Annotated in this window: 35 protein-coding genes, 3 tRNA genes and 1 rRNA gene; 33 read left to right on the top strand and 6 right to left on the bottom strand. The window is 42.2% G+C overall.

The genetic code is table 11. The features are described from left to right. Positions 1-163: 163 nt before the first annotated feature. From rrf to AN214_RS18150, 3 genes are all read left to right on the top strand, one after another. A 5S ribosomal RNA gene (gene rrf / locus AN214_RS18140) occupies positions 164-278 on the top strand. A gap of 394 nt (positions 279-672) precedes the next feature. Then, a tRNA-Leu gene (locus AN214_RS18145) sits at positions 673-757 on the top strand. A gap of 148 nt (positions 758-905) precedes the next feature. After that, entirely contained in the window at positions 906-1403 is a 498-nt protein-coding gene (locus tag AN214_RS18150) for an RDD family protein (protein WP_054981002.1), read from the top strand. A gap of 45 nt (positions 1404-1448) precedes the next feature. Here the strand turns inward: AN214_RS18150 and lptG are convergent, their stop codons facing one another. Next, positions 1449-2513, bottom strand: coding sequence for an LPS export ABC transporter permease LptG (gene lptG, locus AN214_RS18155; RefSeq protein WP_054981003.1), 1065 nt, complete (start codon positions 2511-2513; stop codon positions 1449-1451). Further along, positions 2510-3625, bottom strand: coding sequence for an LPS export ABC transporter permease LptF (lptF, locus tag AN214_RS18160; RefSeq protein WP_054981004.1), 1116 nt, complete (start codon positions 3623-3625; stop codon positions 2510-2512). Before lptF ends, lptG begins: the two co-directional genes overlap by 4 nt. Before the next feature lie 155 nt (positions 3626-3780). Between lptF and pepA the strand changes: the two genes are divergently transcribed. The 5 genes from pepA (at position 3781) to iscX (ending at position 11217) form a co-directional block, all read left to right on the top strand. Then, positions 3781-5292, top strand: coding sequence for a leucyl aminopeptidase (pepA, locus tag AN214_RS18165; protein ID WP_054981005.1), 1512 nt, complete (start codon positions 3781-3783; stop codon positions 5290-5292). A gap of 21 nt (positions 5293-5313) precedes the next feature. After that, the gene (locus tag AN214_RS18170) at positions 5314-5754 is read left to right on the top strand and encodes a DNA polymerase III subunit chi (protein ID WP_054981006.1); all 441 of its coding nucleotides are present in this window, start codon (positions 5314-5316) and stop codon (positions 5752-5754) included. A gap of 17 nt (positions 5755-5771) precedes the next feature. Further along, positions 5772-8618 carry a valine--tRNA ligase gene (locus AN214_RS18175; protein WP_010559572.1) on the top strand — a complete coding sequence of 949 codons (2847 nt, stop codon included), beginning with the start codon at positions 5772-5774 and terminating at the stop codon, positions 8616-8618. 178 nt (positions 8619-8796) lie between these two features. After that, complete coding sequence (locus AN214_RS18180; protein WP_054981007.1) at positions 8797-10956, top strand: S46 family peptidase; 2160 nt, start codon at positions 8797-8799, stop codon at positions 10954-10956. A 60-nt stretch (positions 10957-11016) separates the two neighbouring features. Next, on the top strand, positions 11017-11217 hold the full coding sequence (gene iscX, locus AN214_RS18185; protein WP_054981008.1) for a Fe-S cluster assembly protein IscX: 201 nt from the start codon (positions 11017-11019) through the stop codon (positions 11215-11217). 5 nt (positions 11218-11222) lie between these two features. On the opposite strand, the gene AN214_RS18190 is transcribed toward iscX, so the two are convergent. Continuing rightward, positions 11223-12074 carry an HDOD domain-containing protein gene (locus tag AN214_RS18190; protein ID WP_054981009.1) on the bottom strand — a complete coding sequence of 284 codons (852 nt, stop codon included), beginning with the start codon at positions 12072-12074 and terminating at the stop codon, positions 11223-11225. A gap of 149 nt (positions 12075-12223) precedes the next feature. Here AN214_RS18190 and AN214_RS18195 point away from each other — a divergent pair, with 149 nt between their 5' ends. Continuing rightward, a complete protein-coding gene (locus AN214_RS18195; RefSeq protein WP_082428624.1) occupies positions 12224-13183 on the top strand; it encodes an FAD:protein FMN transferase in 960 nt (319 codons plus the stop codon). Positions 13184-13209: 26 nt separating this feature from the next. On the opposite strand, the gene AN214_RS18200 is transcribed toward AN214_RS18195, so the two are convergent. The 3 genes from AN214_RS18200 to AN214_RS18210 are packed head-to-tail and all read right to left on the bottom strand — an operon-like array spanning position 13210 to position 18428. Then, a complete protein-coding gene (locus tag AN214_RS18200) occupies positions 13210-14790 on the bottom strand; it encodes a hypothetical protein (protein ID WP_054981011.1) in 1581 nt (526 codons plus the stop codon). A 10-nt stretch (positions 14791-14800) separates the two neighbouring features. Continuing rightward, the gene (locus tag AN214_RS18205; protein ID WP_054981012.1) at positions 14801-17227 is read right to left on the bottom strand and encodes a LamG domain-containing protein; all 2427 of its coding nucleotides are present in this window, start codon (positions 17225-17227) and stop codon (positions 14801-14803) included. Position 17228: 1 nt separating this feature from the next. Beyond that, positions 17229-18428 (bottom strand): hypothetical protein, encoded by a 1200-nt coding sequence (locus AN214_RS18210; RefSeq protein WP_235576776.1) that lies wholly within the window; start codon positions 18426-18428, stop codon positions 17229-17231. Positions 18429-18621: 193 nt separating this feature from the next. On the opposite strand from AN214_RS18210, the gene AN214_RS18215 reads away from it, so the two are divergent. The 24 genes from AN214_RS18215 (at position 18622) to AN214_RS18330 (ending at position 41778) form a co-directional block, all read left to right on the top strand. Continuing rightward, entirely contained in the window at positions 18622-21183 is a 2562-nt protein-coding gene (locus AN214_RS18215; RefSeq protein ID WP_054981014.1) for a PD40 domain-containing protein, read from the top strand. After that, a complete protein-coding gene (locus AN214_RS18220; RefSeq protein ID WP_054981015.1) occupies positions 21183-21914 on the top strand; it encodes an SH3 domain-containing protein in 732 nt (243 codons plus the stop codon). The genes AN214_RS18215 and AN214_RS18220 overlap by 1 nt, the downstream gene beginning before the upstream one ends. Continuing rightward, the gene (locus AN214_RS18225) at positions 21884-22531 is read left to right on the top strand and encodes an outer membrane beta-barrel domain-containing protein (protein WP_054981016.1); all 648 of its coding nucleotides are present in this window, start codon (positions 21884-21886) and stop codon (positions 22529-22531) included. The genes AN214_RS18220 and AN214_RS18225 overlap by 31 nt, the downstream gene beginning before the upstream one ends. A 12-nt stretch (positions 22532-22543) precedes the next feature. After that, positions 22544-23038, top strand: coding sequence for a TlpA disulfide reductase family protein (locus AN214_RS18230; RefSeq protein ID WP_054981017.1), 495 nt, complete (start codon positions 22544-22546; stop codon positions 23036-23038). Beyond that, the gene (locus AN214_RS18235) at positions 23031-23258 is read left to right on the top strand and encodes a DUF4266 domain-containing protein (protein ID WP_054981018.1); all 228 of its coding nucleotides are present in this window, start codon (positions 23031-23033) and stop codon (positions 23256-23258) included. Before AN214_RS18230 ends, AN214_RS18235 begins: the two co-directional genes overlap by 8 nt. After that, positions 23245-24384, top strand: coding sequence for a DUF3570 domain-containing protein (locus AN214_RS18240; protein WP_200911144.1), 1140 nt, complete (start codon positions 23245-23247; stop codon positions 24382-24384). Before AN214_RS18235 ends, AN214_RS18240 begins: the two co-directional genes overlap by 14 nt. 12 nt (positions 24385-24396) lie before the next feature. Continuing rightward, positions 24397-24915 (top strand): hypothetical protein, encoded by a 519-nt coding sequence (locus tag AN214_RS18245; protein WP_054981019.1) that lies wholly within the window; start codon positions 24397-24399, stop codon positions 24913-24915. A gap of 3 nt (positions 24916-24918) precedes the next feature. Then, a complete protein-coding gene (locus AN214_RS18250; RefSeq protein ID WP_054981020.1) occupies positions 24919-26718 on the top strand; it encodes a hypothetical protein in 1800 nt (599 codons plus the stop codon). Continuing rightward, on the top strand, positions 26715-29513 hold the full coding sequence (locus tag AN214_RS18255) for a tetratricopeptide repeat protein (protein ID WP_054981021.1): 2799 nt from the start codon (positions 26715-26717) through the stop codon (positions 29511-29513). The genes AN214_RS18250 and AN214_RS18255 overlap by 4 nt, the downstream gene beginning before the upstream one ends. Further along, positions 29500-30198: a hypothetical protein gene (locus tag AN214_RS18260; RefSeq protein ID WP_054981022.1), complete on the top strand. Its 699-nt coding sequence runs from the start codon at positions 29500-29502 to the stop codon at positions 30196-30198. The genes AN214_RS18255 and AN214_RS18260 overlap by 14 nt, the downstream gene beginning before the upstream one ends. Further along, positions 30191-30490, top strand: a complete 300-nt coding sequence (locus tag AN214_RS18265) for a hypothetical protein (protein ID WP_054981023.1) — start codon at positions 30191-30193, stop codon at positions 30488-30490. The genes AN214_RS18260 and AN214_RS18265 overlap by 8 nt, the downstream gene beginning before the upstream one ends. 21 nt (positions 30491-30511) lie before the next feature. Beyond that, complete coding sequence (locus AN214_RS18270; RefSeq protein ID WP_054981024.1) at positions 30512-31168, top strand: MotA/TolQ/ExbB proton channel family protein; 657 nt, start codon at positions 30512-30514, stop codon at positions 31166-31168. A gap of 10 nt (positions 31169-31178) precedes the next feature. After that, positions 31179-31685, top strand: a complete 507-nt coding sequence (locus tag AN214_RS18275; RefSeq protein ID WP_010559592.1) for a biopolymer transporter ExbD — start codon at positions 31179-31181, stop codon at positions 31683-31685. Then, a complete protein-coding gene (locus tag AN214_RS18280; RefSeq protein WP_054981025.1) occupies positions 31682-32185 on the top strand; it encodes a biopolymer transporter ExbD in 504 nt (167 codons plus the stop codon). The genes AN214_RS18275 and AN214_RS18280 overlap by 4 nt, the downstream gene beginning before the upstream one ends. Further along, positions 32182-33129 carry an AgmX/PglI C-terminal domain-containing protein gene (locus tag AN214_RS18285; protein WP_054981026.1) on the top strand — a complete coding sequence of 316 codons (948 nt, stop codon included), beginning with the start codon at positions 32182-32184 and terminating at the stop codon, positions 33127-33129. Before AN214_RS18280 ends, AN214_RS18285 begins: the two co-directional genes overlap by 4 nt. 305 nt (positions 33130-33434) lie before the next feature. Next, entirely contained in the window at positions 33435-34043 is a 609-nt protein-coding gene (gene ribA, locus AN214_RS18290) for a GTP cyclohydrolase II (protein WP_054981027.1), read from the top strand. 68 nt (positions 34044-34111) lie between these two features. Next, positions 34112-34927 (top strand): BPSS1780 family membrane protein, encoded by an 816-nt coding sequence (locus tag AN214_RS18295; RefSeq protein ID WP_054981028.1) that lies wholly within the window; start codon positions 34112-34114, stop codon positions 34925-34927. Further along, positions 34927-35391, top strand: coding sequence for a regulatory protein RecX (locus AN214_RS18300; RefSeq protein ID WP_054981029.1), 465 nt, complete (start codon positions 34927-34929; stop codon positions 35389-35391). The genes AN214_RS18295 and AN214_RS18300 overlap by 1 nt, the downstream gene beginning before the upstream one ends. 8 nt (positions 35392-35399) lie before the next feature. Next, entirely contained in the window at positions 35400-38000 is a 2601-nt protein-coding gene (gene alaS, locus AN214_RS18305) for an alanine--tRNA ligase (RefSeq protein ID WP_054981032.1), read from the top strand. A 2-nt stretch (positions 38001-38002) separates the two neighbouring features. Then, positions 38003-39217, top strand: a complete 1215-nt coding sequence (locus AN214_RS18310; protein WP_054981030.1) for an aspartate kinase — start codon at positions 38003-38005, stop codon at positions 39215-39217. 82 nt (positions 39218-39299) lie between these two features. Then, positions 39300-39491, top strand: coding sequence for a carbon storage regulator CsrA (csrA, locus tag AN214_RS18315; RefSeq protein ID WP_010559600.1), 192 nt, complete (start codon positions 39300-39302; stop codon positions 39489-39491). A gap of 117 nt (positions 39492-39608) precedes the next feature. Beyond that, positions 39609-41429 (top strand): DUF885 family protein, encoded by a 1821-nt coding sequence (locus AN214_RS18320; RefSeq protein WP_054981033.1) that lies wholly within the window; start codon positions 39609-39611, stop codon positions 41427-41429. 169 nt (positions 41430-41598) lie between these two features. Beyond that, a tRNA-Ser gene (locus tag AN214_RS18325) sits at positions 41599-41691 on the top strand. A gap of 10 nt (positions 41692-41701) precedes the next feature. Further along, positions 41702-41778: transfer RNA gene (locus AN214_RS18330), tRNA-Arg, on the top strand. The last annotated feature ends 10 nt before the right edge of the window (positions 41779-41788 follow it).

Consider the following 41788-nt stretch of genomic DNA (forward strand, 5'->3'; position numbering starts at 1 on the left):
ATGCCGAACTCAGAAGTGAAACGAAACAGCGTCGATGATAGTGTGGGTTCGCCCATGTGAAAGTAGAACATCGCCAAGCTCCTAATTAAATAAACCCGTTGCTTAAATGCAACGGGTTTTTTAAAGCCTAAAATAAATAATAAAAAGCAAATTACCGAATTTGCTTGGTGAACATAGCGTTTTGGAACCACCTGAATCCATGCCGAACTCAGAAGTGAAACGAAACAGCGTCGATGATAGTGTGGGTTCGCCCATGTGAAAGTAGAACATCGCCAAGCTCCCAATTAAAAAAAGCCTCAACATAATGTTGAGGCTTTTTTGCGTTTGGTGTTTAATGAATTCGCAACGCTATAATTCATCCATAAAACTACCATTGCTAGCAAGTATAGTAACTGCGAAACGACAGCTCTCTAATCTAGAATTTAAAATCTTTGACTAACAATTTATATATCGCTGCTTCAATAACCTTATTTATAGCCTAAGCGCTTCGATTTGTTATTGTTAGATAGCTTGTTTCTTAAATAATAAGTGCACACTGCAAGCGTGTTAATTAGGATTTGAGTTTATTTCCTAACCAGTTGAGTCGTAAACATAAAAAACTACTTGCTGTGGTACTATTAGTTTGTATAATGCAATTACTTTATAAAGCGTAGCCTTTGTATTGTAATCTGTGCCAGTGTGATGGAATTGGTAGACATAGGGGATTCAAAATCCCCCGCAGCAATGCGTGGCGGTTCGAGTCCGCCCACTGGTACCATTTAATGCTATTTAGCATTAAATAAAATTAGCCGACGTAAGTCGGTTTTTTTGTGCCTGAAATTAGCTTGTTTTAACTTTAATTAGCGTGTGATCTTAACTCTAGGTTAGAATAACGCATCCCATAGATTTAAGGTTTTACTACTTTTATGTCAAATATCGAACAACGAACTGGTTTTATGCGTCGTCTAGCATCATGGGTATACGATGCGTTAGCGACAATCGCGATTATCATGTTGGCGCAGATTATCTTCCTTGGCGCTCTTGAGCTGCTTCTTTCATTGGGGTTAATAAGTAAAAGTGAAGATGCAGACATCTCTCACTTTGTAACAACCCAACCATGGAACTTTATTAATCAGTTTTATTTAGTGTGTGTGGCTTGCTTCTTTTATGTTTACTTTTGGACTAAGGGCGGCCAGACAATCGGTATGCGTGCATGGCGATTAAAAGTGAGAAACTTAGACGGTACACCTATTAGTAAGCCACAAGCGCTTATCAGAGCGATTACGGCGTTATTAGGGCTAGGAAATCTGATCGTGCTGATTGATTATAAGAACAAACGTTCATTACAAGACTATCTTGCTAAGACGGAAGTGATTACGTTGTCGAAAGAAGAAAATAAAAAAGTGTATCGCGAGCTCGATTAATATTTCACGAGCTCTGTGACATAGTTCAGAAAATAAAAGGCGCTATTATTGGCGCCTTTTTAGTAAGAAAGTCGCAATTGCGATAAAGATCAAACTAGGCATTATTGCGCCAATTGACGGATGTAATTCATACACTAATACAAACGGGCCAAAAATACGGTCTGTTAAATGAAATATAATACCTGTCACCACGCCCATAATAATTCGCGCGCCCATTGTTACACTTCTTAGTGGGCCAAATATAAATGACAGTGCTACTAATAACATCACAGCGATAGTAAGCGGTTGCATTACCTTACGCCAAAACGCTAGGTCATAGGTGCTGGTATCTTGGTCATTCTCTTTTAGGTATGACAGGTAAGAATACAAGCCTGTGAAAGATAATGTTTCGGGTTTAACAGATACAACACCAAGCTTTTCTGGGGTAAGTTTTGACTCATAGAAATAGTTTTCTGATGTAGACGTATCTGTACTATTTGCATCAATTGCTAAATGTTGCACTTTAAAAAGCTGCCAACCGTTTTGTTCTGGAATCGCTTTTTCTGCACGTTTGATTGTTTGCAGTTCCAATCGCTCATTAAATTGGTACATGGTTAAACCATCTAAGCGACCCGACTCATCAACATTATTGATATTGATGAAAGTATTGCCATCTTTAGCCCAAACGCCTTTTTGTGCATTAAAAATGCTCCCGCCGGATATCTCCATTGTACGAAGCTGCTTAGCCGTTTTTTGTGCTTCAGGCACAACCCATTCAGCGATTGCCATCATAACAATTGCTAAGATCAGTGCAGTTTTCATCACTGAACGAATAATTTGAAAACGTGATAAACCAGCTGCTTGCATAACAACAAGCTCGCTGTTTGAAGCAAGCGCACCAAGCCCAAGCAGGCCACCAATTAATGCAGCCATGGGAAAGAATACAACGATGTCGTAGGGCATGCTGTACAAGGTGTATAAAACAGCGTCTACGATATCGTATGTACCGCGGCCAACCGATCTTAGTTGCTCTATAAACTTAATCAGTGTACCAATGCCTACTAATACGAGTAGGGTAAAGCCAGTGGTTTGCAATAAACTACGACCTAAATAGCCATCTAAAATTCTCATGCTACGGCCTCCTTCTTACTAAACCAAGCACGAATGGTGGAGCCTAAAGGCCTATCGCGAAGAATTAAAAATGCACCTATAAACAGAGCGCTTAGGTGAATCCACCAAAGGCCAATAGACGTTGGCACTTTACCTTCTTGTACTAAAAACGTACCTGCATTCAACAGCACAAAGTAACCCAAATAAAGGGAAATCGCAGGCACTAACTTAGCGAACTTTCCTTGTCTTGGATTAACTACCGATAGCGGCACAGCAATTAGGGTTAAGAGTGGGATTGATAATGGCACCGCTAATCGCCATTGAAACTGCGCTATCGCCTCGGTTGTACCTTGCTCTAATAATTGCATGGATGGCAAGGCTTCTAATTTACGACGTTTTTGCTCGATTGCTTGATCTTGAATTTGCACTTCGTAGTTAGTGAATTCTGTTAGCTGAAGTTGCTTACTGCCAGCAGGGTTTTCATAACGCTTACCATCACTGAGCACTAGTTTTTGCTCGCCGGTATTTCTGTCTTCTTGTACTTTGCCTTTTTCGGCGTAAACCACTTCCGATGTAGGACCATTTTTATCGCTATCTATTTGCGCATAAAAAACACGGTCTAGTTCAGTACCATTTTGTTTAATATCGTGAATAAACACGACGGCTTTTTCGTTATCGGTTTGTTGAAAGCGCCCGGAGCGAAGCGCAGCGAGGCCTGCATCAGCTTCAATTTTTTCTTTTAGCTGATATTCATGTTCGTTTGCCCAAGGTGCAAGGGTCAGCGTTAAAAAGCCTGCCAGTACTGCCATCACAGTAGATGACACTAATGTTAGGCGAACTACGTACCATTCACTCACACCACATGCCTTTAATACCGTCATTTCGCTGTCGGCATAAATGCGACTGTAGGCCAAAATAATGCCAAGAAAAATACTTAACGGCAAAATTAAAGATGCCAATTGTGGTAGCTTTAACAGCACCATTTGTAATACCAATTGGCCGGGAATAGAGCCCTCTGCAGCGTCAGCTAAAATCGAGACAAATTTCTGGCTGACGAAAATAGTCATCAAGGTGAGGAATACAGCGAGCTGTGATTTGAATACTTCTGTCGATAAATAGCGAAAGATTAACACCGCGACCTCTACAAAACTTGTCTTTTTACTGGAATAGTCTGAAATTTTAAGTAAACTTTGTATTTTTACAACTTAAATATATGCCATTAGGACTTAAATTTAAAAATTAAGTTTGTTTTGGTTTAATTTATAGTCAAAATCACTCAGGAGTCGCTATGGAATTTAGCGTTAAAAGTGGCAGCCCAGAAAAACAACGCAGTGCATGTATTGTTGTGGGTGTTTATGAACCTCGTCGTTTATCACCAATTGGCGAGCAACTCGATCGTATTAGCGATGGTTATATTTCTAATTTGCTACGCCGCGGCGATTTAGAAGGTAAGCCTGGGCAAATGTTGCTATTACACCATGTACCAAACGTGTTAAGTGAGCGCGTGTTATTAGTTGGTTGTGGTAAAGAACGTGAGCTTGATGATAAGCAATATAAGCAAATTATTTCGAAAACCATTAGTACGTTAAACGATACGGGCTCAATGGAAGCAGTATGTTTCTTAACAGAACTACATGTAAAAGGTCGCGATACCTACTGGAAAGTACGTCAAGCGGTAGAAACAACACAAGACAGCCTTTATGTTTTCGATCAGTTAAAGAGCAAAAAAAGCGAAGCGCGCAGACCGCTTCGTAAAATTGTTTTCAACGTACCGACGCGCCGCGAATTAACCATTGGTGAAACAGCAATTGAACACGGCCTAGCGATTTCACATGGTCAAAAACTGTGTAAAGACGTTGCCAACATGCCACCAAATATCTGTAATCCAGCGTATCTTGGCGATCAAGCAAAGGAACTTGAAGCAAATTACGACAACGTAAAAGTTAACCTTGTTGGCGAAAAAGAAATGGAAGAGTTAGGTATGCACTCATACCTAGCAGTAGGCCGTGGTAGCGCGAATGAATCGATTATGTCGGTAATTCACTACACAGGTGCACCAGAAGACAAAGCGCCAATCGTGTTAGTAGGTAAAGGTCTAACTTTTGACTCAGGCGGTATTTCAATTAAGCCAGGCGAAGCCATGGATGAAATGAAATACGATATGGGCGGTGCTGCAGGCGTACTTGGTACGATGCGTGCGATTGTAGAAATGCAATTACCAATTAATGTGATAGCAGTGCTAGCGGGCTGTGAAAACATGCCAAGCAGTAATGCATATCGTCCGGGTGATGTACTAACCACAATGTCTGGTCAAACAGTTGAAGTATTAAATACCGATGCTGAAGGTCGCTTGGTATTATGCGATGCATTAACCTATGTTGAAGCATTTGACCCTGATACCGTAATTGACGTAGCGACGTTAACAGGTGCATGTATAATTGCACTTGGTCACCAAACATCAGGTTTACTTGCTAACCACAATCCACTAGCCCATGACTTATTAAAAGCGTCAGAGCTAAGTGGTGACCGAGCTTGGCAATTACCGCTTTGGGATGAGTATCAAGAACAGCTAGAAAGCCCGTTTGCCGATTTCACTAACTTAGGTGGACGTGCTGCCGGTACAATTACTGCGGCATGTTTCCTATCGCGCTTCACTAAAAAGTACAATTGGGCTCACCTTGATGTTGCTGGTACTGCATGGCGTAGTGGCAAAAACAAAGGTGCAACAGGTCGCCCAGTTGCAATGTTAACTCAGTATCTATTAAATCGTGCTGATGTTAATATGGAGCAAGATGCCTAAAGTGATTCTAGAGGCAGTTTAATGAACGCAGTATTTTACGTTCTAAAACAACTAAATGAGCCGGTAAATTCCATTCCGGCTCATTTTGATCTAGCGGCAAGGCTAGCTGCAGATTGTTACCGACAGGGAAAAAAAGTATTTATTCTTGTAGATAATCAAGAAGATGCTCATGTAATAGATGAGCACCTGTGGCAATTCGAAGTAGATAGCTTTGTGCCACACAATCTGCAAGGCGAGGGACCACAAGCAGGATCACCTGTTGAAATTGGCGAGTCAGCGCCGGTGGCGAATCGCAAAGTGATAATAAATTTGGCTAATACAGTGCCTGATTTTATTCGTCGCTTTTCAGAGGTATATGACTTTGTACCTGCTGATGAACAATTAAAAGGTGTAGCGCGTGATCGCTACAAAGTAATGCGTCAATTAGGGGCGCATTTGTCGACACAAGAGATAGAGATTTAGTATTAAGGTTCTGTGCAATGGATAAAACCTATAATCCACAAGATATTGAACAGTCGTTATATCAAGGCTGGGAAGAGAAAGGCTACTTTAAACCGTCAGGTAAAGGTGACGCGTATTCAATTATGATCCCACCGCCAAATGTCACAGGTAGCTTGCACATGGGCCATGCCTTCCAAGATACCATTATGGATACGCTGACACGTTTTAAGCGTATGCAGGGCAATAACACCCTTTGGCAGGTTGGTACTGACCACGCAGGTATCGCTACGCAAATGGTTGTAGAGCGTAAGCTTGCAGCTGAAGAAGGTAAAACACGCCATGAGCTTGGCCGTGATAACTTTATTGACCGCATTTGGCAGTGGAAAAATGAATCTGGCGGTACTATTACCAAGCAGTTACGTCGTCTAGGCGCGTCTGTAGATTGGGATCGTGAACGCTTTACGATGGACGAAGGTCTTTCAGAAGCGGTTAAAGAAGTATTTGTTCGTCTTCATAAAGAAGATTTAATTTACCGTGGTAAGCGTCTTGTAAACTGGGATCCAAAATTACACACGGCAATTTCAGATTTAGAAGTTGAAAACAAAGACAAGCAAGGTCATATGTGGAACCTGCGTTATCCACTGGCTGATGGCCTAACAACGCAAGATGGTAAAGATTACATCGTAGTTGCGACAACGCGTCCTGAAACCATGTTAGGTGACACGGGTGTTGCTGTTAACCCAAATGACGAGCGCTACCAAGACTTGATTGGTAAAGAAGTTATTCTGCCAATTGTAAATCGTCGCATTCCTATCGTTGCCGATGAACATGCCGATATGGAAAAAGGCACAGGCTGCGTAAAAATTACCCCTGCTCACGACTTTAACGATAACGAAGTGGGCAAACGCCAGCAACTACCTATGATCAATGTATTTAACAAAGACGCTGCGGTATTGACTGCAGGTGAAGGTTACACATTTGATGGCAAGCCGCAAGAAATCGACGCACCAATTCCAGAGCGTTTCCATGGTCTTGATCGTTTTGATGCGCGTAAAGCGATTGTTGCTGAATTTGAAGAGCTTGGTTTACTAGAGAAAATTGAAGATCACAGCCTAACAGTACCTTACGGCGACCGTTCAGGAGTGGTTATTGAGCCACTTCTCACAGATCAATGGTATGTGCGTGTTGCACCACTGGCCGAGCCAGCAAAGCAAGCAGTTGCTAACGGCGACATTAAGTTTGTACCAGCGCAATACGAAAACATGTACAACGCGTGGATGAATGACATTCAAGATTGGTGTATTTCACGTCAGCTGTGGTGGGGTCACCGAATTCCTGCATGGTACGATGCTGAAGGTAATGTGTATGTAGGTCGCAGCGAAGAAGAAGTACGTAGCGAAAATAACATCGCCGCTGATGTTGCACTTACACAAGATGAAGACGTACTTGATACTTGGTTCTCATCAGCACTTTGGACTTTCTCTACGCAAGGTTGGCCTGCACAAACTGAAGATTTAAAAGTATTCCACCCATCAGATGTACTGGTAACGGGTTTTGATATTATCTTCTTCTGGGTTGCACGTATGATCATGATGACCATGCACTTCATTAAAGATGAAGACGGCAAGCCACAGGTACCATTCAAAACAGTTTACGTAACCGGCCTTATTCGTGATGAAAACGGCGATAAAATGTCTAAGTCAAAAGGTAACGTACTTGACCCAATCGATATGATTGATGGTATTGACCTTGAAAGCTTAGTAGAGAAGCGTACCGGTAACATGATGCAGCCACAACTGGCGGCAAAAATTGAGAAAAATACGCGTAAAACGTTTGAAAAAGGCATTGAAGCACACGGTACTGATGCACTGCGCTTTACGCTTGCTGCAATGGCATCAACAGGACGTGATATCAACTGGGATATGAACCGTCTAGAAGGTTACCGTAACTTCTGTAATAAGCTTTGGAACGCGAGCCGTTACGTATTAATGCACACAGAAGAAAAAGACTGTGGTTTTAATGGCGGCGAGATGACGCAGTCACTTGCAGATCGTTGGATCTTAGGTCAATTCCAAAACACGGTTAAAACATTCACCGATCATTTAGATAATTACCGTTTTGACTTAGCAGCAAGCACCATTTACGAGTTCACTTGGAACCAATTCTGTGACTGGTATCTTGAACTGACTAAGCCGGTATTGTTTAAAGGCAATGAAGCAGAGCAGCGCGGTACACGTAATACGCTAGTAACGGTACTTGAAGGCTTACTGCGCTTAATGCACCCATTAACGCCTTATATCACTGAAACAATCTGGCAACGTGTTGCACCTCTTGCAAACATTAACGCCGATACCATTATGCTACAGGCATTCCCTCAGTTTGATGAATCGCAGGTAGATGAATCAGCGATGGCGGATCTTGAGTGGGTTAAGCAGTTTATCGTTGCGATTCGTAACATCCGTGGTGAAATGGACATTAGCCCTAATAAACCACTAGATGTACTGCTTAAAAACGCAAGTGATGAAGATAAGCGTCGCCTAGAAGAAAATGCTAAGTTCCTAGCATCACTGGCTAAATTAGAATCTACAACTGTATTAGCTGAGACTGACGAAGCCCCAGCATCTGCTACGGCATTAGTCGGTGGCTTAGAAGTACTTATTCCTATGGCTGGTCTAATCGACGTTGAAGCTGAACTTGCACGTATTAGCAAGCAGCTTGAAAAAGCACAAAAAGGTCTAGAGCAAGTAGAACGCAAGTTAGCAAACGAAAAGTTTGTTAATAATGCCCCGGAAGCAGTACTTGCTAAAGAGAAAGAAAAACTTGCTGAGTACAGTGAAGCGAAAGCCAAGTTATTAGAGCAAAAGGCTAAAATCGAAAGCCTTTAATCTTTAAACTTAATAAAAGCCGCGTTTATCGCGGCTTTTTATTTGTACGTAATCATTTACTTACCGTTACAAAATTCACGACGATTGCATCGCAAAATATTGACTCGCGAAGTGACTTTAAGACATAGTGATAATGTAACATTATTACAAAAAATACTGATAAAAAAGGAAACGCACAATGCGCATTAAAGCGATCGCAGCTGCACTTGCATTTAGTTTTGCAGGCTCAGCATTTGCCGACGAAGGTATGTGGCAACCACATCAATTACCTGAATTAGAAGATATTCTTAAAGCAAAAGGCTTAGCAATTGACGCTAAGTCAATCTCAAAGCTTACCGAATTCCCAATGAATGCCGTAATCAGCCTAGGCGGTTGTACTGCATCATTTGTATCGCCAAAAGGTCTAGTTGTTACTAACCACCACTGTGCTTATGGTTCTATTCAGTACAATTCAACTACTGATAACAATATTTTAGAAAATGGCTTTTTAGCGAAAAAACCATCTGAAGACTTACCAGCAGCGCCAGGTTCACGTGTATATGTTACTGAAGAAGTGACTGACGTAACGGCTAACGTAAAAAAAGGCACTGAAACACTTACCGGTAAAGCGCGCTACGAAGCGATTGATGCAAACCGTAAAGCACTTGTTGCTGAATGTGAAGAAGACAAAGGTTACCGCTGTAATGTTTATACGTTCCACGGTGGATTAGAGTATTACTTAATTAAATCGCTTGAAATTAAAGACGTACGTTTAGCTTACACACCAGCAATGGGTGTAGGTAAATACGGTGGCGATATCGATAACTGGATGTGGCCGCGCCACACAGGTGACTTTGCATTCTATCGTGCATACGTTGGTAAAGATGGCAAACCAGCAGAATTTTCAAAAGATAACGTACCGTTTGAATCTAACTCATTTTTAAGCGTGAGCGCTAAAGGCGTGCAAGAAGGTGACTTTGTAATGGTAACTGGCTACCCAGGCCGTACTAACCGTTACCGCGTATCACCTGAAGTGGATTATGTTTTTAACACCGCATACCCACTTGCGCGCAAGCATAACTCTAAATACGTTGAGCTAATCGAAGAAAATGCACCTGAAGGTTCGCAAGAACGTATCGCATACGAAAGCACAATTGCAGGCTACAACAACTACATCAAGAACTATGGCTCAATGATCGAGAGCTTCAAAAAAGGTTCTATGTATACGCGCAAGCAACAATTTGAACAAGATTTACAAGCATGGATCAATAGTGATAGCGACCGCAAAGCAAAATACGGCAACGTATTAGCTGATTTAGAAGCGCTTGTTGCAGAGTCACAAAAGCACAACCAACGCGATCGTATGTTAGGTTATGTTCACCGCTCACAAATGATTTCAACAGCGCGTATGTTGTATCGTTTAGCTGTTGAAAAGCAAAAGCCAGACGCAGAGCGCGAAAGTGGTTATCAAGAGCGTGACTTACCGCGTATTGAAGCACGTCTTAAGAGCATGAGCCGTCGTTACGCCGAGCCAGTTGATAAAGCCATTCTACTTCACTTCTTAGAGCTATATGCTGCACTACCAGCAAATGAGCGTATTGCTGAGGTAGATAACGCTTTGGCACTTGAAAATGGCTTTAATAAAGCGAAGCATTCAGCCATGTTAGATGACATGTATGCAAATTCTAAATTGGCTGATGAAAAAGCGCGTGTATGGATGCTGGATTTAGATCTTGCCCAGCTTGATCAAAGTAACGACCCATTCGTGAAATACGCAAAAGCGATTTTCAGTGTAATGAAGTCAATTGAAGATCAAGATAAAGAGCTTGTAGGTAAAATGCAGGCGGCTCGCCCAGCATTAATGGAAGCGATTATTGCGTACAACAAATCACTTGATAAGCCTGTATACGCAGATGCAAATAGCACATTACGCGTAACTTACGGTACAGTGGGTGGTTACTCACCACAAGACGGACTAGTTGCAACGCCGTTTACTTCACTTGAAGGTCTGCTTGCGAAAAATACCGATGTTGAACCATTTAACTCACCGAAAAAGCAAAACGACTTAATTAAGCAAAAGGCATACGGTGATTACACAGGTGGTATGAACACAGTGCCAGTTAACTTCTTATCAAATGTTGATACAACAGGTGGTAACTCAGGTTCACCAACGCTTAACGGCAACGCAGAACTTGTTGGTTTACTGTTTGACGGTGTTTACGAAAGTATCATCGGTGACTGGGATTACGATGCAAACTTAAATCGTTCAATCCACGTAGATTCACGTTATATGCTTTGGGTTATGGACAAGGTTGATAACGCGCAGAATTTACTAGATGAAATGAGGATTGTGCGTTAAATAATCTTTCTACTAAATTAAAAAGGAGGCGTATGCCTCCTTTTTTATGAGGTAAACACAATGCAATTAAAATGGATTGACTCACAGCACATTGCGCTGGCGCTACTTGATGAACACACCAACGTTGACCCACGTGAAATTAGGTTTACCGACTTACGTGATTGGGTGCTTGCGTTAGAAGATTTCGATGACGATCCAAGCCATTGTGGAGAACGAATATTAGAAGCAATTCAAATGGCTTGGATTGAGGAGTATGACTGAATAATTTAGGCTAAGCTATGAAAAAGCTCTTCCGCATCTTCTTTTATGTCTTGGTAATCTTCTTCATCAAGGTCGAGCACTGTTAATACTTTCTCTTGCATATCAGGCCAATCAGGTGAATGCACAAAGCGACGATTTAGGTGAACTATGTCTTCAGCCATTTTCAGCGTTGCGTAGGTGAGTTGGTCTTGGCTAAAAGTAGGTGTGTCTAAATACGCATCGTCATGATGACGTAATATAAGTTGGCAAATATCCTTTGGAAGGTTCCAACTGGTAGCCAAAAAGTAACCTATTACGGCATGGTTTGTACGGTACGCCGCTTCTTCACGCGCAACAAGAGATAGATGGTAATTGCGGTTAGACTCTTCCAGTACATCAACATAATTAGCGTAGTTCATCGTCATCGCAGGAATGCCTGCATCGTGAAATAACCCCACCATATGCAAATTTTCAGTTGGCACTTTTGCTTTAAGCTTTTTACCGATCAAGGTTGAGATAGCTGCGATTTCGCTTGCGGTATCCCAAAAGCGCTCTAGTCGAATGCAGCATTTGTCTTGATCAAACGCTTTTTCAAGTAAAAAACCTGTCACTAAATTAGTTATGCCTTCCAAACCTAAAAACATAACCGCTTGTTTAATGTCGGTTATTGTTCTGGCAAGGCCGTAATAAGGGGAATTAATAACCTTTAATACCATAGCAGCAATGGCTACATCACCCGCCACAATATTGGCAATATTGTTAAGTTCTGGCGAATCACTATTTAATTCAGTTTGCAGTGATTGCAGTAATTCAGGTTTTGGGGGAATCGTAAAGCCAGACTCTAGATCAGTAAGAACCTTACTATCAATTTCGATCATTATAAGCACCTTAATCAACGAGTGGCGCCATTATACTTGGTCTTTATTTCTCATGTTAGAGCTAAATCAAAGGAATTACGTTTATCATTATCAAATATTTAAGCATAATAGAACGCTAATTTGTTCAATTATAAATTTTAGGCTTGGTTTTGCGAAAGTTACTGCTCATATTACTGATTTTCCCGATTTTTTGTTACGGTGAATGGCTATCCGATGAAAAAGCAATTATGGGCACATCAGTCAAAATAACACTTTGGCATCATGATAAAAGCCATGGTGAAGCCGCCATTAAGGCCGTTTTTGACGAAATGGAACGAATTAATCAGCTAATGAGCCCCTACATAAATAGTAGTGAGCTTTACAGTGTGAATAAAAATGCGGCAATCCAACCAGTTAAAATCAGTAATGAGTTATATCTATTAATCAAACAAGCCCAACTAATTTCAGCACAAACCAAGGGTGCATTCGATATTACCTTTGCCAGCGTCGGCTTTTTATATAATTATCGCGAGCGTATTTCACCTAGTAATCAGGTGCGAGACACCAACCAAGCCTTAATCGATTATCGTCAAGTTGAGCTAAACGACAAAAATCAAACAGTGCATTTTAGGCAGCAGGGCATGAAAATTGATTTAGGCGGCATTGCAAAAGGCTACGCTGTTGATAATGCCATTTCTATTTTACAGAGTCAGGGTATCGATTCGGCGTTGGTGAGTGCTGGTGGAGATACCAAAGCACTTGGCAAACACGGAGGTAGGCCTTGGTTACTCGCCATTCAAGATCCACGTAAAAAAGGCAAACACGCGATTCAATTACCAATGGAGAATGAGGCCATTTCTACCTCGGGCGATTACGAACGTTACTTCATTCAAGATGGCGTGCGCCACCATCATATTATTGACCCAAAAACCGGCCATTCAGCTGCTAAAGTACAAAGTGTATCAATTATCGGTCAGAAAGGTGTGATGACAGATGCGCTGTCGACCAGCGTTTTTGTACTTGGAGTGAAGGATGGTTTGGCATTGATAAATTCAATGCCAAATTTTGAAGCGTTAATTATTGATAAAGACCGCAAACTGCACTTTTCAAGTGGTTTGTTAGCCCATTAGAGAGGCGTTGCCGAGTGCATTTGCGATTACGCAATCGGCTCAAACGCAATTAAGCTGTCCATTAATCTGGCGTTACCTAAACCATGCATCGGGAATAAATTAGCAAAATTGCCTTGCTCACCATGCAGTGCCATGTAATTGAGAATAACGGTTTCAACCAGTAAGTTAACATTGTTGGCAGCAGGCCCCGATGCGGTTTCTACCGACGCATCACGGCGCATATAACCAATTTGCTGGCGCTTAGCTTGTTGCTCTGGTGTTGCACCTAATAATTGTGGCGTGCCTTGCGGGTTATAGACCAAGAAGAACGACGCTGAGGTTGATGAGTTGTCGCCTGTCCAAACACCTTTACCGCGGCCAAATTCCGAATCGTCTATCATACCGCTACTGGCAACAGAGCCATCACTGTAAACATACATCATTAGTGGCACGCCAAGTCTTGCGGCATATTCTAAACATGCGCCCATACAACGTCCTGCACGTAAATCACGAATTTCACCTGTCGCTCTATCACCAGTGTGGTAATCAAATCCACCCATGGTGATAGTACCTGCTCCGGCGTAACCGTTAAGTACTAACTTCATAATCGAGGCTGTTTTTCTAAACTCGCCATCTTGGTTAAGTTCTTCGGCAGTAAAAATGGCATTGTCACCGGTGATCAGAGGATCTGTCATCGGATTTAAATTGTCAGGGTTACCAAAACGGTCGGTAATATCTGCGGTTTTAACGTAACCGCAGCGTACCAAGTCTTTCAGTACATCATCGCGGCTTATTTGAGTGCTTACGCTGTTTAGCTTCATATCACTAATGCGTTGAATAGACTCCATCACCGCAACGGCATCACTTTGGTCAAGTAAACCAACCAAATCACCGGTATCGACAAGGCCTGTAACATCACTGGGCCTGTCTATTTTGGTAGGGCGTTTGGCGGCATCAAATAAACTATCAGGCGACATAGAGTTCGCACCGGAGTCGGAGTTACGAGAACCGACTAAACTAAGCAGTGAACCATCTGCGCCAACACGGTTAATACCAAACATTGGGTTATGCGGGTTAGTGCCGGTGTCATTTTCAGAGCGTGCTGGAATTACCGCTCCATTAATATTGGCGCGATTAGTCACAGATACTTTTTCAAGTATGCCTTGTAAAAATTGACTGTCTGAGTGAAATGCCAGTCCCAGTTCACTATTAACAAAATCGCTTAACCCAGTTTGTGTATTGGCGATTGGTGGGATCATATCGCCAGGTAAACCGAGTTTGCTGTAACCTTCGGTCGATAAAAAATCCATTTGCCCGTTGGGTCCGCCAACCAGCACATTTGAGCCAGCGATATTTGCGCCCCCGGCCAAGTCAAAGCAAATAAACGGGATTTTTCCAGCGCCAGCGGTGGCAATACCACAACTTTGCTTCAGCGCTTCTAAATCACTGGAAAGTGTACTTTGCGCTTGCAGTGGGCTTGAGAACAAACTAAATAATGAGCCACTAAAAAATGTGCCTAATCCTGCGGCAAACCCTTGTGCGATAAAATCGCGACGACTGATTGGTTTACTGTGATCTTGGTGCAGTAATGGCGTATCTGGGTTGAGAATATGATTTTGTTTTTTCATAACATTTCCATTACTTAATTATTGTTGCTGCGCTGCCAACGATTGCTGAGCAGCTAGCTTTAGCGATAATTAAAGTACGCGCAGCATCACAGTCTTGAGGGCAGCGGTTTAAGCGCTGAATAAGTGTGTTTAATTCTTGTTGCATGCTGTCGTATTGCGGCGCGGATGCGAGTTCTTGGCCAAGCAAATAATGCGATAATCCGGAGCTAAATTGCAAAGTGCGCTCAGGCGTAAATGCCATATCGGGTGTTGTATTAAAGTCGAAATCTGCAAATGCGTTTGCACGCAGAGCCTGATCGTCGATAAACGCGCTACAGTACTTAATTGCTAATTGTGAAATCGCCATTTGGTTAGCTGCAACAAAACCATCAAGTGTATTTACAGTAGGCAACTGTTGTTTTAACTGTTCATAGGTTTGGGCTATTTCAGGAAGTTTTGTACTTACCCCCGTCATTTGCGCCATTGAAAAGTTAATTTCAGAAAATGCTTTTATACCGATATCACTGCTGAGCTCAGCTGGAAATTCAATAGGGAAAGGCGGTAATTCACCTGGCACTCTGACAAATTGGTGTTCTCCCAGTACATCAAACGACAAAAAGAACTCATCGGTATTGGGACCTTGTTCCAGGGGAATTAAACTGCCCAAGCGTGAAAGCGGCTGCCCAGTTTGGCTTGAATAATTACCACCTAGGGTTGTTTTAAGGTTTGCAAAGCTTTGTCCTAATGGGCTTTCTTTGCCGTTAATGCCAATGCGTATGCCTTCAAGTGCAATGGCTTGTGGTGATACATTGCTATCAAGTGACAAGAAAAGTGGTTCTTTAAACAAGTAGCTATAACTATCGAATTGACTCACTTCTGCAATAATATAACTGCGCGGTAAGTCTATTAAATCGCTTACAGAGAATAATAAAAAGAACTTTTCACCAACACCCACATCGTAGTTTTGAGCAATTTGTTCAGGCGTAATCGCGCGATTGTGAAGGGCCATCATGCGCACTTGACCACGCCATTTAAAATTACTGCTGGTTTCACTGCCAACGACAAGGGCAAAGCTTGCATCCCAATTAGACAGTACGCCTTGATTATCTTCTTGTTGCGATATCAAGTTGCCATTTACGTAAATGCGTTTGCCATTGACTGGATCAAAGGTCAGTACCACATGTTGTAATGTAGCTTGCAGTACTTCATCATTATTAGGCGTTGATAACATTGGCTCGCCATTACTGCTGGTGGTGTTATCACGTAATAAAAAGTCGTAATTGTAAAGTGTTTGACCAAGCGTAAAGTTACGACGATCGTCACCCCCTGAATAACTAATAATCCGTGCAGGGCCTTCTTGTGTCACGTTGTCAGGTACAAGCCATGCTTCAAGGCTAAATTCACCTGTGGCTGTAAGCATTTTGTGTAGTTTCGCGCTCGCGCTAGTAGATGCTTGCGCGCGGCCTCCATTGAGTTTAATGCCCCAACCGCCAACCCAAGAGACATCACCATTAAAGGTTAAATTTGCGGCAGGTTCAACGCCACTGGTGTCGTAGGCAGTAAAACCTTGACCTGATTTAAATTCCCACTTTGCAATAATGTGTTGCTCAAAACGGTTACCATTGTTAGCAACAATGCCTTCGGTGAGTTTTAATGCTTTGCTGAGCACTAATGCATCATCAACTTGGTTGGTTGGAATTGCTTCGGCCATTTGCGTAATAGCGTTTTGCATAAGGGCTGCATCGCTTTCGCAATCGGACCAGCAGTTATGAAATTCGCTGCCTAAACGCAGTACAAAACGTGATAATTCAGGTTGGTTTAAATCTATTTTTGCTTGTGCAACTTGATAAGCAGCATCAACATTTGGTTCAGCAAAGTAGGGCGCTACAGGAAATGCCGCACTGCTACTGTGACAGCTTGCACAGTTTTGCTGCAAAATCGGGTGAACATACGTGGCAAATAATGCACTTGATGCAGGAAAACTTTTACTGCTGCCAGGGACTTTTAGAATTGGGTCGTCAAAGTCGATGGTGGTCGCAGTGTTATCTGTTTGCGCCCATTCGCTTATCCACGTAGTAAGGATATCGGCACATACGCTATCGCTTTGTTGCCAACAATTATGGCCGCCCGCCACTTTTGTTACTAACAACGAATCTTTAGGCGAGGTTAAATTGATAAAACCATTTATTGCCCCATAGGCAAGGTTTATATCGTCGCGTCTTGCAAATTGCGGGGATTGACCTTGTTCATTATGGCAAGCACCACATTTATCATTGCCAACAAGGTTATCCCAAACAGTTATCTTAAATTTTTGTATATCTGCGGTTTCCGCTGCAGGCCCTGAATAAACAAACTCTCCCGAATCATCAATCGGAGGTTTTGGTTGCTCTTTTACTTCAGAATCTGAGCCACAACCACTCAGTAACGCCATTAGCAAAAGCGATAAAAAAATGCGCATATTAATCTCCTTTGCAATAGTTGGCAGTTGCAGCAAACACGGTTTTTAGTTTGTAGCCTGAGCTTTTAAACGTATCGGTAATTGTTGTGAGTGTGGTTGCATCTTGTTGATTTTGTACTTTGCGTAAACACACTTTTTCAAACACTTTGCTCACTTGGCAACTGGCAAATTGCTCGCTGTAGGCGATTTCTTTGCTTAAGCTTTTAGCGCCATTACCGCTTCCTGAAAGTTGTTCATCCCAACCTAAACGGCGGTTTAACCCTTGTCGCCAATAGTTGTCCCATTTATCGGATTCAGTAATAAAGCCAAACTTAAATGTTTCGCTATTGATATGGTATTTGCCTTGCACAGTATTGGCCTGGTAACTCAATTGACCATTCTCGCCAGTAAGATCGTTATCGCGATCGTACTCGAAATTATAATAAGCATAGGCTTGCGCCATTGGATCCATACCTGAATGGCAACCGCTGCAAGAGTTCATAAAAATGCGGCTATCGCCACCAGGACTGCGGCTGACATCTTGGCGAATGCGGTTAGTTGCAATGCTGGTATCTTTAAGTGCGTCTAGGTCGGTACACATATGATTGATAAAGGTATAGCGAAACATCGCCCTGTTTGTGCCAGCAATAAAAAATGCTTTACTGGCAGCACGCGACGTAATTACGCCGCTCGTCGCTTCAATGGGTAAATTAGTCACGCTTGATTGAGTTTGCCGCATAAGCGTGTCTTTTAAATTAAGTGCGCTTTGCTCAAGTGCAGCGTAATGATCATTATTACTGATTGAATAATTCGGCACATTAGCACTTGCGGCAGCTGTATAAATAATGTCGTCAAATAAGATAGAGCGAAAGTCTAAGTCATCCCTTACCACACCCATAATGGTGGCGGTGTAGTCGTTGAGTGGCTGGTGTACATCAAAGTCGCGATTGGTCCACGGTGTCACCCAATCTTTTAAAGTCACGCGGTAAAAAGCATCATTCTCCATAGCGAGCTTGGCGGCATCATCGCCTTTACCGGCTTCAAGCAAACTGACCATACTTTCAAGCACAGTAGCGCTCGGTGATACGCCGGTTAAACGGGTATGTATGCGATTAGCTTGCTCTTCAACCCCAGCAAATGCCAAACTTGCGCTCATCGCTAAGATCAGTACTAGCGTTTTACTAAATAAATGGGGAGATGTTGTATTGTGTGGTAGTTGCATATCCATTTTGCTAGTTGACCTTGATAGAGGTACGCATGTTAACATTGTTAATGCATAAACGGTAAAGAAAAGTTATTGTAAAAATATCTTTGCGTGCAATAATATTATATTGCTAAATTTTCATTCTAAGATAATACTAAATAATGGTTTGTTTGGTGGCGCTTTAGGGTTTTGTTTTAATAGGGATAGGGAAGTGAGTAAGCTGCTAAAATTATTTGTACTGTTATTGCTAACAGGATGCGGCAGTGACGTTGTTGAGCAGCAACCACAAGTACAAGATCCAATCGCCGAAGAAGTTCCCCTCGCATTTGTTATTCGTGATAGCAGTGAAGCTGTTAGTTTTTCGTTGGCTGACCCAACACTTTTTAACCCCGGAGCTGCGCTTTATTTAAAAAAACTTGCGGGTGTTGATGCGCCGTTAGTCAATATTTCTAGCACATTGTTCGAACAGCCCATTGATATTAAACACGTGTCGGCATCAGCCGATGGCAATAAATTAGTGTTTAGTTTACGTGCGCCAGCGCTTGAAGATGCCTCAGATGATATGCAGCCGAAGTGGAATATTTGGCTTTATGACGTTGTAAGCGACAAGGCGACAAAACTAATTAGCGATGAATTGATCGCAGAAGAAGGCGATGACTTATTCCCTGTTTTCCTGCCGGATGGTCGCATTTTATTTAGCTCTAATCGACAGCAAGGCAACAAAGCCCGCCTGCTTGATGAAGGCAAACCTCAATATCAGGCACTAAGCGATAACTTTCGCGAAAAAGCATTCACACTGCATGTTATGGAACAAGACGGTAGTGATATTAAGCAAATATCGTATAGCCAAGGTCACGACCTTTATCCTCACGTATTACAAAGTGGTAAAATTGCGTTTGTAAGGTATGAACATCGAGGCCGCAATCGTGGCTTACATATTTATCAAATAGATTCAGATGGTAAGCAGTTAGAGCTCGTATTTGGTGCCCATTCTGATTACCCAAATGACTTGGCGATAGCAAGTTTACAGCAAGCACCTAATGAACAACTAGTGATTGGTTTACGTGGTGGTGACAGTGAGTTACCAAGTACCGACTTTTACTATCTCGACACTGAACAATATATGGATAATGGGCGTTTTCATGATGGTAATGAAACTCAGCAGTCCGCGTTTAGTTCATCATTGTTCGCATTAAGTCCACCAGAAGGCGAACTGGCACTTACCGGTAAGTACCACTGGTTTACTCCTATTTTTGATGAATCCCAACGCAGTCTTGTTGTGTGGAGTCAGTGTCAGGTTGTCGACCCAAATAATAGTGATAATGTAATTCCCTGCACTGAGGCCTTGTTAAACGATGAAAACACGCAAGCTGCCCCTGATTTATTTGGCTTGTGGATTTACGATGAAGCCACTAAAACACAAAAACCCGTTGTGTTAGCTGAACAAAATAAATTAATTGAAGAAGTGGTGGTGCTTGAATCGAAAAACGCACCACTGGAGACTGAATACCCGTCGGATTTAAGTTTGCAAAACGAACAGATGGGCAGCATTCATATTCGCAGTGTGTACGACTTTTCAGGTGAAGATACAGCAAACCCAAATATTACAACCATTTCGGATCCGAGCGTCAATACTGAACGCGTTTATGCGGTACGTGTAATAAAGCCAGTGTCTATTCCAGATAGAAATGAGTATAACTTTTCTACCGCGCTGTTCGGTCGAAGTAGTGGTCAGTCAATGCGCGATATTTTGGGTTATGCGCCTGTTGCCCCGGATGGCTCGGTGTACGTCAAACTGCCAGCCGATGTGCCGTTTTCCCTTGAATTATTAAATCGTGATGGGCATCGTATTAGTGGTCGTCATGAGAGTTGGCTGCAACTTAAAGCCGGCGAAATGCGCACTTGTAATGGGTGCCACCAAAGTACCAATGAATTGCCACATGGTAAGGTTGCAGAGCAAAACAGTGTTAATTTAGGCGCAGCTTCTACCAGCTGGGTAGGGAGTTTTGGTGATATAGACGCACAAATTGGTGAAACTATGTCGCAAAGTTTTGCCCGTGTTGTTGGCTTACCCACGCTGAGCCCCGAGCCAATTTTCCCAGATGTTTGGCGTGAAGGTATTGCCGCAGAGGCTGATTTAACAGGTAGCTTGCTAAGCCTTGAAACGGCATCACCACTTACTGATGCGTGTGCACAAAATTGGACAAACCTGTGCCGCTTATCGATTCATTTTCCCGAGCATATTGCCCCACTGTTTGCATTATCACGACCTCAACTCGATGCAAATGGCGATGAAGTGGCAAATTTCCGCTGTTTAAATTGCCATATTACAAGCGATGAAAATGGCGATACGCAAATACCCGCAGCACAGTTAGATTTAAGCTTGTCACCCTCAAACGAGAATAACCAGCACGCGATAGCCTACCGTGAACTGTTTTTTAGCGACAACGAACAAGAATTGGTTGACGGTATTTTGATTGATAAATTGGTCGATAGACTCGATGAAAACGGCAATCCAGTTTATTTAGTCGATGAAGACGGTAATTTAATTTTAGATGAAGACGGTAACCCGATTATTGAGCAGGTTACAGTCACTATTCGCCCTGCATTGAGTGTGGCTGGTGCCGCTGCAAATACGCGCTTTAATACCTTGTTCGCCGCAGCAGGCAGCCATGCAAACTATTTATCAGAGGCGGAAAAGTCGCTGCTTTGGCAGTGGCTCGACATCGGTGCGCAATACGCCAACAGCCCTTTTTACAGTGAGGAAGAGTAATGACGAAGTGGCTCTTACTATTGGCATTACTGTTTAGTTTTCAAACGGCTGCGCAATCGCTAAAGCTAGCAGTAAAAGAACCATTTTTAAATATTCACAGCGGCGCAGGGCGCGGTTACCCGATCATTTATGTCGCAGAAAAAAACGAAACCATTACGGTTATTAAGCGCCATACATCTTGGTATTTAATTTCCTTAGAAAATGGGCAACAAGGTTGGGCTAAACAACAAGAGCTAGTTGAAACCTTAACATTAGACGGTAAGCCTTTTTTAGTGACAGACGCAACGCTTGATGCATTCGAAAATCAGACATTTAGCTTTGGTATTGCTCTTGGCCAGTTGGAAGGTGTAAACAGTCAGTCAGTTAATGCGAGTTGGCGTTTTACGCGTCATTTATCGAGTCAATTAGAGTACAGTTATGCACTTGGTTCAGTGGCAAAAAATCAACTAGTTGATTTATCGGTTTTCCATCACCCATTTCCCCATTGGCGCTTTTCACCTTATTTAGGTATTGGTGCAGGTCAGGTTTGGACAACGCCAAAAACACCGATTATTGGTGGCGGCGATGAAACCAGACAGTCAGACTTATTAAGCGTCACTGTGGGCTTAAACACATATATTACCAGTCGTTTTGTCTTTAAAGCAGAATACAAACGTTTTAGCGCACTTACCGAGCGTGATGTTACAGAGGATTTAGAGTTGTGGAAATTAGGTATCACGGTATTTTTCTAACTGCGTTAGCAACCTTAGCATTGACTTTTTCAGCGCCAAGTAATGCAAATAATGAGCAACAAGTAAGCCCTGTTGTTGACCCGCAAATAGCACGTACCGATATAGATGAAGCGCAGATAGATAGCGATGATTTTGAATTTGGCGCTTATGGTGGCGTTATCTCAATTGCTGACTTTTCATCGACTTCGCTGATGGGCGCAAAGTTGGCGTATCACATCAATGAAGACTTTTTTAGCTATTTTAAATACGGCACAGCAACTGCCGGAGAAACAAGCTACGAAAAGCTTAGCGGTGGCGCGAAATTATTGACAGATGAAGAGCGCGATTATCAGTTACTGGATTTAGGTATCGGTTATAATCTTAAGGGCGAAACCTTCGTGTCACAAAACCTCACGCTTAATAGTGCTTACTATTTTACGTTAGGCGCAGGCACCACCGAATTTGGTGGTGACGACCGTTTTACGGTATCTGTTGGTACGGGTTACCGCATGTTGCTGAACGATTTTGTCACGGTGCAAATCGATATGACCGATTACGTATTTGAAAGCGACATTTTAGGTGATCCTGAAACTGTTCATAACCTCGCATTTACGCTTGGCTTAAGCGTTTATTTCTAAGGTATTAGTTTAATGAAAAAAATAATAATCATCCTCACATTATTTCTAACCAGCATGTTTGTGGGCAATGCAACATCGGCAGAGCTCAATAAAAGTGCGCCCGACTTTACATTAAAGGCTTTAAGCGGTGATAACGTGCGCTTAAAAGAGCTAAGTGGGCAGGTTGTACTGATTAACTTTTGGGCGAGTTGGTGCGGTCCGTGCCGTAAAGAAATGCCATTACTTGACGAGTTACACGCTAAATACAGCGATTTAGGCTTTACCGTGCTTGGCGTTAATGTGGAACAGCAAAACCAAAAGGCAAAAGAGTTTATTAATGAACTAAATGTGTCTTTTCCAATTTTGCTTGATGAGCAAAATACCGTTAGCAAGCTTTACGATGTAGAAGCCATGCCAACAACGGTTGTGATTGACCGCAATAGCAACTTACGCTACGTCCATTATGGCTATCAGGCTGGCGATGAGAAACTCTATAAGAAAATGGTTAAGGCATTGATCCGTGAATAAACTAACTGCGATTTGTTTTACTTTATTGCTAACAGGCTGCGCTGCTACAGATGCCTTTGAGCCCTGGGTAAAACCGTATGAGCGTGAAAATCTTGCACAGCCGGTTATGCAGTGGCAGCTCGATGCAGTTGAGTCGGGTTACATTCACCATGTTTATCAAGCACGGGAAGGCGCAAAGGGTGCAGAAGGTACATCAGGTGGTGGCTGTGGCTGTAACTAATCTATTTAAATACCTTGCTGCGAGCTTTATGTTCGTGAGTTTAAGTATTTTTGCGGCGGTATTACCGGAAGATCGTGTGGATGCTATGTACCATAGTTACGATGGTGGCGGCATGAGCATTGACGGCCCGTCGATTTTAATTCGTAAAAAAGTCTCCAAAGCGGTATCGGTTTCGGCTAATTATTATGTGGACTCGGTAAGTTCGGCATCGATTGATGTATTGGCAACGGCCAGTCCATATAAAGAAGAACGTGACGAGCAATCTGTTGGCGTTGATTTTCTAAATGAAAAAACGTTGTTTTCACTTGGTTTCAGTCAATCGCAAGAAAATGATTACGACGCAAAAAGCTACAAACTGGCTGTTAGTCAGAGCTTTTTTGGTGATTTATCGGTGCTTAGTTTGAGCTATGTCCAAGGCGACGATATTGTAATGCAAAACGGCAATGCGCTTTTTAGTGAAGAAGTGAAGCGCGCCAACTATGCATTGTCTTGGTCGCAAGTGGCGAGCAAAAACTGGACCTTTGATTTCAATATTGAGGCGATTACCGAACAGGGCTATTTAAATAACCCGTACCGCTCTTACCGCTATCGTGATGACACCGCCGCACTTGGCTACAGCTACGCTACCGAAATTTACCCTGAAACTCGCACCAGCAATGCTGCAGCGCTCAGAACCCGCTATTTTTTGCCAATCAACGCTGCACTATACGGTGAAGTTCGTTATTTTAGTGATACTTGGGGCATAGCTGCCAGTAACTATAAGCTCGGTTACAGTCAGGCGTTATATGATAATTGGTTAATTGATTTTCATGTGCGCCATTACACGCAAAGCAAAGCCGACTTTTATCAAGATATGTTTGATAGAAAAGATCAGTTTAATTTTATGGCACGTGATAAAGAAATGAGTTCTTTCAATGATTTAACCATTGGGCTCAAAGCACGTTATTTACATACTTTTGATCGTTCCAGCTTGATAAAAAGTGCCAGCGTAAACTTTGCTTGGGATCATATTCGTTTTGACTATGACGATTTTAGAAACGTGCTACAAACGGATAATCCGGGGCAAGAAGATTTTTATAGTTTCTCAGCAAATGTGCTAAGGGCTTATGTGTCGCTTTGGTACTAGGGAAAAGTAACAATGAAAACCAAACTAAAAAATACCTTAATTATGTTGTGCACTTTGCTTAGCCTTAATGTGTACAGCGTTGATAATAAGCCACTTAGCGAGCAAATTGAAAACTTAAAACAGCAAGCAATTGCGCTCAATCGAGACCTATTTATTTTAGAAGAAGATTTACTTTATCCACCGGCGACGCAAATTGCATTTTATGTGGCTACGGACGCCAGTGAACTGTTCACAATTGACTCAATTAAACTCATGGTTGATGACGAGTTAGCAACTCATTATTTATATACCGAAAAGCAAGTTAATGCGCTCGCTAAAGGTGGGGTACATCGTTTGTACCAAGGTAACGTGAAACAAGGTGAGCACCAACTTACTGCTTATGTTATTGGTAAAGGACCGCAAGGTCGCGATATTAAACGTGCAGCCACATTAACCTTTAATAAAGATGATGAGGCAAAAGCAATTGAGCTGGTGATCAGCGCAAACAGCGCGAAAGAGCAAGCAGATTTCACTATTCGAGAAATAGAGTAAGTCATGAGAACCTTGGTTTTTATCACATTGCTCGCGTTGGCCGTCAAAGGGTATGCTGACCCCAATTCCACGCAACAAGCAGCTGTAAGTGATGAGAATTATGGTGTTGCTTTGTATCAGCTCTACCAACAAAACTACCAGCAAGCACTCACCGAATTTGCTATTGCAGATGCCAAAGGTGGCATCGAACATCAAGGGGTTGATGCTCGAGTTGTAAAAGCCGGCGCTGCATTTTCATATGGTTTGCATATGACGGCAGCACGTGACTTTAATGCATTACTGAGTGAGCAAGACCAAGACTTACTGAATTACGCTAAATTGCAGTTAGCGCGGGTTTATTTTGCAAATAACGACGCAAAGCTCGCACAGCAAACGCTATCAGAAATTACCCCTCCAACAGAAGATATGGCGTGGCATAACACGTTTTACTATTTACAAGGGCGACTTGGCTTAGCACTTAGTAACCCTGCACAGGCAAATACTGCGTTATCGCAACTGCCCGTTGAAAGCCAATTACATCACTACCTTGCCCATAACATACTGGTTGGTTCACCAAGCAATCAAGATGCGGCGCTGGCATTATTAACATTGCCAGAATTAGACCAAGAACAGCATGCATTACTTGATAGAAGCTTTCTTGCTTTAGGTTATGCCGCTTTAGAAAATGACCAAGCAACGCATGCCGAACAGGCATTTTCACAAGTGTCACAGCAGTCGCTTTGGTTTAACGAAGCTTTATACGGATTAGCTGCGAGCCTATTAATGCAGCAGCAATACGCCAAAGCCTTGGCCGCACTGAATGTTATTATTGAATCAACAAGCGGAGATGTGTTTGCGAAACACCAGGCATTAACCGCTGAAGCACATGTGTTTGTTAGTACTGAACGTTTTGCACTCGCTGTTGATGCAATAAATGCCGCAGAGCAGCAATTTGTCGCCTTTAATACGCGCATAGATACGGTGAATAAACAGGTCAATAATACGGCATGGCTGCGCGATACGTTACAAAGCGACACTGCGCTTAAAGGTTACATGGATATACTCCAAGTTGGATTATTAAGTGATGATTTTGATGCAAAACGCCATGCGCTTTTTGAGTTAACAGAATTAGCGTCGCAATTTAATGTGCAACAGCGTCAGCTCACTAATTATGCTGCGCTATTGCAAGAAAAGGCAGCCCGTCAAAATCGCATTATCCAAGCTACTAATTTACCAAACTACTTATCTGATTTGCGCCAGCAACAGCAGCAGTTGCAAGTGTTACAAGCATCATTAAATAAGGCTAAAAATACTCGCAGTGGCTTATTAAATAAAACAGAACTGCAAGCGCAAAAGCGTATTTTATCAGCCCAACATAAAATTGACTCACTCAAATCGTCTCGCAATACTGCATTGCAACAAGCGCGCTTAGAACGCTTAAAAGGTATTTTAGTATGGCAGCAAGATTATCAATTTGACGAGCGCTACCAAGCGCATAAGCAGCAACTTGCACAAGCGCAATTTATGCTAGATAAAGCACAGTCGCAATATAATAACAGCCAAGCATTAATTGAATCGCAACGGGATTTTAATGCCCTTAATGAACGGTTGGCAAAAACGCAGCAACAATTGGCATTAAACCAGCAAAGTGTAAATACCCTGATTAATAAGCAAGTCGCTGAAATTCAACAGCTATTGTTGGACGATTTAAAGGCATCATCACAGTTTTTGGCAGATGATGCCTTTAAGTTAAAAGTAATGCGTAGTATCGCGCTTGAAGCACTGGCAATGCAGGCAGATAGTAGCAAAGGTGACGCATTATGAAGCGCTTAACTGTGAGTGTATTGTCATTGAGTTTGACTGCGTGCTTTTTAACGCAGCCAGAACCGGCTAAACGTAACACTTTGGGAGAACTCGACTTAGCGACAGAGTTACCACAAACCACAGTTACAGAAACCGCACCTACACCTGAGCAACTTGCTGCTGCATATCAAGAAATTGTCGCGCTTGCACCTAAAGCAAGTGCACGACAACAAGCTAATAGCCGCTTAGCCCAGTTAAGCTTAGAGCAACAGCAACTCGCGCAAGAACAAGGTGTAACGCAAGATTCTGGCTACTTTGATAATACGGTTAATCAGTATTTGGCGTTGTTGGCAAACTCTGAAGCACTAGATGGGCGAGATGAGGTACTTTATCAATTAGCCAAAGCGTATTTCTTAAAAGGGGATCAGCAAGCGGCATTTGATGTGACGAGCGAACTGATCCGCGACTATCCTGACTTTGTCCATAATGAAGAGCTGATTTTCCGCCAAGGCGAATACATGTTTAACCAAAAGCAGTATGAGCAAGCGAAAAATCGTTACCTAACGCTTGTTGAGAATTATCCCGACTCGCCACTTGCCAGTACATCGCGCTATATGCTGGCGTGGTCAGATTTTAAATTGTTTAACTATCAAGCATCGCTAAATAGCTTTACGCAAGTACTTAGTCTTGCCCTTGAGCAAGATGGTAAGACGGTGCTAAATATTGAGCAGCTTAATAATAGCGACCGTTATTTAGTCGCGGATACATTGCGTATTATGAGTGTGATTTTCTCATATAGTGATTTTGAACAAGATCCGGTTTCTCATTATCAGCAGTATGGTTGGCAAGCGTTTAGCTTTATGAATTTTGACTCGCTGGCAAGTTACTATATCGAGCAAAAACGCTATCTTGATGCGGCCAAAACCTATCAGAGCTTTATTACCACATCGCCAGAGCCAAACCACAAAGTAGATTTTGCCTTGGCGCAAATGTCGGTGTTTAAAAAAGCGAACTTTAAATCATTACTAACGGATTATGAGCTGCAATTTATTCGCGAATTTGGTGTTGGCAGCACCTATTTAGCTACTGAGCCAACAGATGCTCATTATCTTGCGTTAAAGACTCTTGAAAAGAAATACGCAGATCGCAGTTATTATCAAGGGCAACAACTTGCTCAGCAAAATGAAAACGCGATTACTGCGTTTAGCGTGGCCGCTATAGGTTATCAGCGTTATCTCGACACCTTACAACTAAAGCAACAAGGCGATATCGACAGCCATTACTTGTTAGCTGAGAGTTTGTATCAAAGTCAGCAATGGCAAAAAGCATTATCTGAGTACCAAACAATTGCCTATTCAGCCGAGCCGAACAAATACCAAAGTGATGCAGGGTTTGCAGTTGTATCAATTTACAAAACACAGCTTGCTAATAAACAAAGATCACAACGCGGTGACGCAGGGCAACACGAATTTGTAGTTGAAGTCGTTGATAACTGGCTTAAGTTTGCAACCACGTTTAGCACGCACAAATCGGCAAGTACTGTTGTATTACAAGCGTTTAATTTATTATTTGAACGTCAAATGTATGATGTTTTGCTAACTAAGTTCGCGCATGTTAAACAGTTTAGTTTATCTGAATCTGAAATGTATCAAGCGCAGCTGCTTGCGGCACATAGCCATTACAATTTACAAGATTTTGCTAGTGCCGAGAGTGCTTACAAGCAGTTGCTAGCAAAGTCATCGGAGCAAGCATCTTTAGTGCGCGAAAATCTTGCGCAAAGCATGATTAAGCAGGCTGAAGCTTTGGCAGCAACCAATCCGCAGCTCGCAGCAGATAAATACATTGCGTTGTTAACCTTGTTGCCATCCACATTGTATCGTGAGCAAGTACAATACAATTTAACGCAATACCTCATATCGTTGCAGTTATTTAGCCAAGCGAGCAAGTGGGTCGACGATTTTATTACGCGTTATCCAACGTCAAAAAATATTGAGTCGTTGCAAACGCAAAAAATAGCGATTTATAAAAATACACAGCAAGGCGACAAGCTTGCTGCGCAGTACGCCTATCTTGCAACGAGCCACAGTGATGAAAATACGCGTCGTATCTCGCTCTATCAAAGTGCTGAGCATTATCGCAATATGGGCGATATTGAAAATGCGCGTCTGCAGTTTCGTACATACGCTCACAGCTACCCAACACCATTCGCGCAAAACCTGCAGGCAAAAGTAGAACTGGCAAATATTTATCAAAAACAAAATAAAGCCAGTGAACGTCGCTTTTGGTTAAACAAAATTATCGCCGCTTATAAAGTTGCACCCGAGAGTGAACTCACTTGGGCTAAAATCGAGGCTGCCAAAGCAACAGAGGTATTTGCCAACGATGCGTTTTATGTTTACCAAAAGAGTAAATTAACCGTACCGCTAAAAACAAGTCTAGCGCGCAAGCGTAAACATATGGCTGTGGCGCTTGAGCGTTATCAACAGTTGGCAGATTACGCACTTGGCCAGTACTCCACGCAGGCGAATTTTAAGATTGCACAAATCTATCACCTTATGGCGCAAGATATTATGTCGTCAGAAAGGCCAAAGCAGCTTAAAGATCTTGCGTTAGAACAATATGAGTTGTTACTTGAAGAGCAGGCGATACCTTTTGAAGACCAGGCAATAGAGCTGTACGCGCGCAATAATCAATTACTGCATTCAGGTCTTTATGACGAATGGATCAAAAAAACGCTTACCGCCTTAGCTAAGCTAATGCCTGCGCGCTTTGCTAAAAAGGAAGTTGAGCCTGGAGAAAATCATGCAATTTATTAAGCTTTTTTCTATTAATCGCTGTGGCTTATTGGTCTTGCTGTTTTCGTTAGCTGCGTGTCAAACAGCTCCAGAAACTATTAAACAAGCAGAACACCATGCCGAAACAAACGAAGTGCAGGTACCCTTAACCGAGAAAGAAAAGTTACTGCAAGCGCCTAACTATTACCTGCAAACAAACGCATCGGATGATGCAAAAGCCGCGTTTGAAAAAGCGCTTAACTACAAAAATGAGGGAAAATTGGCGCTTGCGAAGCAGCATTTCACTAACCTTACGTTGCAATATCCAAATCTGTCTGGCGCGTATTTGCAATTAGCGTACTTGGCAAAACAAGCAGAGCAAAGCACACAATATTTAGAATATTTAGAGGCGGCAGTAAACGCTAACAAATACAATTACTACGCGGCAAATGAACTGGCGTTATTGAAGCGCGAAAAGGGCGAATTTCGCGAGGCGCTTGCGCTTTATGATTCGGCAATCGCAAGTTGGCCGGGATTTGCAGCAAGTTATATCAACAAAGGCATTCTGTTAGACCTTTACTTAGATCAAAAGGAACAAGCGATAGCGGTGTATAACACATACTTAAAACTTGTTCCTGAAGAGTCTCAAAGCTATCGTCAAGTTGCGACATGGCTTGTGGATTTGGAGCGCCAACTTAAACAACGCGGATCAAACGAAAATGGCTAGATACATAAGTGTTATTTTGCTCTTTTTTGCTGTGCATTCGGTGGCAAAAGAAACACTAAAAGAGCAATCTACTCAAAGCAAAAAAATTGAACTACAAACAACCATATCGGGCTCACAAGAAGAGCCAAAGTTTATGTCAATTTTACCGTGGCAAGACTTGTCACGAGTGACACTACCCAAGCCAAAATTAACGATTAGGCCGCGTCATAAAATTACCGCAATCGACCCTGCAAAGTTACAGCGTCAGATTGCGTTTCATACATCACAAATAAAAACAATAACCAATAATTAACGGTTACATTTGGAGTTTAAAATGGAAAGTTTCGATACTGTTGTCAGATTTTTTCAAGATGGTGGTAGCTTTATGTTACCGATTGCAATCGTGTTAGCGATTGGACTGGCGATTGCCTTAGAGCGCTTTTTTGTGCTGACGGGTGCTAAGTTAGCTAATCAAAAAGCCTTTAAACAGCTCATGCCTCAGTTAGCGAAAGGCGATTATAAGCAAGTGCTTAATCAAAAAAGTAATGCAGGCGTTGCTAAAATTATTAGTTCAGGCCTTGAGCGTATTGAACATACACAGCGCCGTGAAGAAATTGAATATGCGATGGAAGAGCAAGTACTTGAATTAATGCCGCGCCTTGAAAAGCGCACCGCTTATTTAGCTACGCTTGCCAATATCGCTACCTTGCTAGGTTTATTAGGCACGATTATCGGCTTGATTGCGGCCTTTTCGGCGGTTGCTGATGCTGACCCTGCTGAAAAAGCGTCATTGCTTTCGGCAAGTATCTCAGTTGCAATGAACACCACAGCGTTTGGTCTAATTACTGCAATTCCACTGCTACTTTGTCACTCAGTATTACAAACAAAAACAACCGAAATTATTGATGGCTTGGAAATGGCAGGCGTAAAGTGTCTTAATTTATTAACCAAGCAAAATCTCGTTTCGCAAAAAACACGTCAAACAGATTAAGGGGACGACTATGTTTCGCCGCAAGTTGCCAAATAGGCAAGATGCTGAGCTGGATATTACGTCATTTATGAGTTTGATGATTGTGCTTGTGCCTGTGTTGCTGATGATGATGGTGTTTTCGCACATCACCGTGATGCAGTTAAAACTGCCACCATTATTAGCAAATCAAAGTGCTGAGCAGCTCAAAGAAAAAGAACTGCAACTTGAAGTAACTAATGATGCAATCACAATTTACTACCCAGCTGGTGCACCGCTTAAACAGTTTGCCAAGCAAGATGAAACGTATCCATTTGATCAAGTTCAGCTCGCGCTTAAAGATGTAAAAAATCTATTGCTTGAAAAAGGGGTGGATAAAAAAGACATTACCTTATTAATTGCCGAAGACGTTGATTACCAAACCTTGATTACAACGATGGAAACGGTACGTAGTTATCAAGCCGTCGTTGTGGCGTCGGTGGTTGATGCTGAGTTGTTTCCAGATATCGCCTTAGGTGATGCGTTGGTGGAGGCGTTATGAAAAAATCAGTAAGAGCACTTCGTATGGAGCGCCATCATCGCAGAGCAAATCAGCAAGCTAAGTTGAGCTTAGTCTCTCTGATGGATATTTTTACGATTTTAGTTTTTTTCTTAATCGTTAATTCATCAACGGTGCAAGTACTTGATGCAAATAAAAATATTAATTTACCTAAAGCGTCAAAACAAGCGCTCGCAGAAGAAACTTTGGTACTGATGGTGAGTAACAAAGCGCTTATCTTGCAAGGACAATTGATTGCTGACTTAAATGATTTAGATAACGCCAGCGAAGAAGTATTTTCGCCACTTGAGAATGCGCTTAAAGTGCATGCAGAATCAATCGAAGCGGTTGACAATATGCGCCCACTAACCATTATGGCTGACGGCAAAATTGCCTATCATCGTTTAAAGAAGATTATGCAAACCTGCCAGCAAGCAGGGTTTGGTGATTTATCTTTGGCTGTAGAGCAAGTGGCAGAAAAAAGCGGTGGTGAGCAATTATGACAAGCGCCACAGTGAATACCCATTTTGAGCTTTATAACAACTCAGACAATCGCTTATTTACCCGCTTAACGTACGGCTTTTTGGTTTGTACATTAGTATTTGCGGTGATTGTCAAAATTACCGAACTACCCGAGTTAACGAAAGCACAAAAAGCCAAAATACCGCCTAGTTTAACCCGTGTGATTGAGCGCGTTAAAGTTGAGTCTAAGCCTGAAAAGCCGAAGCCAGAAGTTAAGCCCATCGAGCAAAAACCCGAGCCGGTGAAAGAAGTCAAGCCAGAAGTCAAAGCTGAAGTTAAACCTAAAACGCCGACCAAACGAGCGCTTGAAAAAGCGAAGGACGAAGCCAGCCGTGCAGGACTTGTAGCATTAGCGGATGATTTAGCCGCGCTGCGTGATGATTTTAAATTGACGCCATCAACGCAACCTGTGACTAAGGCTCAAGCAACGCGTAAAACGGTTAAAAGCGAAGACGTGAGCGTAAAAGCGAATGCCACACAACCACTTAATATTGCCGATGAACAGCAAGCAAAAGCGAATGTGCAAGCGCTCGCTGATAAATCGCTGGTGGCGTTAGGAGATGAAGTCGTGGCTGAAACAGGGGGTTATCAAAGTGATGTAACCGCAAGTGAAAGCATTAGTGAAGAAGCGTTAGAGCAGCGTAAAGTCGAAGCCATTCGTGCAGTACTTGATAAAAACCAAGGGGCCTTTTACACCCTTTATCGACGTGCTTTACGTAAAAACCCAAGTTTACAGGGTAAGGTAACGGTTGAGATTGTGGTTGCTGGAAATGGCCAAGTTAAGGATTGCCAAATCTTATCTAGTGACTTGAACGATGCGGAACTAGAGCGAAAACTGGTAAATCGTATTCGTATGATCAATTTTGGCTCTGAGTTGGTGTCTGAAACTAAACTCAATTATTCGTTTAATTTCTTACCATTCTAACGCATTAAGTTTCAAACTTAAGCCTTTGTAAAATCTAGCGTGTTGCTCTTTATAAATAGTGTAAAGAGCAATGCGTTTTATGTTATCTGCCTACCTATTTATATTTTTCTTACAAGAAAGTGAACCAACTGACGGTCTATTACTTATATTAGGGGCTGTTTCGGTCTTTGCTAAAATAAGTAAAGGCCTTTTTGTGTTTGAACTTCCACAGTTGAAAATGTGAAAAATGCACAAATATAAACGTACACGCTAGTGCGGCTAAATGCCTAGTGTTACAATATTACAAACTATTCGTTGGAAATGTCGTGGCTGAAGTAAGAGCAAGAGTCCAGCTCAAAGTTGGCAAAGAAAGTAATATCCCTGCAGAAATCGTCTCATTTCATGGTTTGCTAGATGGTGAAGAGCATGTTGCTTTAATTTTTAACAATGCGGATAAAGAACAAAACCCGTTAGTGCGTATGCACTCAGAATGTTTAACCGGTGATGTGTTTCATTCATCACGTTGTGATTGTGGCGAACAACTTGAAGAGTGCATTCATACTATGCACCAACAAGGCGGAATTATTTTATACCTTCGCCAAGAAGGTCGTGGTATTGGTTTATACAATAAAATTGATGCATACGTACTGCAATCGCAAGGTATGAATACCTATGAAGCGAATAATCATTTAGGGTTTGCCGACGATTTACGTGAATTTAGAGATGCGGCCTTAATGCTCACTGCATTGGGTGTAGATAAAGTAAAATTGATGACGAACAATCCACGCAAGATCAAAGAATTGACAGAAGCGGGTATTGAAGTTGCAGAGCAAGTAGGCACTTCTGCGCACGTAAAAGATGGAAACGAAGCCTATTTGGCTGCAAAAGTTTCACGTGGTTCACATATGCTGGATTTAACGCAAGTAAAAAAGTAGCATAGGCATATCGTGTTGATTTATTAACGCTCCATTTTATGGAGCGTTTTCATTTATAAGAAAATAAAATGGCAGTAGAAATACGTATTTTTAAGGCGAAAGCAGGACTAAATTGGTTTAAGGCAGGGTGGGAGTTATTCAAAGCTCAGCCGGGTACCTTTATTTTAATGCACTTGTTTATTGGTGTGTTGTCGTTAATTGCTTTGGTGGCGCCTATTTTTCAATTACCAGCCGCGCTTGCAATGCCATTTTTTACTGCAGGCTTTTATCGTGCCATGCTTAATCGTCAGCAAGGTAAGCAAATTGCGTTTACCGACCTGTTTGATGTATTTAGCGAAGTAGGGCGCCGTTTAATGCTGTTTCGCTTAGGTTTGTATCACCTGTTTGGTGGTTTTATATTAGCCCTTTTAACGACTACCCTGTTCCAAGGCCTGAGCGAACCAATTAATGCTTATTTGCAGGCGGTAGAATCACAGAACGTTGATTTAGTGCAACTGCACGCACAGCAGGTGATTGATAGCATTCAAATATCTAATATTATTGTTTTGGTTGCGGCTTATTCGCTCTATACCATGTGTTTTGCTTTCACCATTCCGTTGGTTTACTTTTCTAAAAACAACAGCATTTTAGAGTGTATTAAAGCAAGTCTATTAGTGTTTTGGCACAATATGGCAGCACTGGGTGTATTTGGTGCAATTTCAACAGGGCTTATCTTATTTGCAGCGTTTTTGTCGTTTATTCCACTGTTATTCATTTTACCTATTCTTTACGCTGGATTTTTTGTGTCTTTTCAAGCGATGTTTATGTCAGCCATGGTTGAGCAAACAAAACCGCAAAACAGTGACGACACCCCGAGTGATAATCACGATAGATTTGATGCTTAATGACCGAAAAAGAACAAGCAAAATTAAAAAATTATGTGCTTTGGTTATTGTCTCGACAAGAGTATTCCAAAGCACAAATCGCCAAAAAATTAACTAGCCGTTGTGAAGATACAGGGTTTATTGAAGAGCTAATTGCATGGTGTGAAGAGTATGGCTTTATTGATGACGTGCGTTACGCTGAAAGCTTTGTACGACGCCAGATAAATAAAGGTTTAGGATTGATGCGTATTAAAAATGAAGCGTATCAAAAAGGGGTTAATGCAGACCTAGTACAAACTATTGTCGAAGAATTAGAAATAGACTGGTATCTGCAGGCCCAATCCGCATATAATAAGAAATTCGCTTATACAAGTAGTTCCCTCGATTTTAAAGAAAAAGCGAAGCGCATTCGCTATATGAGCTATCGAGGTTTTAATCATGAACAAATTGAATTTGCAATGCAAACAAGTCCGTCAAACGAATGAGAGGTAGCATGCAGCATATGACGACCGCGGAAATCCGCAACGCGTTTCTAAATTATTTCGCATCAGAACAACACCAAGTGGTGCCATCAAGTTCATTGGTACCAGGTAACGATCCTACTTTACTATTTACCAATGCCGGTATGGTGCAGTTTAAAGATGTATTTCTAGGCGGTGAGCGCCGTCCATACAACCGTGCAACTAGTTCACAGCGCTGTGTACGTGCCGGTGGTAAGCACAATGATTTAGAAAATGTAGGTTATACTGCACGTCACCATACCTTCTTTGAAATGCTGGGTAACTTCAGCTTTGGCAACTACTTTAAGCAAGATGCAATTAAGTTTGCATGGCAGTTCTTAACGGATGTAATCAAGTTACCGAAAGAGAAGCTGTTAGTAACGGTTTATCACACCGATGATGAAGCGTTTGATATCTGGCACAAAGAGATGGGACTTGCTGAAGACAAGATTATTCGCATCGATACGGCTGATAATTTCTGGTCGATGGGTGATACAGGCCCGTGTGGTCCATGTTCTGAAATTTTCTACGATCACGGTGAAGAAATTTGGGGTGGTCCTCCGGGCAGCCCAGAAGAAGACGGTGACCGTTTTATCGAAATCTGGAACCTAGTATTTATGCAATACAACCGTCACGCTGACGGTACAATGGAACCTTTACCGAGCCAATCTGTTGATACAGGTATGGGCCTTGAGCGTATCTCTGCGATTATGCAGGGCGTTCACTCAAACTACGAAATCGATATTTTCCAAAATTTAATTAAAGCTGCGGCTGCGGTTACTAATGCGCAAGATTTAGAAGATAAATCATTACGCGTTATTGCAGACCATATTCGTTCGTGTGCGTTTTTAATTGCCGATGGTGTGATGCCGTCAAACGAAGGTCGTGGTTATGTTTTACGTCGTATTATTCGTCGTGCAGTGCGTCACGGTAATAAGTTAGGTGCAACTGAAACCTTCTTCCATAAGTTAGTTGCGGCACTTGCAACTGAAATGGGTGAAGCGTACCCAGAGCTAATCAAGCAACAAGCGATTATCGAAAAAGTACTGCGTATTGAAGAAGAGCAATTCGGTAAAACCCTTGACCGTGGTCTAGCAATTCTAGAAGAAAGCTTAAAAGATCTTAAAGGCGACGTGATCCCAGGTGACCTTGTATTTAAGCTTTACGATACTTATGGTTTTCCAGCGGATTTAACCGCTGATGTTGCGCGTGAACGCTTTATGACAATTGATGAGCGTGGCTTCCAAGAAGCAATGGAAGTGCAACGTAAACAAGCGCAGCAAGCTGGTAAATTTGGCGCTGATTACAACGACCAATTAAAGTCAGAGAAAACCACTGAATTTAAAGGCTACGATAGCGAGCAGTATACAGGTACTGTGGTAGAGCTATTTAGCGGTGCAGATGCCGTGTCAGTATTAGAAGATGGTCAGCAAGGTATTGTTGTACTCGACCGCACACCTTTCTATGCTGAAAGTGGTGGTCAGGTTGGCGACACAGGTATTTTAAAAGTTGCTAATGGCGAATTTATTGTTGAAGACACTACTAAGCTTGGTAATGCATTTGCGCACAAAGGTAAAGTAGTTGGTCGCATTGGTATCAATGATCGTGTGGATGCGCAAGTCGATGCATCGCGTCGTGATAATACTAAGAAAAACCACACTGCAACGCACTTATTACACGAAGCGCTTCGTGTTGTGCTTGGTGATCATGTAACACAAAAAGGTTCATTAAATGATCCTGAGCGTTTACGTTTTGACTTTTCACACTTTGAAGCAGTAACAAAAGAAGAGTTACAACGCATTGAAGATATGGTGAACCTAGAGATCCGTAAAAACATTGATCTAAATACTGAGTTGATGGCAATTGACGCTGCGAAAGAAAAAGGCGCAATGGCATTATTCGGTGAAAAATACGATGATGAAGTACGCGTAGTGAGCATTGGTGATTTCTCAATTGAACTATGTGGTGGTACGCACGTTAAGCGCACCGGCGACATCGGTCTATTCAAGATTGTGTCGGAAGGCGGTATTGCCGCAGGTGTACGTCGTATTGAAGCGGTGACAGGTGAAGGTGCCGTTGCATATATTAACAAACAAGCAGAAACCCTGTCTGCAATCGCTGCGTTAGTGAAAGGCGATGGCAACAATGTGTTAGATAAAGTGTCAGCGCTAGTTGAGCGTGCGAAAGGCCTTGAAAAAGAAATTGCGCAACTTAACGATAAACTTGCCAGCGCTGCGGGCGCGTCATTACTTGATGCGGTTGTAGACGTTAATGGTGTTAAATTACTCGTTGCTAACGTTGAGGGCACTGAGTCTAAAGCGCTACGTGGCATGGTTGATGATCTTAAGAACAAACTCGGTTCTGGCATTATCGCGTTAGGTGTTGCAAATGGCGACAAAGTAAGCCTAATTGCGGGTGTGACAAAAGACTTAACGGGTCAGTTCAAGGCGGGTGAGCTTGTAAACCACATGGCATCGCAAGTTGGCGGTAAAGGTGGCGGTCGCCCAGATATGGCGCAAGCAGGCGGTTCACAACCTGAAAACTTAAGCTCGGCACTTGAAAGTGTAAACGCTTGGGTGAGTGAGCGCGCTTAAACTTGGCGTTATTAGTTAAAAAGTTTGGCGGCACTTCAGTTGGTTCTATAGAGCGTATTGAAGCTGTCGCTGACCTTGTTGTACGTTCTAAACAACAAGGGCATCAAATTGTCGTAGTGGTGTCGGCAATGTCCGGCGAAACTAATCGTTTAATTAACCTCGCAAATCAAATTGATTCCAATCCAAGTTCTCGCGAACTCGATGTACTGCTAACTACCGGTGAGCAAGTCTCAGTGGCGCTTCTTGCCATGGCGATTATCAAACGTGGTCATTCTGCGATTAGCTTACTCGCTGATCAGGCAGGTATTATGACGGATAATCTATTTGGTAAAGCGCGTATTCAGATGATCCCGCCAAAGCGTTTGAATCAGGAACTCGAGCAAGGTCGCATTGTGATCCTTGCTGGATTTCAAGGTCGTGATATCGAAGGTAATATCACCACGCTTGGCCGCGGAGGCACGGATACCACAGCGGTAGAAGTGGCAGCAGTAATCAACGCGGATGAATGCCAAATTTATACTGATGTAAATGGTGTTTATACAACCGATCCACGCGTTGAGCCAAAAGCAAAACGCATGGATTATGTTACCTTTGAAGAAATGCTGGAGCTTGCTAGCTTAGGTGCAAAAGTACTGCAAATTCGTTCAGTGGAAGCTGCCGGTAGGCATAACCTACCTTTACGTGTGCTTTCAACATTTGAGCCGGATCACGGAACACTGATTAGTTATGAGGAAAACCCTATGAATTCTAAAGTAGTTTCAGGCATCGCGTTTAGTAAAGATGAAGTACTCATTAAAGTACATAATTTGGATAATACGCCTGAACAACTCGCTGAATTATTAGAAGTATTCTCTGATAATAATATAGAAATTGACATGATCAGTAATTTTTCCTGCAAAGGCGATAAAGTCGGCTATGCTTTAACTGTACATGCAGTCGATTCGCAGTTGGCAGAAAAGTTAATTAAACAAAATCTTACAACTCTTAATGCGGATTCAGTTACAGTTAATGAAACTGTTGCTAAGATTTCTATAGTTGGCATAGGAATGAAATCTAATGCTGGGGTAGCAGGAAGGCTATTTCGTGCATTAGCGAATGAAAATATTAACGTTCAACTTATTTCAACGTCGGAGATAAAAGTCTCAGTTTTAGTAGATGAGAAGTACCTAGAATTGGGAGTTAGAGCTTTACATAGTGCTTTTTCTTTAGACCAGTAAAAGTTTCTAACTTTTTGAATAATATTCATGTAAAATGGAATTGATACGGAATCTTTAAACTTTGGATATTTAGGAGCAAAGAATGCTAATTTTGACTCGTCGCGTAGGTGAAACCCTAATGATTGGGGATGAAGTTACAGTTACTGTACTTGGCGTAAAAGGAAATCAAGTACGTATCGGTGTTAATGCACCAAAAGATGTTTCAGTACATCGTGAAGAAATTTATATGCGTATTCAAGCTGAGAAAGCAGGTGCTGAACCAGGCAACGAATAGTTTAAAGCAGAATTTTAAGAGCCAGCATTTTATGCTGGCTTTTTTTGTTTTTATTGTATTGTCAGGGCCTTGTGGACTGATATGATGTATACAATTTTAACAATCAGACAGAACGCTATGATCAAACAAACTTCTCTCGCGTTTGCTGTAGGCCTTGCACTAACAGGCTGTATGGATACGCAAACAACTACACAAAAAACATCAGTCGAACAAGCGGCAACAGAGCAATCAGCTCAAATTTCAGAAAATCAAAAACTAAATCAACTGGTAGAAACTTACTTCGATGAGGCGTTAGCATTCTCACCTGTGTCAGGTACTTATGTCGGTGAGTCTCAGTACAATAATCAGTGGAGCCCGGCAATTAATGCAGAGAATAGAGCAAAAGCCACTGCATTTACTAAAAAGTATCAGGCTAAACTTGCTGAAATTGACGCGTCAAAACTAACAGGACAAGACCTACTAAGTTATCAAATTTTCAAGCGTGACTTAGCACTATCACTTGAAGCGGAGCAATTTCCAAGTTACTTAATTCCCATTGATCAAATGGCGGGTCAGCATAACACCTTTGCCAGCCTTGGCTCGGGTAAAAGTGCGCAACCGTTTTCTACTAAAGCCCAGTTTGACGATTTTATTGGCCGTGCAAATGGTTTTGTAACTTGGCTCGAAAGTGTTGAAGCAAATATGCGTGAAGGCATCAAGCAAAATGTGACTTTGCCGCAAGTACTAGCCAAAAAACTACTGCCACAATTCCAAGCGCACGTTGTATCGGATCATACGCAAAGTGTTTTTTGGATGCCTGTGGCTGAAATGCCAGACAGTATTTCTGCAAAAGATAAAGCGCAAATCGAAGAAGACTATCAAGCGCTTATTCTGAACACGCTTGTACCAGCATACGCAAAAATGGCTAAATTCTTAGAGCAAGAATACATTCCAGCTGCAAACGAGAAAGTAGGTTATGCAAACTTACCAAATGGTAAAACTTGGTACGAGTTCTTAATCAAACAACACACCACGCTTGATTTAAATGCCGATGAAATTCACGAAATTGGTTTGAGTGAAGTAGAGCGCATTTTAAATGAAATGAAAGGCGTAAAAGAAGCCGTTGGTTTTGAAGGTGATTTAGCCGCATTTTTTGTTCATTTACGTGATAGCGATGAATTCTACTATGATAAGCCTGAAGACCTTGTAAAAGCGTATGAAGATGTAAAAGTTAAGATTGATGCTAAGTTGCCAAAACTCTTCGATATTGCGCCTAAGGCAGATTACGTAGTTAAACCAGTAGAAGCATTTAGAGCGGCATCTGCTGCGGGCGCTTCTTACCAAGCCCCAGCACCAGATGGTTCAAGACCGGGTGTGTTTTACATCAATACACATAACCTAAAAGCGCAGCCTAAGTTTTTACTTGAAACGCTCTCTATTCACGAGGCAGCGCCTGGCCACCATTTCCAAATTGCATTACAACAAGAAGTAGAAGGTTTACCTCGCTTTAGAAAATTTGGTGGCTACACCGTGTTTGCTGAAGGTTGGGCACTGTATGCGGAAAGTTTAGGTAAAGAGCTGGGCTTATTTACTGACCCTTACATGTGGTACGGACGTTTAGTTGATGAGCAATTACGTGCGATGCGCCTGGTATTAGATACCGGTTTCCATGCCAAAGGTTGGACACGTGAACAGGGTATCGAATACATGAAAGCAAATTCATCTATGGCTGAAAGTGACATTATTTCAGAAGTTGAGCGTTATATCGGTTGGCCTGGTCAAGCGCTATCATATAAGTTGGGTGAATTTAAAATCCGCGAGCTTCGTGAAAAAGCAAAAGCAGCGCTTGGTGACAAATTTGATATTAAAGCGTTCCATACACAAATTTTAATTGATGGTGCACTGCCAATGCCTACTTTAGAAGCTAAACTAGATAGCTGGATTGAAAGTGTAAAATAAGCAAATTTAAGTAGCAGTTTCGGCTGCTACTTAAGACAAAAACTTGTATATTCTAGCCGACTTGGCTACAAAAATAAGCAAACTGCATATTCTGTGAACGAACAGAAAAAATATGACTAAAATTGTTTGACTTATTTTCAATAGGCTTTAATATACGCACCCACAAGACGGAGAGGTGGCCGAGTGGCCGAAGGCGCTCCCCTGCTAAGGGAGTATAGGGTTTGTAGCTCTATCGAGGGTTCGAATCCCTCCTTCTCCGCCATGTCTTGTACGGACGCGTAGCTCAGCTGGATAGAGTACCTGGCTACGAACCAGGCGGTCGGAGGTTCGAATCCTCCCGCGTCCGCCACTTTACTAAA

This window comes from Pseudoalteromonas sp. P1-9 (assembly GCF_001399975.1).
Lineage (GTDB): Bacteria > Pseudomonadota > Gammaproteobacteria > Enterobacterales > Alteromonadaceae > Pseudoalteromonas.

What these genes read in the sequence shown, in the direction of transcription:
- AN214_RS18180 (WP_054981007.1), top strand. Translation starts at nt 8,797, where the DNA reads ATGCGCATTAAAGCGATCGCAGCTGCACTTGCATTTAGTTTTGCAGGC.
- AN214_RS18175 (WP_010559572.1), top strand. Translation starts at nt 5,772, where the DNA reads ATGGATAAAACCTATAATCCACAAGATATTGAACAGTCGTTATATCAA.
- AN214_RS18285 (WP_054981026.1), top strand. Translation starts at nt 32,182, where the DNA reads ATGACAAGCGCCACAGTGAATACCCATTTTGAGCTTTATAACAACTCA.
- AN214_RS18255 (WP_054981021.1), top strand. Translation starts at nt 26,715, where the DNA reads ATGAAGCGCTTAACTGTGAGTGTATTGTCATTGAGTTTGACTGCGTGC.
- lptG (WP_054981003.1), bottom strand. Translation starts at nt 2,513, where the DNA reads ATGAGAATTTTAGATGGCTATTTAGGTCGTAGTTTATTGCAAACCACT.
- AN214_RS18210 (WP_235576776.1), bottom strand. Translation starts at nt 18,428, where the DNA reads ATGCAACTACCACACAATACAACATCTCCCCATTTATTTAGTAAAACG.
- AN214_RS18230 (WP_054981017.1), top strand. Translation starts at nt 22,544, where the DNA reads ATGAAAAAAATAATAATCATCCTCACATTATTTCTAACCAGCATGTTT.
- AN214_RS18275 (WP_010559592.1), top strand. Translation starts at nt 31,179, where the DNA reads ATGTTTCGCCGCAAGTTGCCAAATAGGCAAGATGCTGAGCTGGATATT.
- AN214_RS18250 (WP_054981020.1), top strand. Translation starts at nt 24,919, where the DNA reads ATGAGAACCTTGGTTTTTATCACATTGCTCGCGTTGGCCGTCAAAGGG.
- AN214_RS18170 (WP_054981006.1), top strand. Translation starts at nt 5,314, where the DNA reads ATGAACGCAGTATTTTACGTTCTAAAACAACTAAATGAGCCGGTAAAT.
- AN214_RS18295 (WP_054981028.1), top strand. Translation starts at nt 34,112, where the DNA reads ATGGCAGTAGAAATACGTATTTTTAAGGCGAAAGCAGGACTAAATTGG.
- AN214_RS18320 (WP_054981033.1), top strand. Translation starts at nt 39,609, where the DNA reads ATGATCAAACAAACTTCTCTCGCGTTTGCTGTAGGCCTTGCACTAACA.
- AN214_RS18205 (WP_054981012.1), bottom strand. Translation starts at nt 17,227, where the DNA reads ATGCGCATTTTTTTATCGCTTTTGCTAATGGCGTTACTGAGTGGTTGT.
- AN214_RS18245 (WP_054981019.1), top strand. Translation starts at nt 24,397, where the DNA reads ATGAAAACCAAACTAAAAAATACCTTAATTATGTTGTGCACTTTGCTT.
- csrA (WP_010559600.1), top strand. Translation starts at nt 39,300, where the DNA reads ATGCTAATTTTGACTCGTCGCGTAGGTGAAACCCTAATGATTGGGGAT.
- AN214_RS18265 (WP_054981023.1), top strand. Translation starts at nt 30,191, where the DNA reads ATGGCTAGATACATAAGTGTTATTTTGCTCTTTTTTGCTGTGCATTCG.
- AN214_RS18260 (WP_054981022.1), top strand. Translation starts at nt 29,500, where the DNA reads ATGCAATTTATTAAGCTTTTTTCTATTAATCGCTGTGGCTTATTGGTC.
- AN214_RS18200 (WP_054981011.1), bottom strand. Translation starts at nt 14,790, where the DNA reads ATGAAAAAACAAAATCATATTCTCAACCCAGATACGCCATTACTGCAC.
- pepA (WP_054981005.1), top strand. Translation starts at nt 3,781, where the DNA reads ATGGAATTTAGCGTTAAAAGTGGCAGCCCAGAAAAACAACGCAGTGCA.
- AN214_RS18280 (WP_054981025.1), top strand. Translation starts at nt 31,682, where the DNA reads ATGAAAAAATCAGTAAGAGCACTTCGTATGGAGCGCCATCATCGCAGA.
- AN214_RS18220 (WP_054981015.1), top strand. Translation starts at nt 21,183, where the DNA reads ATGACGAAGTGGCTCTTACTATTGGCATTACTGTTTAGTTTTCAAACG.
- iscX (WP_054981008.1), top strand. Translation starts at nt 11,017, where the DNA reads ATGCAATTAAAATGGATTGACTCACAGCACATTGCGCTGGCGCTACTT.
- AN214_RS18190 (WP_054981009.1), bottom strand. Translation starts at nt 12,074, where the DNA reads ATGATCGAAATTGATAGTAAGGTTCTTACTGATCTAGAGTCTGGCTTT.
- alaS (WP_054981032.1), top strand. Translation starts at nt 35,400, where the DNA reads ATGCAGCATATGACGACCGCGGAAATCCGCAACGCGTTTCTAAATTAT.
- AN214_RS18300 (WP_054981029.1), top strand. Translation starts at nt 34,927, where the DNA reads ATGACCGAAAAAGAACAAGCAAAATTAAAAAATTATGTGCTTTGGTTA.
- AN214_RS18150 (WP_054981002.1), top strand. Translation starts at nt 906, where the DNA reads ATGTCAAATATCGAACAACGAACTGGTTTTATGCGTCGTCTAGCATCA.
- AN214_RS18270 (WP_054981024.1), top strand. Translation starts at nt 30,512, where the DNA reads ATGGAAAGTTTCGATACTGTTGTCAGATTTTTTCAAGATGGTGGTAGC.